At 37.5% G+C, this 57671-nt stretch carries 56 protein-coding genes, 1 tRNA gene, 1 rRNA gene and 1 riboswitch (1 of these 59 running past the window's edge); of the genes, 13 read left to right on the top strand and 45 right to left on the bottom strand.

The window, feature by feature from the left end; translation table 11 throughout:
- The 10 genes from MOK21_RS21020 to MOK21_RS20975 all read right to left on the bottom strand — a co-directional run.
- On the bottom strand, positions 1-191 hold the 5' portion of the coding sequence (locus MOK21_RS21020; protein WP_249075902.1) for a DUF58 domain-containing protein. It extends 991 nt beyond the left edge of the window; only the first 191 of its 1182 coding nucleotides appear in the window; it begins with the start codon at positions 189-191; the stop codon falls past the left edge of the window.
- The gene (locus MOK21_RS21015) at positions 188-1132 is read right to left on the bottom strand and encodes an AAA family ATPase (protein ID WP_249075901.1); all 945 of its coding nucleotides are present in this window, start codon (positions 1130-1132) and stop codon (positions 188-190) included. Before MOK21_RS21015 ends, MOK21_RS21020 begins: the two co-directional genes overlap by 4 nt.
- A 237-nt stretch (positions 1133-1369) precedes the next feature.
- A complete protein-coding gene (locus tag MOK21_RS21010) occupies positions 1370-2050 on the bottom strand; it encodes an ABC transporter ATP-binding protein (RefSeq protein WP_249075900.1) in 681 nt (226 codons plus the stop codon).
- 62 nt (positions 2051-2112) lie between these two features.
- Positions 2113-2925, bottom strand: a complete 813-nt coding sequence (locus MOK21_RS21005; RefSeq protein ID WP_249075923.1) for an ABC transporter permease — start codon at positions 2923-2925, stop codon at positions 2113-2115.
- Positions 2925-3377, bottom strand: a complete 453-nt coding sequence (locus MOK21_RS21000; RefSeq protein WP_249075899.1) for a nitrous oxide reductase accessory protein NosL — start codon at positions 3375-3377, stop codon at positions 2925-2927. Before MOK21_RS21000 ends, MOK21_RS21005 begins: the two co-directional genes overlap by 1 nt.
- A complete protein-coding gene (locus MOK21_RS20995) occupies positions 3374-4645 on the bottom strand; it encodes a right-handed parallel beta-helix repeat-containing protein (RefSeq protein WP_249075898.1) in 1272 nt (423 codons plus the stop codon). The genes MOK21_RS21000 and MOK21_RS20995 overlap by 4 nt, the downstream gene beginning before the upstream one ends.
- A 60-nt stretch (positions 4646-4705) precedes the next feature.
- Entirely contained in the window at positions 4706-5344 is a 639-nt protein-coding gene (locus tag MOK21_RS20990; RefSeq protein ID WP_249075897.1) for a nitrous oxide reductase accessory protein NosL, read from the bottom strand.
- 326 nt (positions 5345-5670) lie between these two features.
- Positions 5671-5991 carry an NAD synthetase gene (locus tag MOK21_RS20985; RefSeq protein ID WP_249075896.1) on the bottom strand — a complete coding sequence of 107 codons (321 nt, stop codon included), beginning with the start codon at positions 5989-5991 and terminating at the stop codon, positions 5671-5673.
- A 305-nt stretch (positions 5992-6296) separates the two neighbouring features.
- The gene (nadE, locus tag MOK21_RS20980) at positions 6297-7121 is read right to left on the bottom strand and encodes an ammonia-dependent NAD(+) synthetase (RefSeq protein WP_249075895.1); all 825 of its coding nucleotides are present in this window, start codon (positions 7119-7121) and stop codon (positions 6297-6299) included.
- A 22-nt stretch (positions 7122-7143) separates the two neighbouring features.
- Positions 7144-8604 (bottom strand): nicotinate phosphoribosyltransferase, encoded by a 1461-nt coding sequence (locus tag MOK21_RS20975; RefSeq protein WP_249075894.1) that lies wholly within the window; start codon positions 8602-8604, stop codon positions 7144-7146.
- Positions 8605-8916: 312 nt separating this feature from the next.
- Here MOK21_RS20975 and MOK21_RS20970 point away from each other — a divergent pair, with 312 nt between their 5' ends.
- Together MOK21_RS20970 and MOK21_RS20965 are read left to right on the top strand one after the other, a co-directional pair.
- Positions 8917-9258 carry a P-II family nitrogen regulator gene (locus MOK21_RS20970; protein WP_249075893.1) on the top strand — a complete coding sequence of 114 codons (342 nt, stop codon included), beginning with the start codon at positions 8917-8919 and terminating at the stop codon, positions 9256-9258.
- A gap of 11 nt (positions 9259-9269) precedes the next feature.
- Positions 9270-10565, top strand: a complete 1296-nt coding sequence (locus tag MOK21_RS20965) for an ammonium transporter (RefSeq protein ID WP_249075892.1) — start codon at positions 9270-9272, stop codon at positions 10563-10565.
- A gap of 90 nt (positions 10566-10655) precedes the next feature.
- Here the strand turns inward: MOK21_RS20965 and MOK21_RS20960 are convergent, their stop codons facing one another.
- Positions 10656-11156, bottom strand: coding sequence for a methylated-DNA--[protein]-cysteine S-methyltransferase (locus MOK21_RS20960; protein WP_249075891.1), 501 nt, complete (start codon positions 11154-11156; stop codon positions 10656-10658).
- 789 nt (positions 11157-11945) lie between these two features.
- Here MOK21_RS20960 and MOK21_RS20955 point away from each other — a divergent pair.
- The 3 genes from MOK21_RS20955 (at position 11946) to MOK21_RS20945 (ending at position 14479) form a co-directional block, all read left to right on the top strand.
- Positions 11946-12677: an ABC transporter ATP-binding protein gene (locus tag MOK21_RS20955; protein WP_249075890.1), complete on the top strand. Its 732-nt coding sequence runs from the start codon at positions 11946-11948 to the stop codon at positions 12675-12677.
- The gene (locus MOK21_RS20950; protein ID WP_249075889.1) at positions 12674-13426 is read left to right on the top strand and encodes an ABC transporter permease; all 753 of its coding nucleotides are present in this window, start codon (positions 12674-12676) and stop codon (positions 13424-13426) included. The genes MOK21_RS20955 and MOK21_RS20950 overlap by 4 nt, the downstream gene beginning before the upstream one ends.
- Positions 13427-13504: 78 nt before the next feature.
- Positions 13505-14479, top strand: coding sequence for a proline dehydrogenase family protein (locus tag MOK21_RS20945; protein WP_249075888.1), 975 nt, complete (start codon positions 13505-13507; stop codon positions 14477-14479).
- Positions 14480-14972: 493 nt separating this feature from the next.
- Here MOK21_RS20945 and MOK21_RS20940 read toward each other — a convergent pair whose 3' ends face one another.
- The 11 genes from MOK21_RS20940 to MOK21_RS20890 form a co-directional block, all read right to left on the bottom strand.
- Positions 14973-15584 (bottom strand): response regulator transcription factor, encoded by a 612-nt coding sequence (locus MOK21_RS20940; protein ID WP_249075887.1) that lies wholly within the window; start codon positions 15582-15584, stop codon positions 14973-14975.
- A gap of 16 nt (positions 15585-15600) precedes the next feature.
- Complete coding sequence (locus MOK21_RS20935) at positions 15601-16749, bottom strand: sensor histidine kinase (RefSeq protein WP_481817367.1); 1149 nt, start codon at positions 16747-16749, stop codon at positions 15601-15603.
- A gap of 138 nt (positions 16750-16887) precedes the next feature.
- Positions 16888-17919, bottom strand: coding sequence for a Delta(5) desaturase DesA (gene desA / locus MOK21_RS20930; RefSeq protein ID WP_249075885.1), 1032 nt, complete (start codon positions 17917-17919; stop codon positions 16888-16890).
- A 142-nt stretch (positions 17920-18061) separates the two neighbouring features.
- Positions 18062-18394, bottom strand: coding sequence for a hypothetical protein (locus MOK21_RS20925; RefSeq protein ID WP_249075884.1), 333 nt, complete (start codon positions 18392-18394; stop codon positions 18062-18064).
- Positions 18395-18666: 272 nt separating this feature from the next.
- Positions 18667-19167: a GNAT family N-acetyltransferase gene (locus tag MOK21_RS20920; RefSeq protein WP_249075883.1), complete on the bottom strand. Its 501-nt coding sequence runs from the start codon at positions 19165-19167 to the stop codon at positions 18667-18669.
- 59 nt (positions 19168-19226) lie between these two features.
- Positions 19227-22658 (bottom strand): methionine synthase, encoded by a 3432-nt coding sequence (metH, locus tag MOK21_RS20915; protein WP_249075882.1) that lies wholly within the window; start codon positions 22656-22658, stop codon positions 19227-19229.
- Entirely contained in the window at positions 22651-24498 is a 1848-nt protein-coding gene (locus MOK21_RS20910) for a bifunctional homocysteine S-methyltransferase/methylenetetrahydrofolate reductase (RefSeq protein ID WP_249075881.1), read from the bottom strand. Before MOK21_RS20910 ends, metH begins: the two co-directional genes overlap by 8 nt.
- Positions 24499-24586: 88 nt before the next feature.
- A riboswitch (SAM riboswitch) is annotated at positions 24587-24686 on the bottom strand.
- Between the two features lie 116 nt (positions 24687-24802).
- Positions 24803-26191 (bottom strand): protoporphyrinogen oxidase, encoded by a 1389-nt coding sequence (locus tag MOK21_RS20905; protein WP_249075880.1) that lies wholly within the window; start codon positions 26189-26191, stop codon positions 24803-24805.
- A 381-nt stretch (positions 26192-26572) separates the two neighbouring features.
- Entirely contained in the window at positions 26573-27862 is a 1290-nt protein-coding gene (locus MOK21_RS20900; RefSeq protein WP_249075879.1) for a protoglobin domain-containing protein, read from the bottom strand.
- A gap of 607 nt (positions 27863-28469) precedes the next feature.
- Positions 28470-29756 carry an SEL1-like repeat protein gene (locus MOK21_RS20895; protein WP_249075878.1) on the bottom strand — a complete coding sequence of 429 codons (1287 nt, stop codon included), beginning with the start codon at positions 29754-29756 and terminating at the stop codon, positions 28470-28472.
- Positions 29757-29818: 62 nt separating this feature from the next.
- The gene (locus MOK21_RS20890) at positions 29819-30832 is read right to left on the bottom strand and encodes a YdcF family protein (RefSeq protein ID WP_249075877.1); all 1014 of its coding nucleotides are present in this window, start codon (positions 30830-30832) and stop codon (positions 29819-29821) included.
- A 254-nt stretch (positions 30833-31086) separates the two neighbouring features.
- Here MOK21_RS20890 and MOK21_RS20885 point away from each other — a divergent pair, with 254 nt between their 5' ends.
- Together MOK21_RS20885 and MOK21_RS20880 are read left to right on the top strand one after the other, a co-directional pair.
- A complete protein-coding gene (locus tag MOK21_RS20885) occupies positions 31087-31563 on the top strand; it encodes a hypothetical protein (RefSeq protein WP_249075876.1) in 477 nt (158 codons plus the stop codon).
- The gene (locus tag MOK21_RS20880; RefSeq protein WP_249075875.1) at positions 31551-31838 is read left to right on the top strand and encodes a DUF2653 family protein; all 288 of its coding nucleotides are present in this window, start codon (positions 31551-31553) and stop codon (positions 31836-31838) included. The genes MOK21_RS20885 and MOK21_RS20880 overlap by 13 nt, the downstream gene beginning before the upstream one ends.
- A 168-nt stretch (positions 31839-32006) precedes the next feature.
- Here MOK21_RS20880 and MOK21_RS20875 read toward each other — a convergent pair whose 3' ends face one another.
- Complete coding sequence (locus MOK21_RS20875; protein WP_249075922.1) at positions 32007-33173, bottom strand: endonuclease Q family protein; 1167 nt, start codon at positions 33171-33173, stop codon at positions 32007-32009.
- Between the two features lie 70 nt (positions 33174-33243).
- Positions 33244-33411: a hypothetical protein gene (locus tag MOK21_RS20870; protein WP_249075874.1), complete on the bottom strand. Its 168-nt coding sequence runs from the start codon at positions 33409-33411 to the stop codon at positions 33244-33246.
- A gap of 150 nt (positions 33412-33561) precedes the next feature.
- Here MOK21_RS20870 and MOK21_RS20865 point away from each other — a divergent pair, with 150 nt between their 5' ends.
- From MOK21_RS20865 to MOK21_RS20850, 4 genes are all read left to right on the top strand, one after another.
- A complete protein-coding gene (locus MOK21_RS20865) occupies positions 33562-34140 on the top strand; it encodes a TetR/AcrR family transcriptional regulator (protein ID WP_249075873.1) in 579 nt (192 codons plus the stop codon).
- Positions 34141-34210: 70 nt separating this feature from the next.
- Positions 34211-34564 carry a DMT family transporter gene (locus tag MOK21_RS20860; RefSeq protein WP_249075872.1) on the top strand — a complete coding sequence of 118 codons (354 nt, stop codon included), beginning with the start codon at positions 34211-34213 and terminating at the stop codon, positions 34562-34564.
- Positions 34564-34878: a DMT family transporter gene (locus MOK21_RS20855; RefSeq protein ID WP_249075871.1), complete on the top strand. Its 315-nt coding sequence runs from the start codon at positions 34564-34566 to the stop codon at positions 34876-34878. Before MOK21_RS20860 ends, MOK21_RS20855 begins: the two co-directional genes overlap by 1 nt.
- Positions 34879-35116: 238 nt before the next feature.
- Complete coding sequence (locus MOK21_RS20850) at positions 35117-35713, top strand: biotin transporter BioY (protein WP_249075870.1); 597 nt, start codon at positions 35117-35119, stop codon at positions 35711-35713.
- A 122-nt stretch (positions 35714-35835) separates the two neighbouring features.
- On the opposite strand, the gene MOK21_RS20845 is transcribed toward MOK21_RS20850, so the two are convergent.
- From MOK21_RS20845 to groES, 11 genes are all read right to left on the bottom strand, one after another.
- Positions 35836-36372, bottom strand: a complete 537-nt coding sequence (locus MOK21_RS20845) for an NADPH-dependent FMN reductase (protein ID WP_249075869.1) — start codon at positions 36370-36372, stop codon at positions 35836-35838.
- Between the two features lie 215 nt (positions 36373-36587).
- Positions 36588-37205 carry a nitroreductase family protein gene (locus MOK21_RS20840; RefSeq protein WP_249075868.1) on the bottom strand — a complete coding sequence of 206 codons (618 nt, stop codon included), beginning with the start codon at positions 37203-37205 and terminating at the stop codon, positions 36588-36590.
- A gap of 96 nt (positions 37206-37301) precedes the next feature.
- The gene (locus MOK21_RS20835; protein ID WP_249075867.1) at positions 37302-38282 is read right to left on the bottom strand and encodes a ring-cleaving dioxygenase; all 981 of its coding nucleotides are present in this window, start codon (positions 38280-38282) and stop codon (positions 37302-37304) included.
- Between the two features lie 48 nt (positions 38283-38330).
- Complete coding sequence (locus MOK21_RS20830; protein WP_249075866.1) at positions 38331-38765, bottom strand: MarR family winged helix-turn-helix transcriptional regulator; 435 nt, start codon at positions 38763-38765, stop codon at positions 38331-38333.
- Positions 38766-39008: 243 nt separating this feature from the next.
- Complete coding sequence (locus MOK21_RS20825; protein WP_249075865.1) at positions 39009-41234, bottom strand: YcdB/YcdC domain-containing protein; 2226 nt, start codon at positions 41232-41234, stop codon at positions 39009-39011.
- Positions 41235-41368: 134 nt separating this feature from the next.
- Positions 41369-42541, bottom strand: a complete 1173-nt coding sequence (locus tag MOK21_RS20820; protein WP_483869396.1) for a glycosyl hydrolase family 18 protein — start codon at positions 42539-42541, stop codon at positions 41369-41371.
- Positions 42542-42991: 450 nt separating this feature from the next.
- Positions 42992-43729, bottom strand: a complete 738-nt coding sequence (locus MOK21_RS20815) for a hypothetical protein (RefSeq protein WP_249075864.1) — start codon at positions 43727-43729, stop codon at positions 42992-42994.
- A complete protein-coding gene (locus tag MOK21_RS20810; protein WP_249075863.1) occupies positions 43722-45059 on the bottom strand; it encodes an AAA family ATPase in 1338 nt (445 codons plus the stop codon). The genes MOK21_RS20815 and MOK21_RS20810 overlap by 8 nt, the downstream gene beginning before the upstream one ends.
- 228 nt (positions 45060-45287) lie before the next feature.
- Positions 45288-45686, bottom strand: coding sequence for a hypothetical protein (locus MOK21_RS20805; RefSeq protein WP_249075862.1), 399 nt, complete (start codon positions 45684-45686; stop codon positions 45288-45290).
- Positions 45687-45900: 214 nt separating this feature from the next.
- Entirely contained in the window at positions 45901-47535 is a 1635-nt protein-coding gene (gene groL / locus MOK21_RS20800) for a chaperonin GroEL (protein ID WP_249075861.1), read from the bottom strand.
- A 131-nt stretch (positions 47536-47666) separates the two neighbouring features.
- Complete coding sequence (gene groES, locus MOK21_RS20795) at positions 47667-47951, bottom strand: co-chaperone GroES (RefSeq protein WP_249075860.1); 285 nt, start codon at positions 47949-47951, stop codon at positions 47667-47669.
- A gap of 174 nt (positions 47952-48125) precedes the next feature.
- Here groES and MOK21_RS20790 point away from each other — a divergent pair, with 174 nt between their 5' ends.
- Positions 48126-48890 carry a CPBP family intramembrane glutamic endopeptidase gene (locus MOK21_RS20790; RefSeq protein ID WP_249075859.1) on the top strand — a complete coding sequence of 255 codons (765 nt, stop codon included), beginning with the start codon at positions 48126-48128 and terminating at the stop codon, positions 48888-48890.
- Between the two features lie 89 nt (positions 48891-48979).
- Here the strand turns inward: MOK21_RS20790 and tatC are convergent, their stop codons facing one another.
- From tatC to MOK21_RS20775, 3 genes are all read right to left on the bottom strand, one after another.
- On the bottom strand, positions 48980-49804 hold the full coding sequence (gene tatC, locus MOK21_RS20785) for a twin-arginine translocase subunit TatC (protein WP_249075858.1): 825 nt from the start codon (positions 49802-49804) through the stop codon (positions 48980-48982).
- A gap of 20 nt (positions 49805-49824) precedes the next feature.
- The gene (locus MOK21_RS20780) at positions 49825-50019 is read right to left on the bottom strand and encodes a twin-arginine translocase TatA/TatE family subunit (protein WP_249075857.1); all 195 of its coding nucleotides are present in this window, start codon (positions 50017-50019) and stop codon (positions 49825-49827) included.
- A 153-nt stretch (positions 50020-50172) separates the two neighbouring features.
- Positions 50173-50808 carry a redox-sensing transcriptional repressor Rex gene (locus tag MOK21_RS20775; protein WP_132364235.1) on the bottom strand — a complete coding sequence of 212 codons (636 nt, stop codon included), beginning with the start codon at positions 50806-50808 and terminating at the stop codon, positions 50173-50175.
- A 217-nt stretch (positions 50809-51025) separates the two neighbouring features.
- On the opposite strand from MOK21_RS20775, the gene MOK21_RS20770 reads away from it, so the two are divergent.
- On the top strand, positions 51026-52969 hold the full coding sequence (locus MOK21_RS20770; RefSeq protein WP_249075920.1) for an ABC transporter ATP-binding protein: 1944 nt from the start codon (positions 51026-51028) through the stop codon (positions 52967-52969).
- Between the two features lie 456 nt (positions 52970-53425).
- On the opposite strand, the gene tsaD is transcribed toward MOK21_RS20770, so the two are convergent.
- The 7 genes from tsaD to rrf all read right to left on the bottom strand — a co-directional run bounded on the left by tsaD (position 53426) and on the right by rrf (position 57670).
- Positions 53426-54445: a tRNA (adenosine(37)-N6)-threonylcarbamoyltransferase complex transferase subunit TsaD gene (gene tsaD / locus MOK21_RS20765; protein ID WP_249075856.1), complete on the bottom strand. Its 1020-nt coding sequence runs from the start codon at positions 54443-54445 to the stop codon at positions 53426-53428.
- The gene (gene rimI / locus MOK21_RS20760) at positions 54442-54894 is read right to left on the bottom strand and encodes a ribosomal protein S18-alanine N-acetyltransferase (RefSeq protein WP_249075855.1); all 453 of its coding nucleotides are present in this window, start codon (positions 54892-54894) and stop codon (positions 54442-54444) included. Before rimI ends, tsaD begins: the two co-directional genes overlap by 4 nt.
- Entirely contained in the window at positions 54887-55594 is a 708-nt protein-coding gene (gene tsaB, locus MOK21_RS20755; protein WP_249075854.1) for a tRNA (adenosine(37)-N6)-threonylcarbamoyltransferase complex dimerization subunit type 1 TsaB, read from the bottom strand. Before tsaB ends, rimI begins: the two co-directional genes overlap by 8 nt.
- A complete protein-coding gene (gene tsaE / locus MOK21_RS20750) occupies positions 55591-56040 on the bottom strand; it encodes a tRNA (adenosine(37)-N6)-threonylcarbamoyltransferase complex ATPase subunit type 1 TsaE (protein ID WP_249075919.1) in 450 nt (149 codons plus the stop codon). The genes tsaB and tsaE overlap by 4 nt, the downstream gene beginning before the upstream one ends.
- Positions 56041-56365: 325 nt before the next feature.
- A complete protein-coding gene (locus MOK21_RS20745) occupies positions 56366-56701 on the bottom strand; it encodes a hypothetical protein (protein ID WP_249075853.1) in 336 nt (111 codons plus the stop codon).
- A gap of 442 nt (positions 56702-57143) precedes the next feature.
- Positions 57144-57219 (bottom strand) — tRNA-Asp (locus tag MOK21_RS20740).
- A gap of 335 nt (positions 57220-57554) precedes the next feature.
- A 5S ribosomal RNA gene (gene rrf, locus MOK21_RS20735) occupies positions 57555-57670 on the bottom strand.
- Position 57671 lies beyond the last annotated feature (1 nt).

The raw sequence follows: 57671 nt of genomic DNA, 5'->3' as shown, positions 1-57671 counted from the left end.
TCCACTAGCAAAATTTCTTCTTTCACCAATAAGAAAATAAATGCATATAACAAAAAAGGACTAACCGTAAAAAACACAAACCAGCTGACAAACCCACCTTGGAACATGGCATAACAAAACGTTATGATCATTAACAAAGATACTAATAAGAAATGCTTACTTTTCTCTATTAAAGCTTGCCATTTCTTCATTGCTCTGCAAACCTCTTTGTCGGCACAGGTGTTTTCGCAATAATGCGCTCAATAATTTCCTCTGCTGTTACGTTATCATAACGAGCATCTGGTTTTAATACTAAACGATGGCTAAAAACAAAAGGCACTAAATATTGAACATCATCAGGAGTTACATAACTACGTCCTTTCAAAAATGCATAAGCTTGTGAAGCTTTCATTAACGCAATCGTTGCGCGAGGACTTACACCTAAATATACATAGCTATTTTCCCTTGTTTGAGTCGCTAGTTCGACCATATAGTTTTTAACGGAATCTTCAACATACACACCCTGTACAAGTTCCTGCAATTCATTTAATTGTGCAACCGTTAACACCGCTTCGATTTTTTCAATCGGTTTCCCATGTTCAGCACGACGAAGAATTTCCACTTCTTGGCCTCTCGAAGGATAGCCCATCTTTATTTTCAGTAAGAAACGATCTAGCTGCGCTTCTGGTAACGGATAAGTTCCCTCATGCTCAATAGGATTTTGTGTGGCCATAACGAAAAATGGTTGACTGATGGTTACGGTTTTACCATCAATAGTAACCGATGCTTCCTCCATCCCCTCCAGTAAAGCAGATTGTGTTTTTGGAGAGGTACGGTTAATTTCATCAGCTAAAATTACATCCCCCATGATCGGACCAGGTCGAAACTCAAATTCCAACGTTTTTGGATTATAGATAGATACCCCTACAACATCTGATGGTAATAAATCAGGTGTAAACTGAATCCTTTTAAACTGTGCATCAAAGGATTTTGCAAGCGCTCGCACCATCATTGTTTTACCGACACCAGGTACGTCCTCAAGCAAGACATGCCCTCTTGCCAGCAAGGCGACTATGCTAAGCTCTGCAACCTCTCTTTTGCCTATCATTACTTTTTCTATATTTTCTAACACATCTTGTATTTGTGAATTCATCAATCAAAAACCTCCTATTTCATTTTCATAAATTGTTCGAATTGTATGTTAACTTATTTTTAGAATAACGAAATATGTTTAGTAACACAATTATATGAAACATTCCTTCATCGCTTCATCTCTTTAGTTCGAGCACTTAGTGAGAAAAGTAATAACCTACAGCATGAAAAAGAAGGCTTGCTTGAATACAATTCAAACAAACCTATCTTTAGTATAACGTCATTACCTATCAAAATGTTACAGATTTAATTTTTTTAACCATAAATTCTCTAAGGATGATGAATTTTCTTGTAAAAGCATTTCCTTTATCTCACCCGAAATAAGTATGTTTCCTTCATGTAAAACTAACACGTCGTCCGCTACTTCCTCCGCAAAAGCAAGTAAATGCGTAGAAAATATGACAGTACAGCCCTTTGTTTTTTCCTCAAGCATCATTTTTTTCAGCTCTGCAATCCAATACGGATCAAGACCATTCGTTGGCTCATCTAAAATAAGCAAAGAGCCCTCACCTAGTAAGCTTTGAGCGAGATTAAGCCGCTGACGCATCCCTTTTGAGAAATGCTTCACTTTTTGCTTACGAACATCCCATAAAGCGACACGCCTTAGTACATCTTCCTGCTCTTTTTTATCCACTTTCTTTAGAGAAGCGAGGAGCTGCAAAATTTCTGCAGCGGTTAACATAGAAGGAAAGTCCACATCGTCAGGCATGTACCGAATAGCTTGGGGTTTATGCCATATTATTTCTCCTGATTTTTGCTTTTCCTGCCCAGTTAGTAGGCGAATTAAAGTACTCTTTCCAGCACCATTCCCTCCTACAAGAGCTAAAATACGCCCCGTCTGCAAAGAAAAGGAGGCTTCATGAAGACCTCTATTATTATCATAGATATTCGATAACTTCCTTGCTTCTAATAGCATCATCTTTTATCCCCTTTCTATCCATCATGCCTCGGCATAATTGCGTCCACAATCCACCGGAGGCTTTAACTTCTTTCACTGAAAGAAGTTAAAAGCAATCTAGCGTAAGCTAACGGACATATTATCCACAGCAATGTCACAGCTACGTATACTGCATAACCTAGTGGCGACGAGTAAAACTGCGTAATTTTATAAAATGCAGGTCCAAGTACGCTAGCCTGATCTGTAAAAATAAAGTAGCCAAAGCGCAGCCACTCCACAGGATTAATATGTATCGCTATAATCGTCAGTTTTTGAAGAACATGCCCCGCCACGACAGTGCCAATTGCCATTAAAGCATAAGAAATTAGCAGTAAAAAAATAGACCAAAACACAAGTGATAACGATAGTGCAAATAATCTTGTTTTCGCAAAGGCTCCTACTGCAATGGCCAATGACACAAAAATGAGTATACAAAGCAAAGTTAAAATAATAAAAATAAATGGCAAACGCACGCCACCGAGAAATCCACCAAGCGCTAATATTACGCCAAACGCCACGACAACGACCAATAAAAAAGCAATCACAGAGGCAATATACTTTCCTGCAATATATTGCTTACGTGTCATCGGATATGTTTTTAATAATGAAAACCAGCCTGATTCCACATCACCAGCTACACTCATACTACCGATCGTTAATATAAACAGAGGCAATAAAAACAACAATACGTTTAAAAATGAAGCGGTCTGTCGTGTAAAGCCCTCTACATCGGGTAGTGCCATTTGTTGAATGACAATGATAGCTGTAAAAACGAATGTAAAAAGTACACCTACAAGTTGCATCCAGCGACTTCTGAGCATTTGCTTTAATTCTAGTTTAATAAGCATACTGTACATCACTCATGGATCCCCCATTTAAAATCATGTAAATCCTTATAGGCAAGTAGTTGACCTTCTCCCTCTTTCGTCATCCAGTCTTGTACCGCTTTCTTCGAATCGAATGCAACTACCCCATAGTTCATCGGAGTCCAATAATCCTTGCTGTACACATAAGAGGCATTAAAAACGTCAATCCATTCATTTTTTGCTGCATCTTTAATATAGGCAGCCCCTATCTCATCTTCCCCATTTGCTTCTATATATTCCATTAGGCAACCAATGTCATCGAAAATTTCATAATCACCATTCTTTAACGCGATCTGACCGGCATATTCGTTGTGAACGATACTCATATTGCAAATTTTACAAACATCGGTTTCACTCACTATTTCACGAGGTTCATAAGTTCTTTCACCACAGCCTATCAACACCCCACAACTTAGCATTACAATCATCATCCATTTTTTCATTGTGATATTCCTCTTTTCCATAGCCATAAACTACTTAACGTTAAGAATAATCCTACGAGCATTTGCACCACATTTATCTTGTTCTTTTCGGATACTTGCTTCACTGCCAATTTTGGCGTCTTATCAACAAGTATGTTCTTTTCAGTTTTATTAATTTGCTGATCCAGCGATGTTAGTAACATGACACTTGGAGATGCCACGAAATATTGGTAAACAGGCTGGCGTACCATCCATTGACCAAAACTTGATACGGCCACATATGGCGTATCACCGATACCGTTGTCTTTTAAGTCAATCCCGGAGTAATCGTCATAATAATTATTAACTAGTTGAAAACCTTGGGGATCTGAGCGTGCCGTTAAAATATTTCCTGTAAAGTTATTACTACTAGCCATTGTGTCTTCACTTGCCTTTGACCCTTCAATGGCTGTTTGGTTCATCTGAAAATCATTTGCTTCTATTTGGATCGTTGAACTTTTCTGCATTGCAATACCAGTTCGGTTATTTTTGATTGTGTTATCTTTAATTTTTGCTTGCTGCACATCATACAGCAGCATACCGTAGCCATTAAAATCAAAATGATTAGCTATTGTATTACGCTCAAGGAGTATGTCTGTTGTCATCATTATCATAAGACCCGTCACATTATGAACATATGTATTAAAAAGTGCTTTAGCATCACTTGTATACATAAAATGCGTACCGTAACGACTGTTTGTCACCTTATTATGTTGAACAACAATATGCTTGACCTCCTCTACATAAATTCCGTCCTGTACTTGCTCAATCGTATTGCCTTCAATGGTGATGTCCTCACTCTTAAAGATAGCTACTCCATTACCTTTTTTGGCATAATGACCTTCGCTACCAGTTACATTGATATCATGTATGTGTACATTTTTGGAGCGTTGTATATGGACACCTGTATGCATATCTTTAATTTGTATATTTCGTAGCTCAAGTCCATCTACAGTACTTGCAACAATCGCTTTATTTTTCCCTGATAGCGTTATATTTTCTACAGTGACATTAGCAGTGTTTTCAATTCGTAGTGCTGGGTTATTTTTTACGCCAGCAAGTTTAGTTCCTTCCTCGCCTTGTAGTGTTATTGGTTTTGTCACTATAAAATCGCCTTGGTAACGACCAGCAGGAATATGAACGACATCCCCAGGTTTTGCTACATTGATGGCCTCCTGCACATCGAAATCGGCATACACTGTCTGACTCATGAATAGAAAAAACAATAAGGCAAACCCTATTTTTCTCACCGATTCTTACCTCCCAATCCAGCACGAAAAGACTAGAGGAATTCCCCCTAGTCCATTCGACTAATGACTTTGACCATCATGATTCTTTTCTTCCATATGCATAGAATCAGATTCACCTTTGGCTTCTTTTTCTGCTTTTTCTTTCATTTTCTTATTACGGCGTTCTAATGCATCGTCTTTAATTTTTTGTAATTCCTCTACATGCGCAGTAGGTTTGTCAGCGATATATTTGTCTGCATCAGCTTTATTGGTGAAATAAATATAACCCCAGTTCATTGGTGATTTTAGATCGGTTTTAACAATTGTTACATCTTCAACCTTTACCCAATCTTTTGTGATATGATCACGTACAAATTTTTCGTTCTTTTCATTATTTGCCACCTCTGCATTTACTAAGCAGCCAATGTCATCATAAAAGGCAACTGTTCCATCCTCTTTTATTGCTTGAGTAGAGAATTCCCCCATATCTTCGTCCTTCAAATATACTTTCATATTACACATTTCACACATTGTACCTTCTTTTGGCTCTTGTAAACGTGGATCCACTAATGAAGCGACTTGTTTAGTTTTATCCTTAGCTTCTGTATCACTTGCCGCAACATCTTGCTTCGTTTCTTCTTTCTTAACTTCTGCTTTTTCTGTACCACAAGCCGCGAGTAAAAATGATGCTGCTAGTACAGGTAACCATATTTTTTTCACAATTACTTCCCCCAAATTCTTTTTTCTATTACCAATAACTACTTTACAGGTAAGTTGTGAAATAAGTTAAAAATAGCTGTGAAGTATTGGAAAAATTACCTTGAATATTCATTGAACATCTCGACTTCAAATATTTTGAATGAAAAATATAACTTCCATTTTTTAATCATTTAGATTATAGGTAATGTGATTAGGGTGTCATATTTATCGCCCTTCGGCAAAGCGAAACGACAGCAACAATATTCCATTGACAAAATTTCACTTTTTTCAATTTAATAAAAAAACTCCCTACATCTAGAATGATGTAGAGAGTTCGATTTATGATGTTAGATAGAAGAACGGTAACTATTGAGAAACTTCTTTTGCTTGCTGACTAAACTTAGCTTAACGGCAGTTTCATTTAATTCATTGCGTATTTGTAAATCGTAAGCACCGTCAATATAACTAGCCGTTACTTTATTTGGTTGTTGCTGTTGAATTTGTCGAGTGTTACTTATATGCTTTTTATCTTTATTCTTTTGCAAACTATTTTTAAACTGTCGCTTCGGATTTTGTCCGAAATTATGACTTAAATCTCCGGCATGTAAATACTGTTGTTCGTTACGAAATATACTGCTAGTCGTCGAACTTACTCTAGAAGTCCTCATAAATCATTACCCCTCCTTCACTTTTTATCAACTGTATAGGTATATGTATCGACATTATATGCTTAAACTTAATAATACAGAACCAAATTTCTTAAAAATAAGAGAAAAGAGCTATTTTCAAAAGTGTTCATCACTTTTTCTTATAACTCTTTTCCCAACTATTTAACGGCTCATCACCTAGAATCGGAGATGATATTTATAAAAAACGTATTCCATTGGAGTGAAGACTGGGCGACTCCAATCAACTTATCTATTTAGCATATCTTTAATAACTACCATCATAACTTCTGATAACGCAAATATGATTACTTCCAAAAATCATCGAAAATTGTAATTGGCATATGGCGTTTGTGCTGAGAACGTAAATAATGCCCTTCTAATGTTTTACGAGCTTCTTCAGGGATTTCCTTCCCCTCCAAATAATCATCAATTTGGTCATACGTTAAACCAAGTGCTACTTCATCTGGTAATGAAGGACGATCTTCCTCTAAATCTGCAGTCGGTACCTTTAAATATAAGTGCTCTGGGCAATCAAGCGCAGCTAGCAATTGCTTACCTTGACGCTTGTTAAGACGGAAAATTGGCATTAAATCCGCACCGCCATCCCCATACTTTGTGTAAAAACCTGTAATTGCCTCCGCTGCATGATCCGTCCCTAGCACAACAGCATTATTCATGGCAGCAATAGAATACTGCACCTTCATTCGCTCACGTGCCTTTTCATTCCCTTTGGCAAAATCGCTTAGTTTAATACCCGCATTCGTTAATGCGCTAACACTCGCATCAACCGCATCTTTAATGTTGACCGTATAAGTTTTCGTAGGTTTTATATAGTCAATCGCATCCTGACAGTCCTTTTCATCCGCTTGCACACCGTATGGTAAACGAACAGCCCAAAATGAGTACTTCGCTTCTCCCAGCTCGGCATTTAATTCATCAACCGCAAGCTGCGTGATTTTCCCAGTTAATGTGGAATCCTGACCACCTGATATCCCTAGAACAAATCCCTTTACAAAGCTATAACGACGTGCATATTCCTTTAAAAAATCAATAGATTTGCGAATCTCTTCGTGCGCATCAATAGTAGGTACTACACGTAATTCCTTAATGATTTCTTGTTGTAATGTCATTTTGTTATTCACTCCTTACGCTTTACAATTGATTGACCATTTCACTTACTTCTTCAATATTACGCATTTTATTATTCCAGCACTTTTGGCTTAAATCGACTGGGTATTCCTCAGGATTCATGGCACGTTTATATTCATCCCATAGCAACTCTAAGTTTTTAGCTGCATAATCACGCATTTCTTCTAAGGTAGGATTTTGATATTGTAATTCACCATCTTTAATGACATGATGATGTAAATTCTTAGCTTCAAAGTTCGTTACAAATTTTGATACGAATGTATGAACAGGATGGAACATTTTGATTCTTTTCTCTGATTGAGGATTTTCATCTTGCATCGTAATATAATCCCCCTCTGCCTTACCATTCTTTCTATCAATAATTCGATACACATTTTTAAGCCCTGGCGTCGTTACCTTTTCAGCATTCGCCGAAATTTTAATCGTATCTTCTAGTTGTCCATCGTTATTTTCAATAGCGACCATTTTATAAACAGCACCTAAAGCAGGTTGATCATAAGCTGTAATGAGCTTTGTACCAATACCCCACACATCAACTTTTGCACCTTGAGCCTTTAAGTTTAAGATCGTGTATTCATCTAAGTCATTTGATACGATAATTTTAGCGTTCTGGAAACCTGCCTCATCTAACATACGACGTGCTTCTTTTGACAAGAAAGCTATATCCCCACTGTCTAAACGAATCCCTATAAAATTAATTTTGTCACCAAGCTCTTTAGCTACTTTGATTGCTGTTGGCACACCTGATTTTAACGTATTGTAAGTATCTACAAGGAATACACAATCACGATGACGTTTTGCATAGGAATGAAATGCATCATAGTCATTTTTATAGGCCTGTACTAGTGCATGTGCATGTGTACCTGATACAGGTATATTAAAGAGTTTACCTGCTCGCACATTACTAGTTGATGCAAAACCACCAATAAATGCCGCGCGCGTTCCCCAAATGGCCGCGTCCATCTCCTGAGCGCGTCGTGTACCGAACTCCATCGCCACTTCATTTTTTATAATTTGTTTAATACGACTAGCCTTTGTTGCAATTAAGGTTTGGTAATTCACAATGTTAAGTAAAGCGGTTTCAATTAGCTGCGCCTCTACTAAAGGTGCTTCAATGCGGATAATTGGTTCATTAGAGAAAACAGTTTCTCCTTCCACCATAGAATACATATCCCCTGTAAAACGAATATTTTTTAAATACTCGATAAAATCCTCTTTATAACCAACCTCTTCACGCAAATACGCTATGTCCGAATCACTGAAACGAAAATCGCGTAAATACTCAAGAATTCTCTCTAACCCCGCAAAAATTGCATAACCATTGCCAAAAGGTAATTTTCTAAAATATAGTTCGAAAACTGCTTTTCTATTATGTATACCATCAGCCCAATACGATTCTGCCATATTGATTTGGTACAAGTCTGTGTGTAGCGCTAAGCTATCATCTGCATAGTTTGATCTCACAAGAAACCCCTTCTTCCGCTTTGATAATTAGTCCTAGTATACACTATATAGCCAAATTCTTGCGTAATACATTCTCCTACTTTCATGTTAGATTTCCTCACGTTAATAGTCAGAAAATTTAGAACGGTTCACATTTTAGACACAACTTTTAGTACCGCTTTCATTCCCCTTTTAATAATCTTTTCAGCAAACAATTTCGGAAGACGAAATATACTATGTAACAAAACATAACATGAATAGTCAGAAAATTATTGCGGAGTTTTCTATGACGTTTTAACATGTAAATTAAATTTACTCAAGGAGCTGATATTAATGAAAAAAATAGAAGCAATCATCCGTCCCGAAGTTTTCGGCGCGGTCAGGGACGGACTTGCACAGAAAGGTATTGCAGGGCTCAGTGTTACAGAAATTGCTGGTTGTGGCCGTCAATTAGGGCGTACAGGTTTATTTCGCGGTAATACCTACGAAATTGAATTTTTGCCAAAGTTGAAATTAGAAATGATTGTTGATGATGAAAAAGTAGATCCTATTATTGAAGTTTTGTTACGTAAGGCAGCAACAGGCAAGGTTGGTGACGGTAAAATCTTCATTTATCCAGTAGAACAAGCAATTCGTATCCGCACAAAAGAAGTCGGATCAATTGCAGTAGAATAGGAGCGATATATATGGAAGCAATAACATTATCTATAAATTTAGTTTGGGTGATGCTCGGTTCAATTTTAGTCTTCTTTATGCATGCAGGATTTGCGATGGTTGAAGCTGGCTTTACACGCTCAAAAAACGCAGTCAATATTATTATGAAAAACTTCCTAACTATTTCACTTGGCGGTATTGTCTATTTTCTTTGTGGTTACGCTATTATGTTTGGTGATACAGCTGGCGGTCTCTTCGGTTCAAGTGGCTTTGCCTTAAATGGTGTAGATGATCTTTCCTTCTTTATTTTCCAAACAATGTTTGCAGCAACTGGAGCAACAATTTTATCAGGAGCAGTTGCAGAACGTACTAATATTTTTGCTTATATCTGCGTTATTATTCTCATGTCGGCACTTGTCTATCCTGTTGTTGGTCATTGGATTTGGAGTGGTCAAGGTTGGCTAACAAATCTTGGTTTTATCGATTTCGCTGGATCTACCGTTGTTCATTTAACAGGTGCAGTTGCGGCATTTATAGCTGCGGTAATGGTCGGTCCTCGTCTCGGTAAATATGAAAATGGTCGTGTTAACGTTATTACAGGACATAGTATTCCATTAGGGGCTTTAGGCGTATTTTTACTTTGGTTTGGTTGGTTTGGCTTCAATGGCGCTTCCACATTAGTTGCTGACCCTAAACTTGTTCCTAGTGTAATCGCAAATACATTTTTCGCTGCTGCTGCAGGAGTTGTGGTTACTGCCTTTTATACGAAATTTCGATATGGCCATATCGATGGCTCGCTCACATTAAACGGTGCTTTAGCAGGTCTTGTAAGTATTACCGCTGGTGCCGCTAATGTTAGTATTGTCGGTTCAATCAGTATCGGATTAATTGCTGCTCCACTATTGGTCGAGGGCGTCCGCTTCATTGAATGGAAATTAAAAATCGATGATCCTGTTGGCGCAATCGCTGTCCATGGTATCTGTGGTATTTGGGGTACTCTAGCAATTGGTTTGTTTGATATTAATGGTCAAGGATTATTTTACGGAGGAGGTTCGGGATTATTAGGAGTGCAAGCCGTAGGGGTTATCGCTACAATTGCCTGGGTTAGCATTTCAGTAACAGCTGGTTTATTTATTATAAAAGCATTTATACCATTACGTGTTTCTGCTGAAGAAGAAGTTACTGGTCTAGATGTCATCGAACATGGTGCTCCAGCTTATGAGTTTCAGGATATCTTCAAAGGCTCCGCCGTACGAGGAGAAACATTTGCCCATCGTTTAACTCATTTCGGTAAAACCAATAACAATGTCCACGAGGAACATGTATAGTGTTCTATAAACTTTGTCTTCTTTAATGCAAAAACAAGAATCTGCAAACTCTTTGGCGAGCTGTTTCACCAAAGGTTTTGCAGATTCTTTTTATGCTCTCTCTAGTTCCAGTAAAAATTCTTTCATTGCTAGTCCACTACGAAAGCCTGTTAGCTTACCATCTTTTCCAATCACACGATGACAAGGAATAATCGCCAATATTGGATTGGCACCGATTGCACTACCTACAGCTCTTACAGCCTTGGGATTGCCGATACGGTTTGCAATATCCGAGTACGTTGTCGTTGTACCATAAGGTAACTCCTTCAACGCGTCCCATACAGCTAATTGAAATGGTGTCCCTTTAACATGAATCGGTAAATCAAACTCAGTAAGTTCTTTATTAAAATAAGCCGTTATTTGCTTAACATATTGCTGTAGCTTTTCTTTATTCTCTTCAAAGCAATAGCCTTTAAATGGCTTTTTTGCCCACACTTCTACCTCTTCAAATGGCGCATTCGGTGTTCCGATATATACAAGACCTTCATCTGAAGCAACAATATACATATTTCCTTGTGCATATGTTAATGTATCTACATATAATACATCCATTCTCTCTCCCCCTTAACTTAATTTAGGATCTTCACCAAAACGTGTGGTTGATTTCCGTTCCGACTGGGCGCTTTGTAGCTGGCGCTTCGCTTTCGCTACAGATAAAACATTGCCGCTGACGCTTCGCTTTCGCGCAGAGCAGAGCTTCCTGGGGGCGTTCGATGAGCTGCACCGATGTTGGTCACGAAGGCGTTATCACAGGATGTGATGGTTTTAGCCTTCGTTCCCTTGACGCTAACCCCCAAGGAGTCGCCCAGTCTTCACTCCAATCAACTTATTTACATAGTAGACGTTTTATCAAAAGTCATCCACAACCTTCGATGACTAACCCTAATTTATGCATTACTAATAAAATGTTAAATAAATTTTGAAACTTTAGCTTCCCTTTGTTTCATGCTACAGTTATTTTATCTTAAGCGTGTTGATTTATTGAATGATACAAGGATTTTTTTGTTGCTATTTTGCTAATGTATTCCCATTTTTACTGATTGTAGCGTAGGGCTACTCGACTCCCGCGAGAAAGCGAGACAGACGAGACCCTGAGGCCAACACGATGTTGGTCACGAAGGCATTGTCACAGGACGTGACGCACTTAGCCTTCGTTCCTTTAGCGGAGGAAGCGGCTCGACGCTCGCCCGCAGGAAGCCTTGCTCTGCGCGAAAGCGAAGCGGCAGCGACAAAGCGAGTAGCCCGTAGCGGAAATCAGAGCCTTCTAATTAATTTGAATGGATAAAAATAGTTAATCAATACACTTAATTTTACCTATTAGTATAAAGGAGTTTTCACTTTATGAATATATCATATGAGCCTGCTATCCATTTTCAACAGGTCACCTTTTCATCGAATGACAAGATGATATTAAAATCAATTACTGGTTCTTTCCCGAAAGGAAAAATCACTACATTAGTCGGCCCTTCAGGTGCTGGTAAAACAACTTTACTTAAATTGTGCAATGGACTATTATCCCCTACAGATGGTCAAATATTAATTGATAATCAAGTCATTTCTGCTTACGAACCCACCGCTTTACGAAGACATGTGGGTATGGCTCTTCAAGCGGCACCTATGATAGAAGGAACTGTATTTGACAACCTTGCATTGCCTCGCACGTTACAAGGAGAAAAGCTTACAGAGCAAGAAGCTATCCAATATTTACAGGATGTCGGACTCGATCAAAGCTTTTTACAACGACCTACGAATAAATTATCAGGTGGACAACGACAAAAAGTCTCTATTGCAAGAACACTTATTAATCAATCCTCCATTTTATTGCTTGATGAAATCACATCTGCATTAGATCGTCAATCAGTGCAAGAAATTGAGACACTTATTGCTACAATCAATAATAAATTTAATGTCACAATCATTTGGATTACTCATAATTTACAGCAAGCGCTGACAATCGGACATTATACTTGGGTCATGATGGACGGAGAACTTATTGAAACAGGAAAAAGCTCCCTCCTTAACGCACCTAAAAATCCACGTGTTGCTGAATTTGTACAGGGGGTGAACGCATGACGTATACTTCGCTTTCCTTAACGTTAATTTTTGTTTTAATCCCTCTTCTACTATCAAAAACCTTAAAGCTAGGACTTGAAAAAGATACACTCATCGCTACTATTCGTTCTATTATTCAACTACTTGCCGTTGGTTATATTTTAAAATTTGTCTTTGATGCTCAAAGCTATATTTATATTTTCCTTATGGTTACGTTAATGATTATAGTAGCAACACTAAATGCTCGTAAAAAAGGGAAAGGTATTAAAGGTATTACATGGAAAATAGCGCTAACCCTTATTGTAGTAGAATTTGTTACGCAAGGAGTATTGCTTGGTTTTGATATTGTACCTGCAACAGCACAGTATATTATTCCAATTAGCGGCATGATGATTGGTAATTCAATGGTATTATCGGTTCTATTTTTAAATCGTTTTACATCGGAAATTGCAAGTCATCAGAATGAAATTGAATTAATTTTATCGCTTGGTGGCACACCTAAACAGGCCATTCATCGACAGCTAATGAATGCGATAAAAGCAAGTATGATTCCTACAATCGAAAGCCAAAAAACAATTGGTCTTGTTCAATTACCCGGTATGATGAGTGGCCAAATAATTGGCGGAGCAGACCCTATTCAAGCGGTGCAATTCCAATTATTAATCATTTTCGCCCTGCTAACAGCTGCGACATTATCGAGCATAATGATAGGTTTTTTAAGCTATCCTGCACTTTTTAACGAACGTTTACAACTATTAGAAACGAAATAATTATTATATTGAAAAGAATATTTATTTTCTAAATTATGTTATAATAAAGAAAAAAGAAATGCAGTGAGGAGAATGACCATGTTATTACGCGATTTTTTCATCCATTTATCTGAAAACCAACTATTGAATAGTGCTGCAAAAAAATACGGACTAAAATTAGGAGCACAAAGTGTAGTAGCTGGTACAAATATTGAAGAAACGATTGCGAGCATCAAAGAGCTTAACGCAAATAAAATCTCTTGCACAGTAGATAATTTAGGGGAATTTGTTTCAACTGAAGAAGAAGCAACAAAAGCTAAAGAACAAATCCTCGCTGTTATTGAGGCTATTCACGAAAACGGTGTTGATGCACATATTTCGTTAAAGCCATCTCAATTAGGTTTAGATATTGATGTTGATTTTTGCTACGATAATTTATATGAAATTGTAGAAAAAGCAGCAGCATATGATATATTCGTTAACTTTGATATGGAAGACTACGGTCGTTTACAAACGTCCTTTGATATGGTTGAAGAGCTATCCAAAACGTTTAATAATGTAGGTACTGTTATCCAATCTTACTTTTTCCGCGCTAAGGACGATATCGAAAAATTCCAGGACTATCGACTTCGTATCGTAAAAGGTGCTTATAAGGAGCCTGCAGAGGTTGCTTTCCAAGATAAATTAGATATTGATTTAAATTTCATCGAGTTAATCGAATATCATTTGCTACATGGTAAATTTACGTCTATCGCAACACATGACCATAATGTTATTGCACATGTAAAACGCTTTGTAGCTGAAAATAATATTCCACTTGATAAATTCGAATTCCAAATGCTTTACGGCTTCCGTACAGATTTGCAAAAAGAGCTTGCAAAAGAAGGTTATAACTTCTGTGTATATGTACCATTCGGCGAAGATTGGTACGGCTACTTTATGCGCCGTTTAGCGGAGCGTCCTCAAAATCTTAATCTTGTAACTAAACAAGTATTTACGAAAAAAACGAATACAGTCCTTGCTGTCGCAGCAGGTGCATTCGTTCTTGGACGTTTAACAAAACGCAAAAAATAATCATAAAAAAACCTTATCGTCTCTATAGGCGATAAGGTTTTTAAGCATAAAAAAATTTTTTTAGGAGTTTGGACACTTTAAATGCGGTTGATTTCCGTTCCGTGCTACTCGCTTTTTGTTGCTGTCGCTTAGCTTTTGCACAGACTTCGTTAGCATTACGCTTTTGCACGGATTTGCTGAAGTTTCGTTTAGCTTTATAACTATGAAATAAAGTAACATGCCAGAAGATACATACTATGTGAAGTGGTTGATTGGAGTGGAGGCTGGGCGACTCCTTGGGGATCAGCGTCACAGATGAGACCCTGGAACGAGCAGCGCGAGTGAAGCGGCTCATCGGACGCCCCCAGGAAAGCGCCCAGCCGGAACGGAAATCAACCCCTCGTTCTGCAGAAGAACCCTACTTTTTTATATGACACCTTAATCTCATTGACATAATAGTTTTTCAACAATATGAAACCTTATCGTCTCTATAGGCGATAAGGTTTCGAGTTTTCTATTTATTCCACCCTTTTTCCTTAAAACGTGCGATGGCTTCAATGCGATTCCCAACATTTAATTTTTCTAATATAGTGGAGATATAGTTGCGGACAGTTCCTGCCGATAAAAATAATTCTGCAGCAATTTCTTTTGTCGTCTTGCCCTCTGCAACAAGTGTCAGTACCTGGCTCTCACGGTCAGTTAAAGGATTTTCACTATCATCCTCATAGACAAAATCAACGAGTTCAGGTGCATATATTCTTTTGCCATCCATAATTGTACGAATAGCATTGACCAACTCTTCTATCGGACTATCCTTTAATAAATAGCCACGAACGCTGGCTTTTCTTGCACGCTCAAAATAACCTGGTCTTGCAAATGTCGTTAGTATAATCACTTTACAATCAGAACCTGTACCATGCAGTTCCTCGGCAGCATCCAATCCAGTTTTCACTGGCATTTCAATATCCATAATACAAATATCAGGCTGATGCTCTTCAACAAGCGCCAATGCTTCCTCACCATTTTTTGCTAAACCAACGACCTCCATATCATCCTCCATACTAAGTAATGAACGTAGTGCGCCTAATAGCATACCCTGATCTTCAGCAATTACAATTCGTATCATGTCACAATCCTCTTTTCTATATGTTCTTCAGATTTTCTTTGACTTTCTGATGCGTAATCGCCACTGGAATCGACACTGTTAATGTAGTGCCCTGTTCACTTTCGATTTTAAAAGAACCGTTTATAAACTCTAACCGTTCTCGCATTCCTTTTAGTCCGTTACCCGTTTTCCATGCTTGCTTTTTGGAGATTCCTTGTCCATTATCACGAACAACTAAATATACTTCCTTAAAATTTTGATGGAAAGCAATTTCACATTTTGTAGCTCCACTATGCTTAACGACATTATTAACTGCCTCTTTTAAACACATGGATAATACATTTTCTACAAGTGGTGGAACTTGTAAAGAATCTTTATCACCTTCAAATATAAACTCCATTTCAGCGGCCTTTAATATTTGAGAAATACGCATAAGCTCATCCTCAAACCTAGCTGTTCGCATATCCGATACTAATTCACGCACCTCTTTCAATGCGATACTTGCCGTTTGACGAATATCCTTTATCTCTGTTAGAGCCTGCTGTGGATCACGTTCAATTAATCTTGAAGCTAAGTCACTTTTTAAGCCTATCATCGATAACTTTTGGCCAAGCGTATCATGTAAATCCCGAGCAATACGTTGGCGTTCCTCAAAAACAATTAATTCAGCTATTCGCTCATTAGCAGTCTCAAGCTGACCCTCTAAATTTTCGCGTTTATTTTTTGAATAAATCGTTAGTGGGAGAAGTACAACCGCTAGAATCGTTAACACAACAAATGGGAGTTGTGATAAAAATAAGTGTAGTTCAACGAAGAAGCCAGCACCTGTAGAAATAACCGTAAAGCCAATATGTAGTCCATACATAATATAGAAACCAACAGGTTTACGAATATTTCCAATAAAGAAAGCTGTGAAAATTGATAAATATACATAGCCATATAATATGGTCATAACGATATTAATGACCATTTCAAAACTAATCCACATATAAACAAGCCCGTTTTTCGAATTCATTGAAAACCGATAGAAAATAAAATATAGCATTAAAAATGTAATACCTATTGATATTTCAATATACGACGATTTTCTAAAAATGAAGAAAAACGGTAGGAAACAGAAAATAATCCATAAATATATACTGAGCATTGGACTATTCGGAATAATACTATGCCATTTCCTCAACATAATCTCACGCTCTTTCCTACTTTTCCCTTATTATAACAAGAAAATTAATTTTATGCCTGTACATGGTGTTTACTGAGCTTATTGTACAATGTTTACGTAAAACAGCCATCCCTTAGAAGAGATGGCTGAAAAATTCAACTAAGCAGCTAAACTGCTTCTTGCTTTTCGTTTAATTATTTCATTAACTTCTTTAAAGGTTACAAACTTGCCTTGATCTTCATCATATAACTTATAGCGTAATGACTCTAAGCTTGTACGTAACGTAATAGTCGTAGCCGTGTGTAATGGCGGTATGTCATTATGCGCCTTTTCAAGATTGTAGTTCGGTACACGTGGGGCTAAATGATGTACATGGTGGAAGCCAATATTGCCTGTAACCCATTGTAATAGCTTTGGTAATTTATAATACGAGCTACCTTCGACAGCAGCCTTTACATAATCCCACTCCGAGTCATGCTCAAAATAAGAATCTTCATACGTATGTTGGATAAAAAATAACCAAATACCAAGAGAAGCTGCAACAAACAATGTTACTACATGCACTAATAAAAATGCTTGCCACCCCATAAAGTAGATTAAGGCAACACAGATTCCCGCGATGACTACATTTGTTAGATAAGTGTTAAGACGTTCTTTCTGTTTAGCGTCATTTCGATTACGACGGTTTAAAATTAACACCATAAACAGCGGACCTAATCCAAACATTACGAATGGGTTACGGTAAAAACGATACCATAGACGTTGCCCTTTAGATGCTTGTATAAATTCTTCCACTGTCATCATATCAATATCACCGATACCACGCTTATCTAAGTTCGAGCTAGTTGCGTGGTGAATTGTATGCTCACGTTTCCATTTTTCATATGGGAATGATGTTAACACCCCAGTTACAAAACCAACCCAGTCGTTTGCTTTTTTACTTTTGAAAAATGAACCGTGTGTACAATCATGGAAAATAATAAAAGTTCGTACGACAAATCCAGCAGAAATTACACTTAACCCAGCTGTTAACCATGGTGAAACATCCGCTAACATATAGCCAGCTACCCATAGGGCGATTAAAGGTATAATCGTATTCACCATTTGAAAAATACTTTTAGCTGTGTCAGACTTCGCAAATGGTGCTACATCCTGGCGCAGTTTTTTTGTTTTTTCTTTATCTGTTGCCATCGTTTTTACTCCCTCGTTTCTTTTTTTCTTATGACCTCATCATAAAACAAGAGTATAATCATGCAACAGAAGCAAACATCATAAAAAGGATATGACATTTGTCATATCCTTTTATAATGTGTACAAAGGAATAAAAAATAAATTAATTTGGCTCATCACAAGTGAAGTTGATTTCCGTTCCGGCTGGGCGTTTTGTTGTTGCTGTCGCTTCGCTTTCGCACAGATAAAACATTTGTTGCTGTCGCTTCGCTTTCGCACAGATAAACATTTGTTGCTGTCGCTTTGCTTTCGCTACAGAAAACATTGCTGCTGTCGCTTCGCTTTCGCGCAGATAAAACATTTGTTGCTGTCGCTTTGCTTTCGCTACAGAAAACATTTGTAGCTGACGCTTCGCTTTCGCTACAGAAAACATTTGCTGCTGTCGCTTCGCTTTCGCGCAGATAAAACATTTGTTGCTGCCGCTTCGCTTTCGCACAGAGCAGAGCTTCCTGGAGCCGTCGGGGCAACAGATGTTTTTTGCGCGAAAGCGTAGTGTTAACGCAGCGACAGCGACAGTACGATGTTGGTCACGAAGGCGTTATCACAGGACGTGATGGTTTTAGCCTTCGTTCCTCTATCGCTGATCCCCGAGGAGTCGCCCAGCCTACACTCCAATCAACCTATTATACAACGCATATTCCATCCCCAACTAAATGTAGCATTAGTATGGGTAAGCAAGCTGAAAAGATATGTCATGTCGAATACTTTCTATACTTTTGGTCCAGTTAACTGTAGCTGATAAAATACAAGATCTAGCCATTGTCCGAATTTATAGCCTGCATTTTTAATAGTACCCGCATATTCGAAACCTAGTTTTTCATGTACTTTAATGCTCCCGATGTTTTCAGCATCAATACCCGCTACGAGTGTTTTCACCTCTTGCTCTTTAGCAATTCGAATAAGCTCATGCATTAGTTGGGTAGCTATCCCCTTTTGATAATGGTCCTTATGCACATATACAGAGTGCTCCATTGTATGCTTATAGCCTGGATACGGACGGAACTGACTATATGTTGCAAAGCCGGCTACTATGCCATCTTCATCAAAGACTAACAGTGGATTACCGAGAGTTTGCTGGTCCTTGAACCATTGTCTCTTTTCATCTAATGATTGTGTCTCATATCGATAAACGGCTTTGCTCGTTAAAATAATATTGTTGTAGATGTCTAAAACCCAGGGTAAATCTTTCTCTTCCATTAATCGAATCATCTGTACACACATCCCAACTATTTCCATTCTTCACATAAAGATACACTTTTTCTCTAGCATTACACATTAAAATATCGAGCATCTGGATGGGCAAAGACAATTGCTGAAACGGACGCTTCTGGCTCCATCATAAAGCCTTCCGTTAAATGTACGCCAATGTCCTCTGGCTGTAATAAACCAAACAATTTCTCTTGATCCTCTAAGTTCGGACATGCAGGATAGCCGAATGAGAAGCGCTGTCCTTGATATTTCGCCGCGAAACGATCACGCATTGTAAAATCAGTTGCATCTGGGAAGCCCCACTGGTCACGAATTTCTTGGTGCATACGTTCCGCAAAGCCTTCCGCAAGCTCAAGAGCTGTAGATTGTAATGCATGACTTTCAAGGAACTTCCCTTCCTCTTTCAGCTGACGGGCCTTCGCCATAACCCCTTGTCCCGCTGTTACCACCATTAAGGCAATATAATCCATTTCACCACTTTCAACTGTTTTTAGGAAATCTGCAAGACATAAAAACGGTTCCACTTGCTGACGCGGGAAGGTAAATCGTTCTATTTCTGTTTTGCTATCTGCCGGATCATAAACGACTACATCGTCCCCATCGGCTTGGGCAGGGAAAAACTGATAAACGCCCGATGGCTTCAATAGGTCACTTTGTAAATACTCATCGACCAAATCTTTCAATTCTGTTGCCCTTTCATCACCAGCCTCAAGCAATTGCTGTACTTGACCCTTTAAACCTAGGTGATGTCCAAGTAATGTCCGCATATTAACATATGGATATAAATGAGAAACAGCATATTCTCTCTTTACATGGCGTCGCAAATCTGCTGGAAGAAAAACAGACGCTTCCTTTATTGTGCGTACAGGCTTTATAGTTACTTCTTTTACAGGACGAGCAGCTCTTTTTTCGTCCGCCTCTAAGCGTTTTTTGCGAGATTCCTCGATTTCAACTAAGAAATCTGCACGTGTATCTGTCCCCATTAATCGATTTACCTGCTCTAACCCTTGCATCGCATCCTTTGAATAAATGACCGGTCCATTATATTCGCTAGCGATTTTTGTTTCGGTAAAGCGACGAGACAACGCCGCTCCTCCTACTAAAATAGGTACGTCAATACCCGCTTCCTTGAAATCCTGAGCTGTAATAACCATTTGCTGTGCTGATTTCACTAATAACCCTGAAAGTCCGATGAAGTCTGGCTTTTCCTTACGAATCGCTTCTATTAATTGAGCAGGTGTTACTTTAATGCCGAGATCGACCACCTTATAACCATTATTACTTAAAATGATATCGACAAGGTTTTTCCCAATATCATGCACATCGCCTTTCACAGTAGCCAGTACCATCTTTCCCTTACCGGCACTCTCTTCATTTTTCTCCATAAATTGCTCTAAATGTGCGACAGCTGCCTTCATAACCCCTGCGGATTGTAATACCTCTGCTACGATCAGCTGATTATCGTTAAATAAACGACCAACCTCTGCCATTCCGTCCATTAATGGTCCATTAATAATATCAAGCGGTGCTTCAAAGATTTCACGTGCAGCATCTAAATCCTCAATAAGCCCTTCCTTTGTCCCCTCTAAAATATAGTAAGCAAGGCGACCTTCTACTGTTTTCGGAATATCTGCCTCTGTTTTTTCCTTCTTTTTATCACGATAGAAATCTGTAAAGACAGCTAATGTTTCATCGTTTGTATGAAAGAGTAAATCATTTGCTAGCTTAATCTCTGCCTCAGGAATAGATGCATAACGTTCTAGCTTCTCCGTATTAACAATTGCATAATCTAAACCAGCCTGTGTACAGTGATATAAATACACGGCATTCAATACTTCACGACCTACTGGTGGTAATCCGAATGAAATATTACTTACACCAAGTACCGTTAATGTACGCGGCATTTTTTCTTTAATCAAGCGAATTCCTTCTACCGTTTCAAGTGCCGAGCCAATATACTGCTCATCTCCCGTTCCTACTGGGAACATTAGTGGGTCAAAGATAATATCTTCAGGAGCAATACCCCACTTTTCTGTTAACAATTTATAGGAACGTTCAGCAATCTCTAGCTTGCGATGTCGATCAATTGCCATGCCTTGCTCATCAATCGTGCCTACAACTAAAGAGGCACCATATTTTTTCACTAGTGGTAAAACTGCGTCAAAGCGCTCCTCACCATCCTCTAAGTTAATCGAATTAATGATGGCCTTCCCTTGAGAAAACTTAAGTGCTTCCTCAATTACTTTTTCATCTGTAGAGTCAATAACGAGAGGTACTTTTACTTTTTTTACAACCTCCTGCATAAAGCCGCGCATATCCTCTAGTTCATCACGGTCAGGATTTGCTAAACAAATATCGATAACATGTGCTCCATTTTTCACTTGAGCACGTGCAATTTCTGCTGCTTCCTCAAACTTCCCATCAATAATTAAATTTTTAAACTTACGAGAGCCAATAACATTTGTCCGTTCTCCAATAAATAACGGACGCATAGAATCGTCATACACCAATGGCTCGATACCAGATACTACATGACCATGTGTTGCATCTGGTAATTGTCGAGGCTTTTCGTCCTTTAATACCTCTCGAATGGCAGCAATATGTGCTGGCGTTGTTCCACAGCAGCCTCCGACAATGTTTAGCCAGCCCTTTTCTGCAAAGCCTTTTAGCTTTTGTGACAATGATTCAGGCGACTCATGATAGCAACCTTCCTCGTCCGGTAAGCCTGCATTCGGATAACAGCTAATATAGCCTGTTGAAAGCTCTGCTAATGAACGTATATGATCTGTCATAAACTCTGGTCCAGTTGCACAGTTTAAACCAACTGATAATGGTTTAATATGCTCGATCGAAATGTAAAAAGCATCAATGGTTTGTCCGGCAAGTGTCGTTCCCATCGGTTCAATTGTTCCAGATATCATCACAGGAAGCTCTCTTCCAGTTGCCTTAAAAGCACGAGATACCCCCAATGTTCCTGCTTTAACATTTAGCATATCCTGACTAGTTTCTAGCAACAGAACGTCCGCTCCGGCTTCGATTAATGCCTTTGCTTGAACATAGAAATTTTCCTCTAGCTCATCAAATGTAATTCCACCTGTAACCGATAAGGTTTTTGTAGTTGGCCCCATTGCTCCCGCCACAAAACGTGGCCAATCAGATGTTGAAAACGCATCTACTACTTTACGTGCAATTTCTACTGCACGTTTATTGATTTCTTCTGCCTTCGCTCCAAGATCATATTCATTTAATACAAGTGGTGTACCTCCAAATGTATTTGTACAAATAATATCTGCTCCAGCCTCTAAATATTTTCTATGAACTTTTTCAAGCACATCTGGTCTAGTTAGCACAAGATTTTCATTACAGCCATCATATTCCTCGCCGCCAAAATCCTCTGCCGATAAATTTTCATTTTGTAGCATTGTACCCATTGCGCCATCAAGAATTAATATTCGTTGCTCTAGTTGCTCTTCAATCATGTGCTTAGCCATTTATACTTACCCCTTTTTTCTGTTCATCCAATTGCTCAATAAATTTCATTAATTCTAGCGTCATATCATAGCGCAAAAATGGTGTGATCAGGTAAATACCATTGAAATATTCCGCTGCTACTTCTACTAATTCCTTAGCAATTGCAATTCCTTCTAGTGTTGCGCGTTCCTTATTATCGCCACAAGCTTTCATACGTGCTAACGCATCGTCAGATAGTTTAATGCCTGGTACTTCATGATGTAAGAACTCCGCACTTTTATAGCTCGTTACTGGCATAATGCCTATATAAATTGGTGTTTCTAAATGCTTTGTCGCCTCATAAATTTCCACAATTTTTTCCTTTGTATAAACAGGCTGTGAAATAAAATAGTCTGCCCCGTGTTCAATTTTCTTTTCTAATCGAGAGACAGCCCGATCTAGTACCCGTACATTAGGATTAAAGGCAGCCGCTACAGAGAAATTCGCCTTTTTACGAAGTGGTTTCCCTGAGAACGATACTCCTTCATTTAACTGTTTTATTAATTGGATAAGCTCCATTGAAGAGACATCATAAACGCTAGCTGCCCCTGGGAAATCGCCTACCTTTGTTGGATCTCCGGTAACTGCTAAAATATCATGGATCCCTAATGCATTTAATCCCATCAAATGTGATTGAAGACCAATTAAATTGCGATCTCGACATGTTATATGTGTTAACGGGCGTACTCCGTGGGTCTCTTTCAGCAAGGCTCCCATTGCGATATTACTAATCCTTGGAGAAGCAAGTGAATTATCTGCCATCATGACGACATCTGCGCCCGCCTCATATAATTTTTTCGCACCTGCAATAAAGCCTTCGATCTCTAAATGTCTTGGAGTATCTAACTCTACTATAACTGAGCGTTCACGTTTTACTTTTACATGTAATGGCTCATAATTTGCTGGTTCTGCATCGCGTACAACCGCTACTTTTTCTGGCTTTGCATACTTTTCCTCGATCGGGGATAGTTCCTCTATGTACTTTTTCGCTGCCGCAATATGCTTTGGTGTCGTACCACAACAGCCACCAATTAAACGTACCCCTTGATCACGAAGCTCTACAGCTGCTCGGCCAAAATAATCTGCCTCTGACTCATATACGACACGACCATCTTCTAAATCAAGAAGAGAGGCGTTCGGATATGCTGACAAAAATGCCTTCTTAGGAAGCTCTACACCTTCAAATGCTTGTATAGTATGGTGAGGACCTAAGCGACAGTTAACACCTACGATATCAGCACCTAGCGCTTCAAGTTCATGTAAGGCGTTATTTAACCTCATTCCATTTTGTAAAATTCCTGGTTCGTGCATTGAAACTTGAGCAATAATCGGTAATTTTGTTTTAGCTCGTAGCATTGTTAAAGTCGCTGTTAGCTCTTCAAAATCATAATAGGTTTCAAGTAGAAGGCCGTCTGGATTTCCTGCAAGTAAGATAGAGGCCTGCTCATCAACAGTTGCTAAAATTTCCTCTAACGTTGCATCACTCTTTCGAATACCTCGGATTCCCCCAATAGTACCTAAAACAAATTGTCCTCCATCTGCTGCTGCTCGTTTAGCAATCGTTATAGCAGCTTCATTAAATTGCTGTACACGAGATTCAAGTCCATAACGGGCTAATTTTATGGCGTTAGCTCCGTAAGTGTTCGTTTGAATAATATCGGCACCAGCTGCTATATACTCTCTATGAATCTTTTCAATTAATTCCGGTCTCTGTACATTCATTTCCTCATGGCAGTACTCCAAGCCATAGCCGTATAAAACTGTACCAATTGCACCATCTGCTGTAAGAACATGCGTTTTCAACCTTTCAAGCAATCCCATAAAACCAGCCTCTCTTCCCTTATCTTTAAAATAAAAAAAGCCTTCTTTCACAAAAAAAGAAGGCTTTAACGTTTCGTAATTGTTTTCCTTCTCATCTTCGACACAGCTGTCTTCTGGATTTAGCACCTGACAATAAGTTGGTTGCTGAAGCTTCATAGGGCCAGTCCCTCTGCTTCTCTTGATAAGAATGTAGTATGAATTTTTTAAATAATTAAAAGAATCATATCGTTTACGAACGAACGAGTCAAGACTATTTCACTTAACAAAGGATAATTTTTACGAAAAATCATATATTTTTAAACAATTACAATAGTTTTTCAGCAAGTTCCTCACCAATTTTTTTACCATTTTGAATACATGCACCTATGCCTACACCAAAATAAGAGCATCCCGCTATTGATAAATTTGGATAGTTTTTCTCAAGCTCTTGTACGAGACCTTGCAATGCTTCACGGTGCGCCAAATCATACTTTGGCATCTGGTCGATCCATTTTGTCACGTCAACCACAGTTGGTTTTTCCTCAATCCCTAGACTCTTCCTTACATCCTCTAGAGCAACTGCTGCTAACTCTTCATCTGTCATCATACGCAATCTATCATACTCAGGGTTAATGCTCTTATAAAAAAGTCGTACAAGTAATTTCCCTTCTGCTGAAGTGTGTTTCCACTTGCGACTTGTCCACGTTGCTGCATTACAAATAACATCCGAATTATGTGACACAATATAGCCTGTTCCATCTGCTGGTAATCTATTATCAGGCACATCAAATCCTAAATAAATCGTAATTGCGGATGCAGTATTAAATTGTTCAAAATAACTGTTCAAAGAGGCATCCTGCAATAAACTTTGTACCGATTCATTTGGAAGGGCCAAAACAACATGATTTGCTTCAATCGTTTTACCGTTTGCTAAAGTAACAGCGTATTGATTCTCCTGCTTTTTAACACTAGTAGTGGCAATTCCTTTTATAATTTCTACATCCGTTAATGTTTCTTCAAGTCGATCAATTAGTGATGATAAACCATTTTTAAACGAAATAAATTTCTTATTGGCAGATTTGATAAATTGTTCCCTGTTTGCATTGAAACCTTTAATAATACTGCCGTAATCATTTTTGTAATCAATTAAATACGGTAAAGTGGAAGCAATTGAAAGTTGATTTAAATCTCCAGAATATACACCTGCCAGTACAGGTGCTATTTGGTTTTGAACAAGCTCCTCCCCTAAGTAATACGTTAAAAATTCCCCAATAGAACTTTCCTTGGTAAATCCTTCATTTGGCATTGTTAAATCCTTCAATGCTTCTTTTTTACCTTCCTCTGATACAAGCGTGCTTTCCTCAAGAGATTGTAAGCTCATAGGAATACCGAATGTTGAGTCTGCTGGGATAGGATGTAACTCATTATTTGTGTAAATATACGAAATACCCGTTTCGTTGTACACAAGATTTTGTTCAAAATTTAGTTCCTCTACTAACTCCATGACACCTTTATGACGCGCTACAATAGAATCTGCTCCTGTTTCCATGATGAATCCTTGTTTATATGCAGAGTGTAGCTTGCCACCAAGGTATGTATTTTTTTCAACAAGCACAAGCTTTACATCTAAGTTTTTCTCCTGAGCTTGGCGTTGTAAATAATGCATCGTACATAATCCCGTAATTCCGCCACCTAATACAACAACTGTTTTCATATTAACCGCCCCTATTTTTAGTTCTATATTCAGTATAAACTTTTTTTACCGAAAATTACGCTAAAGCCTTTACAAATTTAGCAAAAATAGAGGCTGGGACAAAAAGAAAAAATGTTAGACCGAGATACAAACGGCCTAACATTTTTTTGATTTAGGAAGGAAAATTAAACTCAGTGAAGTGAAAAAGTTATTACCCATCTTCGCTATTTTTCAAAATAATCGAGTTCTGTCCCAGCCTCTACTTTTTTCTATGTTCATGTACTTATATTGAACTTACAATCACATATTCGCTAGAGTTTTTTATCACCTAACGGATAGTATATATTAACAGTTGCTATAGTGTATTTAAAGAGTGTAAGCGCCTTTGTTCTTTTCTCATCATCAATTTAAATTCTGTGCAAAGCTAGCTAATTTTCCAGCTGAATTTTTCACTTCGTTAAAGGCGATCCCTAATTCACTTAGTACTTCTGCTATTGCTTGCACTTCTTTTTCCATCCGACCATTTTGATCTTTAGCTTCAGTCATAGCTTCCAGTATGTTAGTAAATTGTCCTTCGGTTTGAACCATATTTTCCTCACCAGAGGCTACCTCTTCTTGAATATTACTAAGCGAATGAACAAGTTTATCTGTCCGTTCATTCGTTTTATGTAGTAACGTCGCTACCGATGTGACAGACTCCTTTGTTTGAATCGATAGTTTTCGTACTTCATCTGCAACAACACTAAAGCCTTTACCCGCTTCTCCAGCACGAGCCGCTTCTATTGCCGCATTTAAAGCTAACAAATTCGTTTGATTAGCAATATTTGTTACAACATTCATAATCGATTCCATTTCCTTTGACATATCTGTCAACTGTGTAATATTCTCCGTTATATCATTAAGCGAATAAATAATATTACTCATGTTTTGTGATTGACTCTTTAACCGTTCACGACCTTCTAATGCCTGACTCTCAGCCATAGTCGACACTTGAAGTGATTTTTTCGCTAATTGTTTAATTTCGTCTGATCTTCCACTTAAGCGATGAAATGAATTGTTCGTTTCCTGAGATATTGCGGCAAGACCTTCCGATGACTCTACAATTTCTTTCTCTATCGCTTCTTTTCTACGTTCCATCTTTTCATGAAGTTGCTCAATTGTCTGCTCAAACGCCTCTAAAACCAACTGTTGCTCAAAATTAGAAATTTTTGAGATGGCTCGAATTGTATTGAGCTGATCCATTGGATGATTAACATGTTCTTCAACTAAGTCAATAAATGATGCTGTTAAATCTTGAAAGGCGCAAATATACCATTGTGTTTTAAGCCCGATATGAACATGCACTTTAGCAATTTTAACTCGTCTTTCATAAAATTCATCATCAATCGTCCCATTAAACATTTCAATAATATGACGTCGTAATGTAATTTTCAGCTTCTCCACAGAACTATGTTGATTAATAATATCTACTAAACTACGTTCAGTTCCAATCATTTCATAAAATCGATTAACAATATTATCAATATCTCCTTCTACATAAGGTTGAAAGGCTTTTAAATATTGTAAATCCTGCTTTGTCAATTTAAGCAAATCAATTTGTTTTTTTATTGAATGGTAATTCGTTATATCCATTTTAACAACGTATTGCTTTAAATCTAACGCCGTTGTCTTTCTCTGTTTTTGAAAAATCACACTTTTACCCTCTTTCATGCCGTGTACTTTTGAAAAGCTGAGAAAAATCTAATTCTGTCCACCAAAAATAAAAAAAGCATCACCATAACGTGGAGTTAAGTTCCGTTCCGGCTATAAAATATATGTTTTAATAAATGTCGTCCCTAACGTTTAGGGATTAGCCTTCGGGAGATTCCTATTCCATTACTTATGATGCTAATTTCTGTTACGGGCTACAATCTGCTAAAAATGATTACCTTTTTATTAGCTATCACTACTACCTACTCTTTCAAAATCACTCATATACATTATACATTTTATAAATAGCTGTCAATTTTCAAGCATACATTTTTTTCCATAAAATGTATAAAAAGTCCCTGTTATCCTACTTATTAATTAAAGCACTAAAAAAGCTACCACAATATCTTTGGGTAGCTTTTTTACATCATCTCTGCTTATTTTTCCTGGTTTTTGTTTACAGTTATACTACTTTATTATATTTATATTATACAATCAGTTTTTATACAGGAATATAAACCTATTATATTTACCAAAACAGAATCCTAAGACCTACACAAGAGAGTTGACAAAAGAATCTAAATACCTAAAATTTTATAATAAAAAACACTTAAATTCCTTTCAATTCTTGTAGTAAAATTGCAGCCTCCTCACTTCCCGCATCTGCTGCAAGTCCATACCATTTTATAGCCTCTTTCATATTTCTAGCTATACCTTCCCCATTATTGTATATGTGCCCTAATTGTAATTTAGCTTCCGTATCTCCTTGAAGAGCAGCCTGTTTAAACCAATGAATACCCTTTTCAATATTTCGTATACCTGTTAACCCCTGGCTCCAAATAAAGCCCAAATCATAAAAGGCATCAACATGATATTGCTCCGCAGCTCTTTCATACCATAATAACCCACGGTTCACATCTTTAGGTTCACCTAACCGTCCCTCTAAATAGATTCCCCCAAGCCTGTATTGTGCTTCAACATAGCCAGCTTCAGCAGATTTTCTATAGTAGCTGCATGCTTGTTCCTCATCTTTGTCGATTCCTAATCCCTGCTCGAAAATAATTCCGAGTGTAAACATAGCCTCTGCTACACCTTTTTGTGCGGCGAAGTCGAACCACTTCTTCGCAAGTACCAAATTTTCTAGTACTCCCTCGCCGTTAAAATACATATCTGCTAAATTATTTGCAGCATCTGGATGCCCTTGCTTTGCTGCAGCCTCATACAATGAAAAAGCCCTATTATAGCTTTCTTGAACACCTATTCCTTCAAAATAAAAATTACCAAGTGCATATTGAGCATCGGCATTACCTTGTGATGCTGCTAATTCAAACCACTTTACTGACTTTTCTGGTTGAAAATATGTTCCATCTACTGCACCATAATATTCTCCAAGCTGAAATTGTGCATCTGCATCCTGTTCCTCGATGGCATCTTTGTATAAATCAATGATTACCTCATGATCTAAATCTTCTTCGTCAAACACCTCAACCTGATCATTTTGATAAATAAAATACCATTCCAATATATCAAGTACATCATCAACGACTTCAACGCAATTAGCTAACTTCTCCAGTGAAGAAATTTGCCAAATGAAAGTATAGATAGGGAGTGGAATTGCTTCACGCAGTAAATCATCATATTCAGCTAAAAGCGTTAGCACATTCTCCTGTACCGACTGTGTCTGTTCTGGATGTATAATTTGTAAATGTCGTTGTTGTTTTTTTTTCAAAAGTCCTCGCACAACTTGATATAATATTTTGTGCAAGGCTGCTAATTGTACTTCTTTGACTGTTATCAAATCAATGTTTTGCGCAAACCATGTATCTTGTGTTTGCGTGAGCTTTTGTAGAGATCCAATTCGCTCTTTATTTTTCTTTGCTAAAAATTGCCCATACATACGTTTCCCCCCTTGCACACTACTACCTTTCCACTATTATATGGAAGACAGTTCTAAATTGGTTACACATATGCTCTCAAGATTAATCCTATAAACAATGTAATGAACAAAAATACAGTGACATGAATCCATTTATACATTTCTAATAGACCGATAAATTCACGCGTAAATGCATTAGGTACATAATAAAAGGCCGTCTTCGAACCAACACCTTGTGCATCAAGCTTCGCCTTTTTGGCATAAATACTTGCACGAAAAACATGAAAATTATTCGTTACAAATAAAGATCGATATTTTTTTCCATGAGCATGCGTATCCATTATTTTTTTAGAAAATGCCATATTTTGTTCAGTATTTGTCGATTGATCTTCCATTAATACTTTTTGAGCTGGTATTTGATGTTCGTCAACTATATATTTTTTCATGGCATATGCTTCTGATACTTTTTCATCATGCCCCTGTCCACCTGAAACAATAATATAAGGTCGTTCATCATATTTTTGAAATTGCTTTACTGCCTCATCTAAACGGCTAGCTAAAAGTGGTGGCACCTTATCTCCAAGTAATCCTGATCCTAGCACAATAATGTAGTTAGGCTCATAAAAAATCGGTGTAAAATGATATAAAGTGGCATAGGCCATTATGCTTGTGTATAAAAACATTGTATAGCCAAAAACCAAAAACGCATAGAAGAAAAGAATATGCCAAATTGGATGTTCAATATTCGTAAAAATTATAAATACATAGCCAATCATCATCATAAAAAAGCCCAAGCCAAAAACAGCCGTCAATAGATTACGAACTTTACGCCCTTCTTTTTCAAGTAAAACTTTACTATTAAAAAACGTAGCAATCGATAAAATAAACATTATACTCGGGAAACTCCCTAGTATAATGACTATCCCCATTTTCGACACTATCCCTTGCTCGTTCGGGAGAAATATAGGATGACTAAATATCGTACTTAAAATAAACAACCCTATAAGACCAAGAACTACTACATTGAAAAAACGTCTTTTTTCCGTTATATATAACAATAAAAAAATTGAAACTAATAGTAATAATGTTGAAATCATCGTTTCACTCCTTTCTTTTCTATACCATGGGATTGATATCGGTTTATACTGCCGTTTTCCTACGGCATTCGACTGCCACTACAACGTAACCCACACCCTACTTTTTTATGAGTATTGTCACTACTTGTTCACATTTATTGATCTACCTAAATTGATGGCAGCGTTTATTTTATTTTTCGAGATGGTTCATGTAAAATTACTATTAAGAACTAGTTTATAACAAAACTAAAAATTATATTGGAGGAATTTAAGTAATGAAAAAAATTCTTGCTGCTATTTTTGCAGCGACACTTATGTTTGCGTCTGTTGGTGCAACATTGTTCATCTCTGATACACCAACTGCAGAAGCTAAATCCTATAAGTCCGGTAAAAGAGGTTTCTCAAACAACAATAATCATAACAATAACTCAAATTTCCAAAAATCTCAGGATAAAACGAAAGACCAAAATAATGCAACAACAAATAAAAACAATACAACTTCTACAAACAAGAAGGATTCAACAGCTAAAAAAGGTGGCTTCTTCTCAGGCGGCCTAATGAAAGGCTTAATGCTTGGAGGCTTAGCTGGCTTATTATTCGGAAGCCTTTTCAGCGGTATGGGTATGCTTGGGAATATTTTAGGCTTATTAATTAACGTTGCAGCTATCATGGTGATCGTGATGCTAGTTGTAAAAATTGTTAATATGTTTAAAGATAAAAAACGTAAAGAGGAAGCACAATGGCACAAATAATTAATGAGCAAGATATTATTAATGCAATTTGTTTATCACAGGCCTACTATAAAAACATTCGCCCTGAGGATGTACTAGTAGAACTAACATACGATGATGACACAGGCTTCGGTGCAGAAGTTGAAGTGAATGGTCAAATCGAGATGTTCGATACAGCCGCAATGATTGGTGCATTACGTGTATGGATTAAAGATGTCCTACATGGTGATCCTTTTTCAACAGGCATAGAACTTGTCCTAGACGATGAGGAAGGCATTATTGCTAAACTATCGTAAATAAGTAAAGAATAGCAGTTCAGTAAATCTTAAAGATTTACTGAACTGCTATGTTATTTTTCAAGATGTTTTTTTACTTATCTATGAGGTCCTTCGCTTTCGCTCAGACGAAAACCTGTTTTGGCCGTCAAAACGGAAATCCACCACAGGCTATGGTGAGGAGCCTTTTTATTCTAAATGAATCTTCCCATATACGCCGCCACCGCCAACTTCGATTGCTAATTGACCCGTTCTTGCTAAATCGATCATCTTCGCAATTTTGTGCGGCACGACTTGTTCGAGTTGTGCTAGCGTTACTCGATGCAAGATGTTCATCTCTGTCCCAAATGCTTGTACTAATCGTTCCATCATTTTTGGTCCTAATCCTGGAATAAAGTCTAGTGGTACTTGGTGAATATAGGGTGGCCGTGCACGTTTATCTGTAACTTGCTCTGAAAGCTCATTTATACGTGTTGCAACACCTTTTATAATTTTCGTGCTCTCACAGTTCGTACAAATGGTTGCCGTATTGCCAAGCTGCTCACCACATTTTGCACAAACAGTCTTATGATACTTACCAAGCAAAGGATTTAGCCCATAATTAGCTGTTACAGCACGACCCTGCTGTTCATAAAGCGCCATCTTTAATTCTGTAAAATTTGCATGAGATAGTCTTAATTTTTGATACTCACGTGCAATTTTTCCAAGTGAATGAGCATCAGAGTTGCTGACAAATGTATATGCTTGCAGCTCTTTAATGTTACTTACCATATCGGTATCAGAGCTCAAACCAAGCTCTATCGCATCTATTAGCTGTGGGTCAAATACTTCTGTTAAGCTACGATATACGCCTTTACCAAATAAGCTTTTAAATGGTGTAAAAACATGCGCAGGAATAAAAAGGCCGCCTAATTCATGTACCTTTTGCTGTAATGTCCGAGCATCACAATATATTCGCTGAGAGCTTAAATGGATATTTGTCATATGATTTGACATCCAATTTGAGAATTCCCTCATAAGCAACAGTGTTGGAAAATAAACAAGCACATGGATTGGCCCAAGGCAATGTTGATCATAGATTTCAATTTCAGACCCAGGAATAAGGGTGGTTTCTTGAAAGCGTAGTCCTCCCTGCTCCAACTCTTTCAGTTCGCCCTGTTCTATCATTTTTGCCATTTCATCCATTACTTCGGGTGAATGACAATCAATAATCCCGATAATATCCAGACCCTTTCTTGCACTTGACGTCTCTAAAATTCTTGCTAACGTTAGCGTTTTACTGCCTGTAATTTTAACAGCACGTCCACTTAAAGTGCGTCCAATATGAATATGTAAATCGGCATAGAAATCCTGCATCATTTTGTAACCCCCTATTTTTAAATGAAATAAAAAAACCTCACATTGCTGCAAGGCATTTTATTCTTAATTATGATGGATGATTTTGAGTACTATTATCTGACTCGAAGGCACCCGAGCCCTGTGATGTCATTGTCGAGGAATCATATGCCACTAATGTCACACCAATGTTCTTTTCTAGTTCATTAATTTTCTCAAGTTGTTGCTGATCTAGTTGCGCAATCTTTGTCTCTTTCATTTTCATCAAATCCTTTCACGAATAAAGTTCCCCAATTAAGAAATATATATACACGAAAAGAAAAATGACTGATTGTCAGTCATTTTTCTTTGACTTTATTTCAATTATTATATAACATATGAAGTAAGCAGGCCAAAAGCGAGGGATTTCATGTCAAAGGAAGAGAAAATTATTCAAGCAGCAATTGACGTTTTTCGTGAAAAAGGAATTGAAAAGACAAAGGTTTCAGATATCGTAAAAGCTGCAGGTATCGCCCAAGGGACATTTTATCTTTATTTCCCATCACGACTCTCAGTTATGCCAGCCATTGCAAAAGTGATGGTTGAAAAAATTATTGCAGCTATTAACGATGGTATTTCAAAACAGGAGCCTTTTGCAAAGCAGCTAGAAAAAGTAGTAGAGATTGTTTTCTCACTAACAGCGGAATATAGAGATGTATTTGCACTGATTTATGCAGGTATTTCACAAACTGAGCATATGAAAGAATGGGAAAATATATATGCACCTTATTACGAATGGATGACTAATTTCTTAGTTGAAGCGCAACAACAAGGAACGATACGCGCTTCTCTAAATACTACACGTTCTTCAAAGCTTGTAATCGGTCTAGTAGAATCTGCCGCTGAACAGATTTATTTGTATGATAACAGTGAAGAAGAAACAATTAAACTTCAAAAGCTTGAGCTACTCGACTTTTTACATCATGCACTCGATTTACGTCACACCTAAGTGACGTTCTCTTTTTACACTAAAAATGACTGAATGTCAGTCATAATGATTGATAGAAAGGAATTTAACTATGCAAAAAGATTGGATTTATGTTGCATTAACTAGTTTGTTTGAATTATTTTGGATTTTTGGTTTTAATGTTGCTGACTCTTGGTGGCATTGGGTTATTATCGTGCCCTTAATCGCGGTTGATTTTCACTTCTTATCGAAGGCTTGTGAAAACTTGCCTACTGGAACGGTTTACGCGACTTTTGCTGGGGTCGGTACAATTGGTACTACATTAATGGACATTTTTATTTTTGACGGTGAGTTTAATGCTATTAAAGGAATTTTCATGCTTATTTTAGTACTGGGTGTTGTTGGTCTTAATTTAGCTGATAACCCTTCAAAAGATCATGTTGAAGAGAAAGGAGCTAATGCATAATGGGTTGGTTACTTGTTTTATCAGCTGCTATTTCGGAAATTGTCGGTGTTGTAGGTTTACGCTTTTATAGTCAGAAAAAAGCTATACGTAATTTATTACTATATATAGGCGGCTTCGGAATGTCCTTTGCTCTATTATATGCTTCCTTTAACTATTTACAGTTAAGTATCGCCTATGTAGTTTGGGTTGGTATTGGTACAGTTGGTGCCGTTCTCGTGAATATTATATTCTTCGGTGAATCTAAAAACCTGACTCGAATGATCAGCATCATCGCCATTATCATTGGTGTGGCAGGCTTAAAAGCAGTATCTTAATTTTTTATGATTAGAGCGCTTTGGCACAGCGTGGGTTGATCTCATTTTCTGCGCAGTTACGGACAGCGTTGAATTGCACTGCCCTCTATCATAAATTTTAATCATTAGTCTATAACTAACAAATATTTTGCAGCGGGATAAACTTTTTGAGTTAACTATTCATATTTGAGTAGTTGACACAAAAAGTTTATTTTTTTACACTATTATTACTAATATTATTTTTTTCAGGGGTGAAATAATGACAACAGTTGCGCAACACACACATCACAAATTAAGAACAGTCGATCTTGCATACATTGGATTATTTTCAACATTGATGATGATAGGAGCTAATATCACGTCCATAGTACCTTTCATGATGGTTGGCGGAGTACCAATCACCTTGCAAACATTTTTTGCTATTTTAGCTGGACTTGTTCTTGGTAGTAGAAAAGGGGCACTCGCTTGTACTGTTTATATGAGTATCGGTTTAGCAGGTGCACCTGTATTTGCAAAATTCGGCGGAGGTTTTGGGCAAATATTAAGCCCTACATTTGGTTTTATTGTTTCTTATATATTAATTGCATTTGTCGCGGGGCTTATTATAGAACGCAGTGGAACGAAAAAAAGCTATGTAATTGCTGCATTAGTTGCAACAGCTATTAATTATTTACTAGGAACAAATTGGATGTACTTTGCCTACAAGCTATGGGCTAGTGCTCCTGATGCTTTCACGTATAAGTTAGCATGGCTTTGGATGATGCCGCCTTTGCCAAAAGATATTATTTTAGCTATTTTTGCAGGTATTTTTGCATACCGTCTTCAGAAAGTGTTAAAAATAATTCCAATTAAATAAGTTAATCCCCTAACTTAGGGGTGCTTTCCTAGTTCAGGTTCCTATGAGCCGATTTGCTGCTCTCCATTAAAAATGTCCCATAAGTATATTGTTATACTTATGGGACGTTTTTATTTTTAATCTTATTTTTTCATCCATTTTAGGAAGTTATCGATCACTGTATCAAGGAATTTGATTGTGCCTTCATCTGTTAAATTGCCTTCAGTATCAAATTTAGTGTGCACTGCTCCAATATAAACGTCATTACCACTAAGTAATGGTGAATTTACTCCAGGTGAGAATAAAATATCTCGTAAATGTAATTGTGCTTTAACAGTACCTAAGTTACCCATTGATGCCCCCATCATGAATGATGGCTTGCCAATCATCACTTTATCAACGCGGGATAACCAATCGATGGCGTTAACCATAACACCTGGCACTGTGCCATTATATTCTGGTGTCAGCCAAAGAACTGCATCTGCCGCTTTTACTTTAGCTTTAAAATCAAGTACGGGTTGTGGTGCTTCATTTTCGATATCTTGATTATACATTGGTAAATCTTTCAAGCTTGCTATTTCAAGATCAAATTTCTCTGTATAACGTTTTTGAATAAATTTTGCTAATTGCATATTATAAGATTCTTTACGGATACTTCCTACGATTGCTACTACTTTCATAATTTCTTCCCCCTACTTGAACATTACTTTATTATTTGGATCATCACCAAACCGTGTGGTCGATTTCCGTTCCAGCTGGCCGCTTTTTTTGATACCAAAGGAGTCACCCAACCTCCACTCCAATCAACCTATTTACAAAGTATACGTTTTAACAAAAGTAACCGCTTTTGGCTTCAAACCTATCATTTGTAAAATCACTTATTTTATACCACTTTTTAATAGAAAATTGCAAATTCTTCAACTGGTTTACGATAACCACGCAAGCGGCGACTACTTTCTTTTTCCTTCCCTATTGTAATCAATAGTGCAATTTCATGTGTTTCTGGCACATGAAAAAGTTCTCTCATTTGTTGCTGATCAAAACCGATCATTGGACAAGTATCCCATCCACGGTTTTTGGCTGCCAGCATAAATAACATAGCTGAAAGTGAAGCGTTACGAATAGCTTCCTCCTTCATAAATTCCTCGCCACGTTCTTCATAAAATTTAGTCGTTTCATCCACCATATTTTCTAACTCATGAGCATTAATAATACCTAAGTCTACCATCCCTTGATTAAGATTAGCCGTATTTTTATAGGCTTCTTTATCTCCTAAAACAAGTACCACCGCTGAAGCTGAGTGTATTTTATATTGCCCGTATGCCGCTTCTCTTACTTTTTCTTTTTTTTCTTCATCTAACACAACGATGTAACTGGTATGTTGTAAGTTAAATGCGGACGGTGCGAGCTTAACATCTTCCAAAATGGGACGTATATCTTCTTCGCCCATCTTGATGCCCTCTATAAAATTATTCACAGAACGACGCTTATCTAGTACTTTTGCAAATTCCATCTTATTGACCTCCAATCATTTTTTAGAAATCTAAGAGTATGTAATCCATTCAGCAAAAGCTAAATGTTTAACTACTGAATGGAAAAAATGATCTTATTAATATTCTTTATCGAACGTAATCGTACTTCTTACAGTATCAATAGGACGAACTAGCATTTCAATTTGTGCACGTTTTGGCTCTAAAAATGGAGGTAACGACAATTTCTCACCTAAAGTTTCGTAAGGCTCATCCCCCATAAATCCTGGGCCATCAGTAGCTAGCTCAAATAAAATTTGTGGTGCTACTCGTGCATAAAGTGATTCAAAGAAATGACGATTTACATAACCAGAAGTATGGAAGCCAAAGCTTTCAAAACGTTCAGTCCATTCATCTAATACAGCTCGATCCTCTACACGGAATGCAGCATGGTGTACTGTACCGAAGCCTTGACGGGCTACCGGTAAAACTGTATTTAGTTCTACAACGATTTGTGCACCGTTTCCGCCTTCCCCTACCTCGAATAGGTGGAAGTCTCCTTCTTCTGCAACTTCTGTAAAGAGCATCACTTTTTCTAGTACTTCTTTGAAATATTTAAAATTAGCCACTCTTACAAAAATTGGACCAAGGCCTGTAATTGCATATTCAAGGGGAATCGGTCCATCTTGCCATGGCGTACCTGATGCAACACCTGTGTTGTTTTCATCAGAAATAAGTTGATATTGCTGATCATCAAAATCAACAAATGATAAAACTTTCTTGCCAAATTGTTCTTGAATACCTGTATGTTTGACATTTAATCGATCAAAACGTTTTAACCAGTAGTCCAATGCTGCATCTGTTGGCACGCGGAAAGAAGTTTTTGAAATTTCATTTGTTCCATGTACACCTTTTGGAATGTTTGGAAAATCAAAAAATGTCATATCCGTGCCGGCGCTACCTTTATCATCTGCAAAGAATAAATGATATGTTTGGATATCATCTTGATTAACCGTTTTTTTCACTAATCGCATTCCTAACACATACGTAAAAAATTTATAATTCTCTTCCGCACTACTTGTAATAGCAGTAACATGGTGAATCCCTTTTAAATGATTCATTTTTATTCCCCCTATTATCTCGATTTCGAGATATTTACGTAAAATTTTTTATTTTTCAACTGCATTCAAACCAACTTTTTTCAGAGACAGAATCATTGTGTCCATCTCCTGTTGATCTAATACTTCAAAAATCTCATTAATTTTTTGTTCATGCTTTGGAAATATTTCTTCCATTAACGTTTGTCCTTTAGATGTTAATAAAACATATGTGACACGACGATCCTTCGGACAAGCACGTCGATATACAAAATCTTTTTGTTCGAGCTTATCAATAACGTACGTAATACTACTGCTTGCGATTAATATTTTCTTTCCAATCACTTGAATTGGTTGCTCACCATGGTGATATAAAAACTCAAGTACCGAAAATTCGGTCTGATTTAAATCGTATTGAAGTAAATCTCTTTTTGTTGCATCTTGAATCGTTTGATAAGCCCTGAACAATACCGTAAAAGCTTTTAAATTACGATTATCTTCCTTCATACGACTTCCTCTTTTCACATACTTCGAATTAATTTATCTTTAATTCGAGATAATAATAACATATAAACTTCTAAACAGCAATCCTTTAGTTTACTGTAGTCAGCAATTTTGCCTCTGCGTAATTGCGTCCAGAATTAGCTTATAGATTGGAGACTTCTGTACCTGTCGCTACTAAAACACTTACTGAAAGAAGTTAAAAAGGACATCTCTCTAAAAATTAGGAGATGCCCTTTCATTTATAAATTAATAGTAATGTCGGCCGCCGTTTTCTTCATTAACAGCCTTTGCTAGACGCACTGTAGATATTGCTAAATCAGCATACGTCACTTTTTCAGTAGCATTGAATTTATTTTGCTGTCCATCCATTAATCCCATTGCACTTGCTAAAGCAATGTAACCTGCGTACGCTGGGTCAATTGAGCTTGCATCAGCAAAGTTTAATTTGTAAATGTCACTATGCTTAGCAGCATTCTCTAAATGTAATACACGTACTAGCCATTCTGCTAGCTCTTGACGAGTCAATGCTGTATCTACTGCAAATTGATCCGCCGGTTTTAAAATACCCATTCTTACTGCTTGTTCAACGACTCCGTATAATGGATGATTTTTATCAATGTTATTAAAGGATTGCTGATCGTCATCTCTTCCGTACGGACCAATATTATCATATCGGTATGATAATGATCTAACTAAAACTTTCAAAGCTTCTCCCTTGTTTACAGCTGTATCAGCATTAAATTTTGCTGGATCTTTAATCTCTAATACATTTTGGCGTAGTAAATAAGTTAATTCACCGCCAGCTGTTGGATGTGAAATAGCTGGTTTTTCTTTGGAATCATCCACTTTTTGAAGCCATTCACCAGTTGTTGCATCAATACCATTGAACAAGCTTCCATTATAAACTGGAGAGTATACTAAATCATAATGGTGATTATTCTTATCATCCTGTTTTGCATACTGTAGCTTCAACTTTACTCCCTCATTGAACGTTGCTTTTGCTTTATCAGCAGGGATAACTTTGTTTACAGACGGCCAATTATCAATTTTCCGATGATTAACATGTAAAGAACTCAATTTCCCATCTGCACTTATACCAACAGAAATTTCATCCCCTACTACGGCAATGCCATTGACAATACGTGGGAAGGAGAAATAATACTGTTTGCTGTTTTTGTTATATACTGTATCATCTATCGGCTTTGAATAGTTATGAATATATGACGGAGCCCACTCTTTTAAGTAGTCTATCGCCTTTCCTAACGCAGCATCTTTTGAAATTGGTTCTACCTTATCATCGGTCTCTACAAATTCGCTACGTATATCCTCGTAGTGGACTATTTCACCTGTTGCCTTGTTCACTTCAATTGACATGCCATAGCCATGATTTCCAGATTCATACATATAATCTACTGTATAAATCGTCTCGCCATTTTCGTTTTCTCTTTCTCTAACCGAATCAATTTGTAGCTTAACTTTGTCAGAATCAACTTTTAAGAAAGACTTCGCTAACTCTTCAACTTCTGCTAATGTAAGATTTTTCTTTCTTGGTTCTAGTGGTTTAGATGTTAGTTTTTCTACACCTTTTACCTTTGGTACTTCAGAAGTGAAACCATCCATTGTTTGCCACTTCCCGTTTATTGCATGTACACCGTTGAAGCTTGTTGGCGGCATATACACAAGCTTAGCAATAGCTTCTTCCGTTTGGTAGTTATAGTCAACCATATAACGTAAATCAACTGACAAGTTTTTACGAATCTGTGCAAGTATATCTGACTCATTCTTTTTCTGTTCTAAGCTATCAAATGTTGCCTTACTAGTAGAATCAGTATTACGATACATACCTGTTACTTCACCATTTGCTAGAACGTCAATATTAATATACTGATTACTCAATTCCACACCATTGTGTGTAGGTGAATAAGCGAATGAATACGTAATTGGTTCAGATAGAGGTCTACTAAAACCAAAATCATCATAAATATTGTCTTCAAGAAGCTTGTAATTCGCAGTATTCGGCAGTTTCTTTAGGAAGTCTTGGGCAATTTTTTTTGCCTCACTCTCTGAATACTTCACAGGGTACAATGCATCCGCTATATTGATAGGCTGATAGTGGAAATTCTCTAATTCTAAATTTTCACCTTTAAAAGTAAAATCACCATATACGTCTTTGCCATTGATTGTCTTATAGAAGCTTAAATCATAGCGGATTGTTTTGTCATCATTAAAGTAATGAGCTTCCCCCATTGAAAAATCTTTCTCTGTTACGAAATTGAACTTGTCTGGGAATAGTGTATTCAATTGCTTAATAAGCATACTTTTTGTTATTTTTGTTTCTGTTGAAGCCACTTGAATGGCAACTCTCTCTTGCGGTTCTTTTACGTTTGCTGAAGCTTGTGCCATTGGCGAAAGTACACCGACAGAAAATGCAGTTGATGTTAGTATGATACCTAACTTTTTAAATTTACCCAATATATACCTCCTAAAACATCGTTTTCCATCATTATAATATATATTTCCATAAATGGGAATATAATTTCAGATTATTCATTCTTGAAAGAAAATAGAGCTGTGATATAAAGCTATTTTCTTGTTCTTTAAGATTCTCATTTCTTTACTACATCAAAGTTTGACCCTATTAATAACCAATTTTGCGGGAATGGTAGACCCAACTTCCAATAGCCAACTCCTCGGAGTTTGTACTGTTTGATTAAATTAAACTTTGCTTGAATTGATCTTGCGTCCTCGAACCACACCACATGTGCTCTACCTTGCTCATCATAGTATTCAAAGAACGGAGCTTGAGACCTCAAATCAAACTGAATAGCAGCATTGTATTTCTTAGCAATTTCGATTGCTCTTTGTGGACTAAGTGCTTCTGCATTAGGTCCTCCCTGTACAAAAGGCAGTGTCCAGTTATACCCATATAAATTCTGTCCAAGTATGATCTTGTTCCGAGGTATCTCACTTACTGCATATTTAACAACCGCTTCAACCTCTGGAAGCGGCGACACTGCCATAGGTGGTCCTGCGGAATACCCCCATTCATAAGTCATTAACATAACAAAATCGACTATTTCTCCATGTGCTTTATAATCGTGCGCCTCTGTCCATGGGCCTCGCTCACTAGCACTTGTTTTGGGAGCTAGCGCTGTCGATACGGTATACCCTTGGGGATGGAATCGACTTACAGCTCTCCTTAAAAAACTGTTATACGCTTCACGTTGATCGCCTGGCAAATTTTCGAAATCAAAATGAATATCTTTAACGGTTCCTAAACGCTTTGCCTCTTCAAGAATATTATTGAAGAGTAAATCCTGTACGGCTGTACTTTGAAAAATATCTTTTGCTAAATCACCACTAAAACTAAAATTCTCCAAGTTTGAGACAACCATTGCTAGAGATGCACCTGTATCATTTGCAATTTGTGCCACGCCTTGGCTTGGAGGTCTCTTAAGCGTTCCATCTCGCCTTGCCTCATAGCTAAATAGAGCAAGATAAGTTAAAAATGGACCCGCTTCTCTCGCTTGATTCAGTAATGCCTCACTAACAAATGTCCCTCTCGGTTCTAAATATGCTAATGTTTCAGCTCTTGTTTTGGGTTGAGGTGGAATATAAAGTCGCATACCAATCGATAAAGGTTGACTCGGATTTATATTATTTACCTGAGCAAGGTTTAAATAATTGATGCCAAAGCGTTGACCGATTGAATATAGACTATCTCCTGACTGCACATAATAGAAATTTCCGACAATCGGTATCACAAGAGCTTGCCCGATAACTAATCTATTTGGTTCAGGAATTTGATTGGCATCTACAATACTTTGAACTGTTGTCCCGTACGACTGTGCAATACCCCATAAGGACTGTCCTGCCCGTACAACATGTATTTGAATGTCAGTGCCTCCTTCTAGCTTGATAAAATCACACCTATAAAGCTTATGAATTAGGAAAAGAAAAAATGTCATTGTCTATTAAGAACAGATTTCCTGAAATAAAAAAAGATCATTCGCTTGTTACAACGAATGAACCTTATTTCTCAAAGTATTCATGACATGTTCAACAAAGGTTAAAAGGCGATGAACGTTAGCTCTTCTGCAAAATGAGGGGGTGATTCTTGTTCCGATTAAGCGCTTTTCCTCGGGACATCAGAGCTACTGCGAAAGCGAAGATAAATACCCTCCAACAATTAATTGAGGACATGAACATTAACTGCCTAAGACTAATAATCATTGAGGTTGTACATCTGATTTAATCATTTCAAATAATAACGGTACATTCGTTCCGCGCTGTAACGAATTACAACCCTCCATTAAAAATGACCAGCTCATTTTCATTTTTTCTTTATACGGAAGCTCAGCGTTAACAGGAAGAAATTCTTTTAAAAATTCTTCTATGGAACCCGATAAACCTTCGATAAATTCATCAGCCTTTGGAACCTTTTCCGTTGCTACTTCATTGCGCTCATCCCATAATACATGCTCCAAATTTGTAGAAAAATAAAATAGTTGATAAGGTATTTTTAATCGATGAATGCTAAAATGATCATTCGCCACAAGGATTTTGGCATTATTCGCCTTCATTTCATTTCGTTGTTCAATTTGCGCCTTACGTTTTTCAGATTTCACCAATATTGCATCTTCTGTATAGTATAAATTTTGCTCAATATCTTCCTTCACCTTGACAAATTCAGGAGCAATAAAACAACCGTCTGCATCAGTAATATGAACGACAGCAGTTAAATCCTTCGCTAAAAACTTATACTTCTCCAAATAGTTCTGAATCACCCGTGCAACGCTATTTTTAATATTAGGTATTCGTTTATTGGCATCCCACTTCGTTAAAATATCCTCCCGTTGTACATCGAAGCGAATCGTTGAATTGGCAAAATGTTCATCTAGAAAATCCTCTAACACAATTTGCTCCGTCTGCCCCTCTACAATAATTAACAGAACCTTTTTAGTCACGCTGGACACCAGCTTTTCTAAAGGCACGCTTTATTTTAAATGTCTTCGTTTCCTTATAAACCTCTTCATCCTGTCCGCCCAACTGTATTGCACGTAAATAAACATCTCGAGCATTATTTACTTCTTTAATGCCCTTTAGCTGTAAATAACGACGATCCTCATTCGTTGTCGTAAACCATAAGTTTTTAATAGCTAACACCTCTAACACACGTAAATTATGAGACGTAAAAATAAGCTGGCCTTTTCCGCCCTCATCAATCACTGTTAACAACTCGCCTAACAAATATTCAAAAACCCCAGAATCTAATTCATCAATCACTACACAAGCATTTGGGTTATTGTAAACTGCAATAAGTACACTAAGCACAGAAATAATTTTTAAAATTCCTTCTGACTCTGTCCGTAATGGTAATTCGCGCTCCCCTCGCTGCGATAAAAATTCAAAACGGATTCCTTTTTCTCCATTATCCATTGTTTGTTTTGTCAGTACATGAATCTTTATAGACAGACCTGGAATAATTGCTGATAATACTTGATTACTTTGCTCTATTACTTCGCATAACACATAAAACGTGTCCTCTGGCAATAACGCTGGCCCCTTCAAATTGTAAGGGATTGAACCACGAGTTTTTTCAAGATGAATACTAAATGGCATACTGCGCTCTTCAAATAATGGTGCGATATTTTGATTATTAACGACATGTAAATCCTGATTAAAATCTATTGCTACATTATGAAGCAATTGCATTTCTAACGCTGATAACTTGTCCTGTAATAATGGCTTTAAATCTTTGTGGAAGACAAAGGACATATATTGTTTTTTAGATAATTGATGAGTGACTAGTAATTGGATACGTGTTTTTTCATTCATATCAGAAAGACTTGCTTTACGTAGTTGTATGTCTTCCTCTGTAACATTAATTAGAATCTTTGACCGCTTCCCTTTCTCATTTTCTCTGTAAGCTAAACGTTCAACTGTTGTGTACAGTCTATTTTCATCTGCTTGTAGCTCTACATAATAATTGAGAAAGAATGTGCCAAATTGATTTTCTACTAGAAAATCGAATTCAATACTTGCCGTATCCTTCCCTGCCATGATTAATTTCTTTTCCTGAGATGGTAATTTAATTTCAGCAATCCAGCCGGAAATAAGTGCTTTTAACAAGCCAAATGCATCAACAATAGTGGTTTTCCCTGAACCATTTTGTCCGTATAAGCCTACAACATTAGCCTTCAAAAACGTCTCGAAATCTACCGTTAACACCATTTCACCATGTCGTACATTTCGTAAATTTTGTACCTTTATTTTCTTGATTTTTATAATGGTCATTTCATTAACATCCTTTAATGATATTTCCTTCTATTATAATTAAATTTGATATATTTTATAACATTTTCCTTTTTAACATATTATATTTATCCATCAATACTAGTTTAATGCCTATGACATCCATAATAGTGGACATATGTTAGAAAAGAAAAAGCGAAGAAAGGTGTGTTTCATTGGTCAACCCTAGATTAAATCCTGAAGATCTTGATGTTAACATTCCGTTTCACCCTACAATGCCATCTGGTAGCCCTTATCCATCTTTAAACCCATTACCGTATCCACCACGCCCTTCGCAACCATATCCACCACATCCGCCACATCCATATCCACCGCGCCCTCCGCAGCCTTATCCACCACACCCTCCACATCCATATCCACCGCGCCCTCCGCAACCATATCCACCGCGCCCTCCGCATCCATATCCACCACGTCCACCGCAACCATATCCACCACGTCCACCACAACCATATCCACCACGTCCACCACAACCATATCCACCACGTCCACCACAACCATACCCGCCACGTCCGCCGCATCCATATCCACCACGTCCGATGCCATTTCCAGGCGGATATCCAGGCTTCCCTGGATTAAACCTACCAGGAATGTAGATTTGTCACCTAACATAATTGGGAGTTCATGATAACGACTATAGCAAAAAGGCTACCCAGAAGTTCTAAATGAACTATGGATAGCCTTTTTATAGTTTATAAAACAGGTTTGCTCTTCTTTATCAGCAGCTGTTGAAGGTTTATCAGCGATTCACTGAAAAATATTCACTAATGCATAAAAAAATCACTTCTCAAATTTGAGAAGTGATTTTTTGGGCTGGAGCCGTAGATTACATCATTCCTGGCATGCCGCCCATACCAGACATATCTGGCATTGCTGCGCCAGCTGGTTCTGGAATGTCTGCCACAACTGCTTCTGTTGTTAAGAATAGAGCTGCTACAGATGCTGCGTTTTGTAGAGCTGAGCGAGTTACTTTCGCTGGGTCTACTACACCCGCTTCAATCATGTTTACCCATTCGCCTGTTGCAGCGTTGAAGCCTACACCGATTTCTTCGCGTTTTAGGCGATCGACGATAATTGAGCCTTCTAGACCAGCATTGTTTGCGATTTGACGAACTGGCTCTTCTAAAGCACGTAGAACAATTTTCACACCAGTTGCTACATCGCCTTCTTCTGCATCTGCAACTTTTTCAACTGCTGCGTATACGTTAAGAAGTGCAGTACCACCACCTGATACGATGCCTTCTTCAACTGCTGCACGAGTAGAGTTAAGAGCATCTTCAATGCGAAGTTTGCGTTCTTTTAGTTCTGTTTCTGTTGCAGCACCAACTTTGATGACTGCTACACCACCTGCTAATTTTGCAAGGCGTTCTTGTAATTTTTCTTTATCGAATTCTGAAGTTGTTTCAGCAAGTTGAGCACGGATTTGACCAATACGGCCTTCGATTGCATCTGCACCGCCAACACCTTCTACGATTGTTGTATTGTCTTTTGTTACAACCACTTTTGCAGCGCGACCAAGTGATGTAACATCAGCTGTTTTAAGGTCTAAGCCTAATTCTTCTGTAATAACTTGACCACCTGTTAAAATAGCGATATCTTCAAGCATTGCTTTACGACGGTCACCAAATCCTGGAGCTTTAACCGCTACAGCATTGAAAGTACCACGTAGTTTGTTCACTACAAGTGTTGCAAGAGCTTCACCTTCAACATCTTCAGCGATGATTAATAATGGACGACCTTGTTGCACCACTTGTTCTAATAATGGTAATACTTCTTGGATGTTTGTAATTTTTTTATCAGTGATTAAAATGTATGGGTTGTCTAATACCGCTTCCATTTTATCTGTATCTGTTACCATGTAGTGTGATGCATAACCACGGTCGAATTGCATACCTTCCACTACATCAAGCTCAGTTGTGAAGCCTTTAGATTCTTCAATTGTAATAACACCATCGTTACCCACACGTTCCATTGCTTCAGCGATTAAGTGTCCTACTTCATCATCAGCAGCAGAGATAGCCGCAACTTGTGCGATTTCTTCTTTGTTGCTTACTGGGCGAGAAATAGCATGTAATTCAGTTAGAGCTGCTGCAACTGCTTTGTCGATCCCTTTACGAATGCCCACAGGATTTGCACCAGCTGTTACGTTTTTCAAGCCTTCACGAATAATTGCTTGTGCTAATACTGTCGCAGTTGTTGTTCCGTCACCAGCGATTTCGTTTGTTTTAGAAGCAACTTCTGCTACTAATTTTGCACCCATATTTTCGTATGGATTTTCTAGCTCAATTTCTTTTGCAATTGTTACACCATCATTTGTAATAAGTGGTGAACCGAATTTTTTTTCTAAAACTACGTTACGACCTTTAGGCCCTAGAGTAATTTTTACTGCGTTTGCTAATTTATCTACACCTTGTAGCATTAATGAACGAGCGTCTTCTGAGAATTTAATATCTTTTGCCATTTGAATTTACCCTCCTGAAATGGAATATTCGTTAAGCTTCATCAATATATTTATAGAAATTTCGCCATACTGTCATTGTCACCAATACATTTGTTTATCTGTGACAATCACTAACTTACAAAACTATTAACTTATTCAATAATTGCAAGAATATCGCTTTCGCGTAAAATTAGGTATTCATTACCTTCAAATTTAACTTCTGTACCAGAGTATTTAGAGAAAATAATGCGGTCGTCAACTTTAACGTCAAGCTCTACACGTTGCCCGTTCTCTAATATACGACCCGTCCCAACTGCTACAACTTTACCTTCTTGTGGTTTTTCTTTTGCAGAGTCTGGCAGCACAATACCGAATGCAGATTTTTCTTCTACCTCGATTAGTTCGATTACAATACGATCTCCTAGTGGTCTTAACAAGTGAAACAACCTCCTATTAGTGAAATATATGTTTTATGTTTATTAGCACTCTATCTAGTTGAGTGCTAATACAATTATTATGATAATCAATCACACTTTTTTTTGCAAGTCAGAACTTCGAAAAATTTTGTTTTCTTTCCATATTCCTCTACAATAGAAAGGTAGCATAATGAAATGGAAAGGATTTTGACTGTGACCAATTCTCAAAAAATAATTAAACATAAAAAAACAGCCCTGTATGTTTTACTGATCTATATCCTCATGCAATTATCAGGTACATGGCTGGTAAAACCGTTTCACAAGCTTGTTATGAGTACAACCGGTTTACCTAGTGAGCAAGCTGCTCTAATAACGCCAGGCTGGTATATCGCACTTAGCTTTGCCATTGCGTTAATTGTAAGCTTAATCATAACATCTCGCGATAAAACATTTTGGGATATTTATCAAGGAAAGAAAGAAACGATACCACTGTCAATTATGTGGGGAATTATTGGTTTCTTCTTAGTTTTCTTTGGCCAAATGATTGGCGCAGCAATCGAAATGGCTATATTCGGTATCCAAGGCGGGTCGCAAAACACAGCTGATATTGTCAATATTGCAAAAGGTGCTCCTATTGCGATATTCGCGATTGTCGTATTTGGACCAATATTAGAAGAGTTCGTCTTCCGCCGTGTGATTTTTGGATCGCTTGTCCAAACAACTAATTTCTGGGTAGCCGCTATCGTAAGCGCCATTTTCTTTGCACTTATTCATAACGACTTTACACATATTTTGCTTTATACAATTTGTGGATTGATTTTTGCCTTCTTATATCACAAAACGAAACGCATTTGGACGTCCATTATCGCCCACGTCATGCTGAACGGTTTTGTGACACTTGTACAAGTGTATGCAGAACCAATCCAAAAGTTTCTTCAAGAACTAGAAAAAATGCAATAAAAATCAGTGGGAGTTTTTCTTCCCACTGATTTTTAGTTAAAGTAAGCTGACGAAAAAGCCCGATGCCACTAATTAGCATCGAGCTTCTATTATTGTTGATTTAATTCTTCGATTTGACGTCTCTGCTGTTCAAGTGCCTCTTCAACTTGGCGTTTTTGCTCAGCTTCTCGTTCTTCTTTTAAACGTAACTCTTCTGATTTTAAATATTTACGATAGCCTATCTTAGCAACCCAAATACTAAACTCATAGAGCATAAACATCGGCACCGTTACGATTAAATGACTCATTAAATCAGGCGGTGTTATCATAGCCGCGATTACAAAAAGTGCAAAATAGGCGTACTTTCTGTTTTTTGCCATTATTTGTGGATTTAAAATTCCAAGACGAGCAAAAAATAAAAGTATAATCGGTAATTGGAATATAAATCCAAAAGGCAAAGTTATTTGAAATAAAAACGAAAAGTATTCATTTATTCCAATTGTTAACTTCACTCCGAGGCGAGCAGATAACTCAATCATAAAGTTTAATACATATGGAAATAAAATAAAGTAAGAAAAAACAATTCCAGATAAAAATAATATAAAAGTGAATGGTATATAACTTAATGTGACTTTACGTTCTTTTTCATATAGTCCTGGTGAAATAAATGCCCATAGCTGATATAAAATAATGGGAGAGGTCAACAAAAAAGCAATATAAAAAATCATTTGAAAATAAATTTTTATAGAATCTGTGATTCTGAAAGCGTTTAATGAGAAGCTTTGTGCTGTTTCACTGCTTTGTAAAAAATGAATAAGCGGCTCCGCTAAAAAAAACGCCCCGACAATCGCAATAACAAAGAAAACGACTGCGAAGTAAAGTCGTTTCCTTAATTCTTCTATATGCTCAATGACAGTTTGATCGTTTGCATTCATATTAGAAAGACATCCTTCAGTTACTTATCATCGTGTTCGATGACTTTCTTTTTATCTTTATCATTATCTTCATCTTCTACTAACCCTTTGGTAGCATTTTTAAACTCACGAAGTGTAGACCCCATAGCTTTCCCTAACTCTGGTAACTTTTTAGGACCAAAAATTAAGATAGCTACAATTCCGATAATGACCAAGCTCATAGGACCGATACCCATTTCAGCCACCTCCTCTTATATATGATACATTTTAACTCAAGTATGAGTATTTGGCTAACTAAATATATGTGAAATTTTTAAGACTAATTTTTTAAATATACAAATATAATAGTTCAAACTGTTTACTAAGTTTTCAATGCACTATGTAATTATTCACTCTTCCTGATTACGAATTAAATAAATAAGTGCCTGCAATTCTACCGACAAATCAATTGTTAAAAGTTGCATTTTATCTGGTACAGTAATACGCTCTGGCGTAAAGTTCAAAATTCCTTTTGCGTTCATGACCGCTAATCTATCAGCCATTTTCTGTGCAGAGCGTGGTGAAACTGTTAAAATTGCAAGCTCCGCCCCATATTCTGCATACTTTTCTTCCAATAAATCAGGATGAAAAACAGGAATATTGCTAATCATCTTCCCTTCCTTTGGGGCCTTTGAGTCAAATGCCACAACGATATGAGTATTATGATTTTTTTGAAAATTATATTTTAGTAAAGCACTGCCTAGATTCCCTACACCGATTAACGCTACCTTTGTCGCTTCATGTTGATCGAGCGTTTGACTAAAAAATTTTAAGAGATGCTGCACATCATAGCCGTATCCCTTTTTCCCAAGAGCACCAAAATAAGAAAAATCGCGGCGAATAGTTGCAGAGTCAATTTTCATTGCTTCACTCAGTTCCTTCGACGAAATGCGTTCCATGCCTTCTTGTGCAAAGTTTTGGATAAATCGATAGTAAAGAGGAAGTCTTTTCGTAGTGGCTTGTGGAATTTTTAATTCTTGTTTCAAACTTTTTCCTCCTTATAATGTATCTACTTATGATACATGCTTAATTTCTAAGTTTATACTATTCACTGGAGTATTTCCCTTTAGTTAATGGCGCTTTTACGCCACTAACTAAAGGGAAATCGTTTCAATCTTACATGACAGCTTGGAATAAGTAAAGCATCGACATTGCAAGGCAATCGCACATCTATTACACTAAGGAAGAATTGAGGTGTCAAGAATGATTGTTTTACAGGTCAATCAACTATATAAATCCTTCCTTGCAGATGAAATTTTAAGTGGCGTAAAATTAGAGGTTCAACATCGTGACCGTGTTGCATTAGTAGGTCGTAACGGTGCTGGTAAGTCTACTTTACTTAAAATAATTGCTGGCCAACTGTCCTATGACTCTGGCGATATTATTATCCCTAAAGGTATACAAATTGGGTACTTAGAGCAGCATGCTGGATTAAACTCAACATTGTCAATTTGGGATGAAATGATGACAATTTTTGAGCCACTTATTGCCCAAGAACAAACAATACGATCATTAGAACAACAAATGGCCGACCCAGCTGTTTATGAAAATCCAACTTTATATGCAAAAATAATGTCTGAATACGATCATTTACAGCATAATTTTAAAGATGCAGGTGGCTATCAGTATGAATCTGATACGCGTTCTGTGCTTCATGGCATGCAGTTCTATCCTAATGATTACGAAAAGCCAATTAGCTCACTATCAGGGGGGCAAAGGACTCGATTAGCACTTGCTAAGCTTCTTTTAAGTAAACCTGACCTATTAATACTCGATGAACCTACTAACCATTTAGATATTGAAACCCTCTCTTGGTTGGAATCATATTTAAAAGGCTATGAAGGAGCTATCCTAATTGTTTCCCATGACCGCTACTTCTTAGACCAGGTTGTTTCCATTGTCTACGAAGTCTCTCGTCATCGCGTCACAAAATATACAGGCAATTATAGTGCCTATTTAGATGAAAAAGCGAAAAATTATGAACGTGATTTAAAGCTTTATGAACGTCAGCAAGATGAAAAGGCAAAACTTGAAGAATTTATTCAAAAAAACATCGCTCGTGCTTCTACGACTAAAATGGCACAAAGCCGTCGTAAAATGCTTGAACGAACGGAATGGATGGACTCCCCTGATGGTGATGAAAAATCAGCAAGCTTCGGTTTTACAATTGAACGTCAAAGTGGTAACGATGTATTATCTGTCGATGACTTAGCTATTGGTTACGGTGATAAGAAAATATCAGACGGCATCACATTACGTACTTTCCGGGAAGATCGTATTGCACTTGTTGGACCAAATGGCGTTGGTAAATCGACTTTGTTAAAAACTATCGTCAAAGACTTGCTACCACTCTCTGGAGAGATTCGCTATGGTACAAATGTTCAAATTGGTTATTATGATCAAGAACAGGCCAAGCTATCAAGCAACAAAAGTGTTCTAAAAGAGCTATGGGATGAATGGCCTTTAATGAATGAAAAAGATATTCGCACAGTGCTAGGCCGTTTCTTATTCAGTGGAGAAGATGTAGATAAAATCGTGTCATCTTTATCTGGTGGAGAAAAGGCTAGACTTGCATTAGCTAAGTTGATGATGCAAAAGGCAAATTTCTTAATTCTCGATGAGCCTACCAATCACTTAGACTTAGACAGTAAAGAAATACTAGAAAATGCACTGATTGATTATCCTGGAACGCTCTTATTTGTATCACATGACCGATATTTCATCAATCGAATTACTACTAAAGTAATCGAACTATCCGGTGATGGTTCCTTTGAGTACTTAGGTGACTATGATTATTATCTTGAAAAGAAACAAGAGCTCCTAGAAATTGCTCAAATGAAGGCTGCCTCTCAACCGCAAGTACAAGCTGATGTTCCTGAGAAACTCTCTACCTCTAAAATTGATAAAGAGGCTAAAAAAAGGGAACGCCAAATTAGACGCGCACTTGAGGAACTAGAGGGGGAAATGCAGCATGTCAATACTGAAATAGCCCGCTTAGAAGAAGCTCTTTGCGATCCTGAGATTTTTACAGATCACGAAAAAATTACTCAGCTTCAAGAGGAATTATCAACTGCTAAGGAACAGTATGAGTTGTTCGAAATGGAATGGCTTGAGCTAAGTGAGGAACTTGAAAATATAATTTTATAATATCCTTCCCTATGAGGAGGAATATTAATTGTAAAGCCATGCGCCTTGTCGCATGGCTTTTTACTTTACTCGTGTTGTTTTTTCATATATATTGGTCAAGTGCTATTTTTCGACAAAAAATGCCCACAACTTTATACACACTATAAATCTAGTAATACCAACATATCAACAGACTTTTCCACATTGTCCACAATTCAAAAATATTTTATTCACATTATTCTGTGCAAAATAGCCTACTATATATTGAATAATCACAAGTTATACACAAGTTATCAACATTTTGTGCATAAGTACGAATGTTCGCTCTTTTATTTCTGCCTTACCTGTGGATAATTTTCTGAAAAATTTGTCAACTGAACATACTCAAATTTTCTTATTTATAATGTTTTCTCTACATTTTTTTCACAAAAACAAAAGAGGTATTTTAGAATCCAATCTAAAATACCCCTTTCTATCTTACACCCAGGATTTTAACTCCATTCCAGGGCGACCATTCATTGATAAATTACCACGAATACCTGCTTCAAACATAGGTGTTGCTGCTGCCCCTATCATAGCGGCATTATCTGTACACAGCTTTAATGGTGGTACATACAAAGGAATACCTTCTTCCACAAATACAGACTCAAGCGATGTACGTAAGCCTTTATTTGCCGCTACACCTCCAGCTGCAATAACTTGTTTCACTTTATATTCACGTGCTGCCCGTAATGTTTTCGCTGTTAGCACTTCAACTACGCTATCTTGAAATCCTTTTGCAACGGCAGTCGGAGAAATCTCTTCACCACGCTGATCCATGTTATGCTTATAATTGATAACCGCTGATTTCAAACCGCTAAAGCTAAAATCATATGAATCTTCTTCTAACCACACTCTTGGGAAGGATACAGCCTCTTCTCCCTCATGTGCTAATTTATCGATTCGCGGACCACCTGGATATGGTAAATTTAAAACACGAGCTACCTTATCATAAGCCTCCCCTGCTGCATCGTCTCTTGTCTCACCGATGACTTCAAAAGAGCCATGTTCTTTCATATAAACTAGCTCTGTATGGCCACCTGATACAACAAGCGCTAACAATGGGAATTCCATTGGCTGCACAAGTGCATTAGCATATATATGTCCAGCTATATGATGTACACCTATAATCGGTAAATTGTTGGCAAATGCAAAGGCCTTTGCGGCATTAATCCCAATTAACAATGCACCTACAAGACCAGGTCCCTCAGTAACTGCCACAGCATCTAAATCCTCTGGCGCCATATTTGCCTGTACTAACGCTTCTTCTATGACCAATGTAATTTGCTCAACATGATGACGAGATGCAATTTCAGGTACAACGCCACCAAACCGTTTATGACTTTCTATTTGAGATGCAACCACATTTGAAACAATTTCAGAGCCATTTCGAATAATTGCTGCTGCTGTTTCATCACAGCTTGATTCTATTGCTAATATAATTCGATCTTCCATCATAAATTCACCCACATGACAAGGGCATCCTCCCCGTTATCTGTATAATAGCCTTTACGTATGCCGCCGTCCTGGAAATCAAGCTTTCTATAAAGATTTTGAGCAACTGTATTTGTTACTCGTACCTCTAAACTCATAACTTCCATAGTATGCTCTCTAGCAATACGCATTGCCTCACGCATTAAACCTTCGCCAATTCCGCGACCTCGAGCAGCCTCAATGACGGCAACGTTTGTAATTTGCGCTGCGTCTATAACCATCCACATTCCACAAAAACCTATAATGTTATTATATTCATCTATAGCAAGCACATAATGCGCATACTGATTTTCATGCACTTCATAATAAAAAGAATCTAACGTCCATGGTGCAGGAAATGTAGCAAGCTCAATTTCATACACTACTGGGACATCTTCAGATACCATTTTACGATATGTTACATTACTACTCATGTGCCTTCTCCTTTTGTTCCTTCAGCCAATTAGCCTCCGCCTCTGCAATACGTTTGTATTGCGGGACAAAATGATGAACTTCATCCACACTTGGTAGCTCCATTTTCGACGCTAATCGAACGGTTTCACTTGCTCGTGGTAAGTCATTACTAAAAGGTATACGTTGCGCATAATCACCTAGAACCTCTACGATTTTATGCCAAAAAATATCTACATCTACCCCAATAAATAAAATTGGTGCCTCTAAAGCCTGTAAACGCTCTAACAAGCCCTCAATATGATCGTGATAATCATCTATGACTGTTTCAAGCTCACGTCCTTTATAAACGGCCGTATAGACATTGCCTCTTCGTGCATCAAAAATAGGACAAATAAATCCATCATATATTGCTGCATTTGCAGCCAATGACTTTAAGCTAGATATTCCAACTAAAGGCTTTTTCAATGTCCAAGCTAATGTTTTAGCAAGCGTTACACCTATTCGTACACCTGTATAAGAACCAGGTCCCTGTGATACAGCAATCGCATCCAACTCGCTTGGCTTTATACCGGCCTTTGCTAGCACTTCTTCAATGGCCGGCATAGCACCTGCTGAATGTGTTAATTTTATATTTTGTACAATCTCCGCGATCACTTTCCCATCCCTTATTACCGCAATAGAAAGTGGTGCATTCGCTGTTTCAATCCCTAACCAAATCATTTCATTAGCTCCTCACATAATGCCTCATATCGCTTTCCACGAGGTGTTAATACAAATCGTCGTTGATTTTCTCCGATTCGGTAAATTTCTATTCCAAGACGCTCCTGTGGTAAATCCTGCTCAATCAAATGAGCCCACTCGACAACTGATACCGCATCACTATAAAATAGTTCGTCCCAGCCAAGATCTTCATCGCTTTCTGCTAAACGATAAACATCTAAATGATTAAATGGTAAACGCCCTTCATATTGCTTTACAATCGTAAATGTTGGGCTATTGACCGTTCTCGTCACGCCAAGTCCCTTCGCTAATGCTTTCGTAAATGTCGTCTTACCAGCGCCCAAATCACCCTCTAATGTAATTGTATCCTGGGCTTCTAATAAGCTTGCTAGCTTCAACGCAAAATTCTCCGTATCATCAAGTGAATTCATTATTTTTTCATACATCATCTCTTTTTCCTCTCCTAGCTCCATTACCTCTAGTTTACCGAAACTAGCGTAAATGTTCAAAACATCCAATGGGTTTCAAAAAAAACAATTACACCTTGGCGTAATTGTTCAGCTTGTCGACAAATATAAATTACTGTGTATCTAACAAAAAGATAATGGCATAGGTTTTTATACAAGACCAAACCTTGCCATATAAGATCGTTTCGACGCCACTTGCATAAAGCTTATGCAATTCATCATTAGCCTGAAACAGTAAGTCTTGGCTAACCAAACTTCGTTGACGATACTGAATAAAGATAAAACATGCTTATAAAAAGCGCGCTTATTTTTTATGCCCCTTGACCTCACTAACCTTTTTATCTACCAATTTATCATCTTTAAATCGCACTATATATGTTTTGGTCATAAGTATTTCATCATTCCAGCGGTATTGACCATCTTTTACTAATTCCCCTGCTCCCCCTGCAATTTTTACTACTTCCATATATGTCATACCTTCTTTTAATTTTTCAAATTCGGCTTGATTCATATTTTTCTGCCAGTGGTACGCATTGGACTCCTCTATATCTAAAATAGGATCTCCACAGCCTGCTAGTATTACAATAGCACCTATAAACAAAGTTATATTAAGACGTTTTATGTAAAAATATTTTCGCATACTAACACCTCCAAATTCTTCATACGAGAGGAATCGATATAAATAGTCACCCTTATTAACGGGCTGTTATTTTTCTGTACCGTTAGCGAAGCGTTAGGTACAAAACTCACCTCAAAATTCAGCGAAAGCAAAGAAGGTTTAATTAGGGGGTTAACCGGCCGTAAAACCTGATTATGAGTCTTATTGTTTAATGCTCTATTTTTCTTCAAGCGATCTGGTAACTGACTGCACGCCTTCATAGCGTGTTTACATAAACAGCCTAGAATCTTTGTTAACGAGATATTTTGGTTTAAGTGTTGGGACATTAACTTTGATCTACAAATCCATGCCCCTAAAAAAATATAATACTAAATTTATCGATATCCACTAATTTCCTTATATTAACAATAAAAAAAGTTCTTATGATTGAAAAGCATCATAAGAACTATATTATCGTTTATAATGGCGGTCCCGACCGGGATCGAACCGGCGATCTCCTGCGTGACAGGCAGGCATGTTAACCGCTACACCACGGGACCTCTCTAAGACATTTATAAATATATCATAGAAAAATAATACCTGCAATATTTTTTTATTGTTTTTTTATATTTTTTTCATTTTTATAGTCTCTATTTTTGTTAGGCACCACCTTTGATTAAGTAGATTCCACAAATCTTTGGAGTTTTGGATTTATTAATTTTTGATTCATAAGAAGCAGCATTATATGCTTAATTTTTAGAATACAGTCGAAAAAGAGCAACTACGATAACTAGTATTTGTAGTTGCCACTTACATTGTTTCACGCTTTAACTTTGTGTCCGTACTAACATTTAAATATAAAAAAAAAGCCAGCATACAGCTGACTGTCTAAATTGCCTAGCGACGTCCTACTCTCACAGGGGGAAGCCCCCAACTACCATCGGCGCTAAAGAGCTTAACTTCCGTGTTCGGTATGGGAACGGGTGTGACCTCTTTGCCATCATCACTAGAC

The sequence above is a fragment of the Lysinibacillus sp. BPa_S21 genome (assembly GCF_023337795.1).
Taxonomy (GTDB): Bacteria; Bacillota; Bacilli; order Bacillales_A; family Planococcaceae; genus Lysinibacillus.
This window is presented reverse-complemented; position numbering and strand designations above follow the sequence as displayed.

What these genes read in the sequence shown, in the direction of transcription:
- MOK21_RS21015 (WP_249075901.1), bottom strand. Translation starts at nt 1,132, where the DNA reads ATGAATTCACAAATACAAGATGTGTTAGAAAATATAGAAAAAGTAATG.
- MOK21_RS21010 (WP_249075900.1), bottom strand. Translation starts at nt 2,050, where the DNA reads ATGATGCTATTAGAAGCAAGGAAGTTATCGAATATCTATGATAATAAT.
- MOK21_RS21005 (WP_249075923.1), bottom strand. Translation starts at nt 2,925, where the DNA reads ATGTACAGTATGCTTATTAAACTAGAATTAAAGCAAATGCTCAGAAGT.
- MOK21_RS21000 (WP_249075899.1), bottom strand. Translation starts at nt 3,377, where the DNA reads ATGAAAAAATGGATGATGATTGTAATGCTAAGTTGTGGGGTGTTGATA.
- MOK21_RS20985 (WP_249075896.1), bottom strand. Translation starts at nt 5,991, where the DNA reads ATGAGGACTTCTAGAGTAAGTTCGACGACTAGCAGTATATTTCGTAAC.
- nadE (WP_249075895.1), bottom strand. Translation starts at nt 7,121, where the DNA reads ATGACATTACAACAAGAAATCATTAAGGAATTACGTGTAGTACCTACT.
- MOK21_RS20970 (WP_249075893.1), top strand. Translation starts at nt 8,917, where the DNA reads ATGAAAAAAATAGAAGCAATCATCCGTCCCGAAGTTTTCGGCGCGGTC.
- MOK21_RS20965 (WP_249075892.1), top strand. Translation starts at nt 9,270, where the DNA reads ATGGAAGCAATAACATTATCTATAAATTTAGTTTGGGTGATGCTCGGT.
- MOK21_RS20960 (WP_249075891.1), bottom strand. Translation starts at nt 11,156, where the DNA reads ATGGATGTATTATATGTAGATACATTAACATATGCACAAGGAAATATG.
- MOK21_RS20955 (WP_249075890.1), top strand. Translation starts at nt 11,946, where the DNA reads ATGAATATATCATATGAGCCTGCTATCCATTTTCAACAGGTCACCTTT.
- MOK21_RS20950 (WP_249075889.1), top strand. Translation starts at nt 12,674, where the DNA reads ATGACGTATACTTCGCTTTCCTTAACGTTAATTTTTGTTTTAATCCCT.
- MOK21_RS20945 (WP_249075888.1), top strand. Translation starts at nt 13,505, where the DNA reads ATGTTATTACGCGATTTTTTCATCCATTTATCTGAAAACCAACTATTG.
- MOK21_RS20940 (WP_249075887.1), bottom strand. Translation starts at nt 15,584, where the DNA reads ATGATACGAATTGTAATTGCTGAAGATCAGGGTATGCTATTAGGCGCA.
- MOK21_RS20935 (WP_481817367.1), bottom strand. Translation starts at nt 16,749, where the DNA reads ATGTTGAGGAAATGGCATAGTATTATTCCGAATAGTCCAATGCTCAGT.
- desA (WP_249075885.1), bottom strand. Translation starts at nt 17,919, where the DNA reads ATGGCAACAGATAAAGAAAAAACAAAAAAACTGCGCCAGGATGTAGCA.
- MOK21_RS20920 (WP_249075883.1), bottom strand. Translation starts at nt 19,167, where the DNA reads ATGATTCGATTAATGGAAGAGAAAGATTTACCCTGGGTTTTAGACATC.
- metH (WP_249075882.1), bottom strand. Translation starts at nt 22,658, where the DNA reads ATGGCTAAGCACATGATTGAAGAGCAACTAGAGCAACGAATATTAATT.
- MOK21_RS20910 (WP_249075881.1), bottom strand. Translation starts at nt 24,498, where the DNA reads ATGGGATTGCTTGAAAGGTTGAAAACGCATGTTCTTACAGCAGATGGT.
- MOK21_RS20905 (WP_249075880.1), bottom strand. Translation starts at nt 26,191, where the DNA reads ATGAAAACAGTTGTTGTATTAGGTGGCGGAATTACGGGATTATGTACG.
- MOK21_RS20895 (WP_249075878.1), bottom strand. Translation starts at nt 29,756, where the DNA reads ATGTATGGGCAATTTTTAGCAAAGAAAAATAAAGAGCGAATTGGATCT.
- MOK21_RS20890 (WP_249075877.1), bottom strand. Translation starts at nt 30,832, where the DNA reads ATGATTTCAACATTATTACTATTAGTTTCAATTTTTTTATTGTTATAT.
- MOK21_RS20885 (WP_249075876.1), top strand. Translation starts at nt 31,087, where the DNA reads ATGAAAAAAATTCTTGCTGCTATTTTTGCAGCGACACTTATGTTTGCG.
- MOK21_RS20880 (WP_249075875.1), top strand. Translation starts at nt 31,551, where the DNA reads ATGGCACAAATAATTAATGAGCAAGATATTATTAATGCAATTTGTTTA.
- MOK21_RS20875 (WP_249075922.1), bottom strand. Translation starts at nt 33,173, where the DNA reads ATGCAGGATTTCTATGCCGATTTACATATTCATATTGGACGCACTTTA.
- MOK21_RS20870 (WP_249075874.1), bottom strand. Translation starts at nt 33,411, where the DNA reads ATGAAAGAGACAAAGATTGCGCAACTAGATCAGCAACAACTTGAGAAA.
- MOK21_RS20865 (WP_249075873.1), top strand. Translation starts at nt 33,562, where the DNA reads ATGTCAAAGGAAGAGAAAATTATTCAAGCAGCAATTGACGTTTTTCGT.
- MOK21_RS20860 (WP_249075872.1), top strand. Translation starts at nt 34,211, where the DNA reads ATGCAAAAAGATTGGATTTATGTTGCATTAACTAGTTTGTTTGAATTA.
- MOK21_RS20855 (WP_249075871.1), top strand. Translation starts at nt 34,564, where the DNA reads ATGGGTTGGTTACTTGTTTTATCAGCTGCTATTTCGGAAATTGTCGGT.
- MOK21_RS20850 (WP_249075870.1), top strand. Translation starts at nt 35,117, where the DNA reads ATGACAACAGTTGCGCAACACACACATCACAAATTAAGAACAGTCGAT.
- MOK21_RS20845 (WP_249075869.1), bottom strand. Translation starts at nt 36,372, where the DNA reads ATGAAAGTAGTAGCAATCGTAGGAAGTATCCGTAAAGAATCTTATAAT.
- MOK21_RS20840 (WP_249075868.1), bottom strand. Translation starts at nt 37,205, where the DNA reads ATGGAATTTGCAAAAGTACTAGATAAGCGTCGTTCTGTGAATAATTTT.
- MOK21_RS20835 (WP_249075867.1), bottom strand. Translation starts at nt 38,282, where the DNA reads ATGAATCATTTAAAAGGGATTCACCATGTTACTGCTATTACAAGTAGT.
- MOK21_RS20830 (WP_249075866.1), bottom strand. Translation starts at nt 38,765, where the DNA reads ATGAAGGAAGATAATCGTAATTTAAAAGCTTTTACGGTATTGTTCAGG.
- MOK21_RS20810 (WP_249075863.1), bottom strand. Translation starts at nt 45,059, where the DNA reads ATGACCATTATAAAAATCAAGAAAATAAAGGTACAAAATTTACGAAAT.
- MOK21_RS20805 (WP_249075862.1), bottom strand. Translation starts at nt 45,686, where the DNA reads ATGTTAGGTGACAAATCTACATTCCTGGTAGGTTTAATCCAGGGAAGC.
- groL (WP_249075861.1), bottom strand. Translation starts at nt 47,535, where the DNA reads ATGGCAAAAGATATTAAATTCTCAGAAGACGCTCGTTCATTAATGCTA.
- MOK21_RS20790 (WP_249075859.1), top strand. Translation starts at nt 48,126, where the DNA reads ATGGAAAGGATTTTGACTGTGACCAATTCTCAAAAAATAATTAAACAT.
- tatC (WP_249075858.1), bottom strand. Translation starts at nt 49,804, where the DNA reads ATGAATGCAAACGATCAAACTGTCATTGAGCATATAGAAGAATTAAGG.
- MOK21_RS20780 (WP_249075857.1), bottom strand. Translation starts at nt 50,019, where the DNA reads ATGGGTATCGGTCCTATGAGCTTGGTCATTATCGGAATTGTAGCTATC.
- MOK21_RS20770 (WP_249075920.1), top strand. Translation starts at nt 51,026, where the DNA reads ATGATTGTTTTACAGGTCAATCAACTATATAAATCCTTCCTTGCAGAT.
- tsaD (WP_249075856.1), bottom strand. Translation starts at nt 54,445, where the DNA reads ATGATGGAAGATCGAATTATATTAGCAATAGAATCAAGCTGTGATGAA.
- rimI (WP_249075855.1), bottom strand. Translation starts at nt 54,894, where the DNA reads ATGAGTAGTAATGTAACATATCGTAAAATGGTATCTGAAGATGTCCCA.
- tsaB (WP_249075854.1), bottom strand. Translation starts at nt 55,594, where the DNA reads ATGATTTGGTTAGGGATTGAAACAGCGAATGCACCACTTTCTATTGCG.
- tsaE (WP_249075919.1), bottom strand. Translation starts at nt 56,040, where the DNA reads ATGTATGAAAAAATAATGAATTCACTTGATGATACGGAGAATTTTGCG.
- MOK21_RS20745 (WP_249075853.1), bottom strand. Translation starts at nt 56,701, where the DNA reads ATGCGAAAATATTTTTACATAAAACGTCTTAATATAACTTTGTTTATA.